Source organism: Syntrophales bacterium (assembly GCA_023229765.1).
GTDB lineage: Bacteria > Desulfobacterota > Syntrophia > Syntrophales > UBA5619 > DYTH01.
Genome location: JALNYO010000010.1, coordinates 58,037 through 114,822, shown reverse-complemented (window position 1 = coordinate 114,822; position 56,786 = coordinate 58,037). Strand labels below are relative to the sequence as shown.

Below are 56,786 nucleotides of genomic sequence, written 5' to 3'. Positions count from 1 at the left end.
GGCGCTGAGTGCTGGCCGAAACCCTCGCATCCACGGCGAGATGGTCGAGAAACCCCCGGATGTCGGCGGCGCTCGCCTCCTCGACCGGCCGCCCTTCCAGCCAGATGGCAAAGCGTCTCGCCCAGCCACGATACGTCTGTTCGGTGCGCCACTGCAAATGCTTGCGTCGAATGGCGGTAACCAGGCGTTTTTCCCAGGCTGTCAAACCCGCATCCGGTCTTTCCAGTTCGATGACGTGTTGTCGGGCGCCCTGTTCAGGATGAACCGTATCCGGAACCCCTGACTGAATGGCGGCGGATTTGAAAAACCACCGCAGGGATGCGCGCACCGAATCGGTTTTTTGCCCCTGTTCTTCGATATGATGCAGATAATCCAAAACGGATTCCACGGAGGCACGCCGGGCGTTTGCCTTGAGAAACTTCAGCCAGGCAAAGATGTCCTGTTCCATCCCGTTCCTTTGAGAGGAATCGCCGATTTCCGAATGCAACACCTCGCGCCATCTCGGAAACGAGACGGGAGCATTTGTGCCGCCGCTGACTTTGTCTGTTTGCTTTTCCATACAGGCGAAAATAACAGATCGCGTACCACAACTCAAGATGTTTTCATCGCTTTCATGCAGCTCGTAACATAGTGATAGTACTTAAGTAGGCGCCAATATTTCCCCTTGACACACTGGGATGTAAATGCTCTATTGTCCGGCACCCGTTGAACGGCTTTCCAAACGTTAGCCAAGGCAATCAGCTTTGGCCCAATTATACTGTTATGCTACATAAAGATACGAAACGGAGCAAGTATGTATTTATTAGACCAATTCTTAAAATTGATTGATGCTTTATGGAGCCTTGGTTTCCAACTCCTATTTATACTCGCCATTTATCTTGTGCCAACATTTATTGCGCACCGTCGTAAGCATGAAAAAAGAACCATGCTAACAATTATAAATATATTTTTAGGTTGGACATTTATTGCTTGGGTTGCATGCATTGCTTGGGCAATTTGGGGCAAGTCATCGAAAAAAATATTTACCGGGCAAGCCAGTTAAGCGGATAGATCTTTTTTTTGTCAGAAGGAGATATGAAATATGGAACATGAACCTACAATAACAAAAAATTATTACATCAAAAGAACCCATAAATTAACGGGGGATATAGTCCAACGGGGGATATAGTCCACATTGGTCCTGCTGATTTGTCGACGATAGAGGAAAAGCTGAAGGAATATCAATCAAGCGGAAATAATGAGTACGAATATATTTTGCTTGAGTTCGTTTATACGCCAATGTCAAGAAATTATTAAGGCATAACAAGGTCATTTCACCGGAGCGCTGCCGCGCCCGGTGAATTCGTCGTTGGGCATTGCACGGAGAGTTGTGAGCAAGTTTGACGTAAACATAGAGAGGAACTAGATCATGGGACCCAGCAACAGCCGTGAAATCGCCGTAGTTCATGGTAGAGATTCAGAGGTGAGTTCTGCGATTTTTGATTTGCTTCGCAAACTTGATTTGCACCCTTTAGAATGGGAGGAGCTGCTAATACGTTCAACCGTAGCGACTCCATATACAGGACACCTGCTTGATAAATTATTTGAGAACGTTCAGGCTGTAGTAGTTATCTTTACACCCGAGGATGAAGCGAGACTTCATCCTGATTTACATAGTGAGGGAGAAAAAGCATTTGAAACAAGGTATATGTGTCAAGCAAGACCCAATGTTCTTTTTGAGGCAGGCATGGCATTTGGACTTTACCCAGATAGAACGATATTGCTCGAAACTGGTAACCTCCGACCAATCAGCGATCTAGTTGGCCGGCATACTGTAAGACTTGGGTCAAAGAACGCAATTTTAAGCTTTGTCAACCGCCTAAAAGCTGCCGGATGTCCTGTAAACACAAATGGTACTGAATGGTTGGAGACAAAACGGTTTGACAATTTGGCGGCCATTAATCGCGTTCCGGTAGCAAATTCAGATTACATTAGTCCTCCACGCCTTTTTCCTACCAACATATGGCTTAATCCATGGAAAACTGGATCAGAGGATGAAGTCAGGCTAGTCGCTAGAAATGAACGACAGAAAAATCCTCTAATTGCCAAGACACTGCAAAAAGATTTGAGCAGAAGCAATGACAAATGCAGCCTGTATTCAAAGAAAGAAGGGCCCCATGCTCCTTTGCGTATAAAAGGCCAAGTTAATTTACAGGGCTCAGGGCCTTCTGATCTTCGCCTTATCATAGTGCAGCAGAGATTCACTGTTGACGGGAGGCCAATAGCCAATCCGCCTGATGCAGGGCCATTTGGTTTCGTGGTAATACCCGGCCAGGAGTTTAATGTCAGTTTCGAGGCATCAATTCCTGATCGAGAATTTAATGAGGGAGATTTCCTGTATGCTCTTCATGTTGTTTATGAGGATGAAAGCAAGATACGCCGTGACGTAGAAGCATACTGGTGGTACGATTTCGATGAAGACAAATTTTGGAACAACCTGAACAAGGTTCCTTATTTTGATTCGATTCGAAAGAACTTTTGGTAAAACAATGATACCCACGTCAATCCAGCGGATGGGAAGACGCGGTCCGGTTGGGCATAGGAGGAATCATGGACGTTTCAGCTTTCTTGGCAGTTCTTCAAAACTTTGGCATCGGCATTAGTGCAAGCGCCTTCGTAGAGTTTCTGAAGGCATATTTCGAGTCTCGGAAAACATCATCGCCTCAAGAGTTCGCTCGGCACCTTGATTCTTTCCTCAAGATCCAAGGTGTCACGGTCAATGCCTCGACCGTTATCGATGCATTCGCTGAAAGAGGTCTACTGACCATCCAAGGATCAACGCTGTTTGCACCAGACAAGATCACGATGGGGGCGGGACAGAACGCAACTTTCGTGTTCGGAAACGATAGCGTTAGTCGCACAAACAACACGGCTATCCATGCTCGAGGCAACGCACAGGTTGTCGGCTCTAATGCGGCGGTCGTACAAAACCCGGACGGATCGGTAAGTTTTTTGGTGGGTTCTTCACCTAACAGCGGTATGAACTTCTATGTTGGCAGCGACAAGAAGGAATAAAGCTATGCCCAACCCATCATTCCACCGGACCTGCGCAAAAAGCTGCGCAGGCCGGTGAATTCAAACGTTGGATAGAAGAAAGGATTGAATTATGGTAACTCCACAACCGCCTACGTTTCCAAAAGCAAAGATCAGTAATGGCATCATGGAATCCAAGCTTTCTTCCTGGACCGACTTCAACAATGTGGTTAAAAAGCTTCTCAATCACCCAGATTACATATACCGGGGGCATCGTCGAAATGATTGGGATCTGGAGTCAACACTCACGCGACTTATGAAAAACATTCCTTCACGGTCTTCGGCTCTTTTGGACCATAAAGATGTATTCCGATATGCCATCCGGGGACGAAGGGGCTCTAATCCTTCTGTGCCTTCAGACGATGAGCTCTGGTCGCTTGGTCAGCATCATGGTCTAGCTACACCGCTGCTGGACTGGACTGCGTCCCCCTATGTTGCTTTGTTCTTTGCATTCGCCGAATCCATGCCCGGAGACGAGACTGACACTCGGGTGGTGCTTGCACTCAACGAGACTAAGGTTGTGAAAAAGAGCAAGGAACTGGCCGCAAAAAATGCCCAAGCAGACATTGTCGAGTGGTTTCGGCCACTTTCCGATGACAACGCAAGGCTAGTAAACCAAAATGGACTTTTCATAAAATCTCCTGTTGGCGTGTCTATAGAGAACTGGATAAGTACGCATTTCCTGGGTCTCAATAAGACGGTGCTGGCCAAGATATATGTACCCAACGATAATCGAGTCGAATGCCTCCTCGCCCTGAACAAAATGAACATCAATCACGCGACCCTATTTCCCGACTTGGAAGGAGCTTGTAAGTTTACGAATATGAGATTAGAAGTTGACAATTACTGATTATCCAACAACCACATGAACCGGATCGCGGCCCTGTCGGGCCACTCCCGGTTATGCAAGCGTTATACATCATAAAAAATCAACACAGGAAAACAGAGTGTCCTTGGGATGTTTAATAAAATCGCCAATAAAGTCAGTAAAGATTTTTCCTGATAAATGATGTATAGTCGTCCCATCATGGTTTCAGGGAGAAATAGGGAATGATTACAGTCACAGCAAAAACAATATTGGGAGATTGCCGGGAAGCTTTACGAGATCTACGCGACAACTCTGTTGATTTGATTTTTACCTCGCCACCATATGCAGACCAACGGTCACAGACATATGGTGGTATCAAGCCCGACCAGTATGTTGACTGGTTTTTGCCGATAGGCATCGAACTGCTTCGTGTTCTCAAGCCAGATGGAACTTTTGTCCTCAATATTAAAGAAAAAGCACAAAACGGAGAACGGCATACCTACGTTCTCGAATTGATTCTCGCCATGAGAAAAATTGGCTGGCTCTGGACTGAAGAAATGATTTGGCATAAGAAAAACTGTTATCCGGGAAAGTGGCCCAACCGCTTCCGTGATTCATGGGAACGACTGATACAATTTAATAAATCACGGCACTTCAACATGTATCAGGAAGAGGTTATGGTTCCTATGGGAAACTGGGCAGAAAAACGACTCCAGAACCTGAGTGAAACCGATAAAATCCGCGACAATTCAAAAGTCGGCAGCGGATTCGGCAAAAACATTTCAAACTGGATAGGAAAAGATAGAGCTTATCCTACCAATGTTCTCCAATTGGCTACGGAATGTTCCAACAAAAATCACAGCGCCGCATTCCCGGAAACTTTGCCCGAATGGTTTATCAAGCTTTTCACCAAAGAAGGCAACACTGTGCTTGATCCTTTCATGGGGTCAGGAACTACGCTCAAAGTTGCACAGAGGATGAGAAGAAACTCCGTCGGCATAGACATCCTGCCGCAGTATTACGATATGGTCAATGCAGCAATCCAACCAACCGAATGCTATCTTTTTGAAAAGAGGAAAGAATATGCCGCCAATCACAAACAGCGAAGTGGAACGGTACGTAAGGGAAAACATATCGGCATTCCACAATAAACGGCTTGAAAGTATCAACAAAATCAAGTTGGAACAAATTCTCAAGCGGAAAAACCCTTATCTGTTCAAGGCAAAAAACATTATCGCCGCTCCCGATCTTGTTAAGACCCTGCTGGATGCCCACCTCTCTTCACAAGAAGAGACTATTTTCGGCGATTTTCTTGAAGGGCTTGCAATCCACATAAATAAAACCGTTTTCAGCGGCGACAAATCAGCCGCCGAAGGTATTGACCTGGAGTTTAATTCCGATGAAGTCCGGTATATCGTAGCAATCAAATCCGGCCCCAATTGGGGCAACAGCTCCCAAATCAAGAAAATGAAAGACAACTTCAACAAGGCCAAGCGAATTTTGCGGACTTCAAATTCGAAGATGAACATTATTGCAGTCAATGGCTGCTGTTACGGAGTTAATAAAAAACCGGACAAAGGTGAATATCAAAAACTGTGCGGGCAGAGATTCTGGCAGTTTATATCTGGAGATGAATCTCTGTTTACGCAGATTATTGAACCCCTTGGACATAAAGCGAGAGAGCGAAACGAGGAGTTTATGGAACTCTATGCCCAGATTATTACAAAGTTTACTTGCAGCTTCGCGGAGGAATTCTGCAAAGACGGAAAAATTGACTGGGAGCGACTTGTCATATTCAATTCCGGAAACAAGAAATAACGGAAACTCTCCGCAAATCCGGCACTTCCTTTATTGAGCTATTTTATTTTAAAGAACAGAAATGCTTAATTACAGAGGGAAAAATGTATAACCTATAAGGATTGAGTCGGCCCGCGAGGCGATTAAATCGATGGCACGGACATGGTTGCGGGTCGAACTCAATCCATTGTTCAACAAGCCCGATCATATTATTAGGGTAAAGATTAGATTACGCAGGCGGGAAAGAAGTTGTCTCGTATAAGATTTTCATTGATTTGTCTGATTTCTCCGTAACAAAACCCGTTCTTTGACAAAAAATCCTCCTTTTTCCGGTTTTTCGTTGTTCATTTGTTTTGGTTTTGACCAGTAATTTTCCGTATGGCGGCATTTACTCCGCCGCTTGCTGAAAGCGAAGCTTAATGTTCTTAATTCCGGCAACAGCAATCCCTGTCCGTTCGTAAACGGATTAAAAAAGACAAGAAAGAGTAACGGTTTTTCAGTTTACGTCCGCCGTCCATTTACCCCGGTTTCATCAAGGTAACGAAGGCTCCAGTTTCGAAGGCGTAATGGAAAATCAACATTCCCCGGCAATGGGGACAGTACGGCGCCGGTTTTTTCTCTTTTTTCGCTTCTGGTTGATCGGCAACGAAGAATGGCAGGGACAACTCTATCGCGGCCCTGACATCATCGGGGGCTATCGATGAACCCGAACCCAGAAAGCCGTAGTAGCGGATTTTCATGAATCCACAGGGTAAAACGTGCTGAAGAAAGGATAAAAAACTACAAACCATGAATGTGCTATTAATACAGCCTGCGAAAGCTCAGAGAACAATTGGTGGAGAAGACTTTTTTATTAATGAGCCTCTGGCTCTTGAATATTTAGCATCCGGTATTAAAGACAATCATGACGTGAAAATACTGGACATGCGGTTTGATAAAAATCTTGAGGAAGTTTTAGAAGATTTCAAACCAAATGTCGTTGGAATTACTTCGTATACGGTCACTGTAAATACAGTTAAAGGCCTTTTCGAAAGAATAAAAAAAATTCATCCCGATATTTTCACTGTTGTCGGTGGGCATCATGCTACAGTTGCGGCAGAGGATTTTCTTACTCCTTTTATTGATCTAATCGTAATGGGGGAGGGGGTTTTTGTTTTTAAGGAAATTATATCGAGGCTTGAAAAGAGGAAGGGATTTGCAGGGATACCGGGAATTGCTTATAAAGAAGATTCCATGCTCATTAAGATTCCATCTGATCCCATAACCGATCTTGATATTTTTCCTCACCCTGCAAGAGAGCTTACACAAAAATATAGACAACATTATTTTACAGAATGGATGAAACCATTGGCATCGATACGGACCTCAAAAGGATGTCCCTTCAGATGTAATTTCTGTGCTTTATGGAAACTTACCAACGGTAAATATATACGGAGGAAACCTGAAAATATCGTTAAAGAACTTTCCGAAATAAAGGAAGATTTCGTCTTTTTTGCTGATGATGAATCATTGGTTGATGCGGAAAGAATGAAGACTCTTGCAGGACTGATCAAAGAAGCAGGAATCAAGAAACGATATTTTTTGTATGGGAGAAGTGATACGATTATAAAACATCCGGAGCTTATCAGAATTTGGAAGGAAATCGGTCTTGAAAGAGTTTTTGTCGGACTGGAATTTTTTAGGGATGAAGATCTTAAATTTATAAACAAAGGCTCGACCGTTGAAAATAATAGGGAAGCGGTAAAAATATTACAATCAAATGGTATTGAAATATATGCTTCTTTTATGGTGCGACCGGAATTTACAAGAGAAGATTTTAAAGCCTTTAAAAAATACTGCAGAAGTTTGGCACTCAGTTTCCCGACCTTCTCAGTTCTCACGCCTTTACCCGGAACGGATTTCTATGAAGAGGTCAAGGGAAAACTTATTACAAAAAATTATGATCTGTTTGATTTTATACATACACTGCTCCCGACAAAACTTCCCTTAAATGAATTTTTTGATAATCTCAATTTCTTATATATGAATGCAAAATCTCCGATAAAGGCACTTTCTTTCATGATGAAATATCCTTTAAAGGAAATTCCTGGTTTAATCGCTCTTTTTTTGAGATTTTCCAGACAAGTAAAAAATGCATATAAAGATTATTAAAATTCACACAGTTGAAAGGAGATATTAGGCCAGATTATTGACATCATGGGAATAATAAATAGATATGTCTAACGAATCACTCCACTGGACAGGCGTTCCGCCCGCCAGTGACTTCAGGCGTTAGACCAAGACAATAAAGACTGAACAACATATTAATTTTCTGGTATAATAGCCATTAGGAAGGTATTTATGAACCTTGAGTGGAACCCGAAAAAGGCTGCCGCAAACATCCGAAAGCACGATGTCACATTTCAGGAAGCGGCAACAGTCTTTGGAGACCCTCTGGCTGTTACGTTTGAAGACCCGGATCATTCTTTGAATGAAAACCGGCAAGTTACTTTCGGCTTGTCCCTCCAAAACCGATTCCTCATTGTTTCCCATACGGAACGTGGCGGCCGAACACGAATCATAAACGCACGTCTAATGAACCGTAACGAAAGGAAAATCTATGAAGAAGGTTAAAGAATTTGATGAGCTTCGTCCTGAGTACAAAAGGGAAGACTTGGGCCAGGGAATCCGCGGTAAGTATTTTGAGTCTTACCAAAAAGGAACAAATCTGATACTCCTCAACCCCGATGTGGCAAAAGTATTTCCTACAGAAGCCGCGGTTAATGAGGCACTGATGTCCCTTATTAACGTTGCACAGAAATCAACTGGTCTAACCACAAACTCAACCGGACGCGCGAAAAAGCTGCGCGCCGGTTAGTTATCTCGTTAGCTCAAGGGCAAAATATCCGAATAATTGCTCTGTCTCAAGAAAACATAATTGACTATACTCCATGTCAAGTATATACTTTGAAATATAAACTTTACACATGGAGGGGTGATCATGAGAGCAACCGCAAAAGACCTAAGATTCAACTCAAAAGAACTAATAGACTCCGTAAATAGGGGAGAGGAAGTTGTTATTACCTTCCGAGGAAAACCGTGCGCTAAACTTGTTCCCTACCAAGAAATCAAAAGGCAAACAGAAAAAAATGAATTGTTCGGAATGTGGCAAGATAATGACATCGTAAAAAATGTGGATGAATATGTAAGAAGTTTAAGAAAAGGAAGATTCTAATGGTTATCGATACTGATGTCCTAATTTGGTATATGCGAGGTAATGAAAAAGCATATCAGCTCATTGAAAACTCAAACAATTTTTTCATATCTGTCATCACATATATGGAACTCGTCCAAGGATTGAGAAACAAAAAAGAGCTAACCCAACTCCGTAAAGCACTCCATGGATGGAACACACAAATTCTGTATGTGTCCGAAGAAGTATCGGCAAAAGCCATGTTCTATGTAGAACAACATTTTCTCAGCCATTCCATGCAACTTGCAGATGCTTTAATTGGAGCTACGGCAATCGCATATGGCCTTCCTATCCTCACGGGAAACGACAAACACTATAAGGTGATGAAGGATCTTCAGATAAAGAAATTTGTGCCATAGCAACATGGAATCAAAAATGAGCTAACCTATAAGGATTGAGTCGATCCGCGAGGCGATTAAATCGATGGCACGGACATGGTTGCGGGTCGAACTCAATCCGTTGTTCAACAAGCCCGATCATATTATTAGGGTAAAGATTAGATTACGCAGGTGGGAAAGAAGTTGTCGGAATGCGGAAGTATAAGGGAAAAAGAGATTAGCTTGTCACGGTCATCCTGCCGCGACAGCGGCTTACTTGAACAAATTCATCCAGCCGACCCCGAATAGCCGTCTTTCTTTTTCATTCCAGCGTCTGCGGTGAAATCGGCTGATAGTTGGCAGGGAAAGGTTAATCGATGCCAGAAATTTGCAGGTTTTTCGGAATTATCATTAGAATGTTCTTTGATGAGCATGACCCCCCACATTTCCATGCCGAATATCAGGGGAATAAGGCAGTTTTTGATTTCAATGGCAACATTATGAAAGGAAGCATGAAATCGAAGACAGCCACAAGACTCGTGAGAGAGTGGATAGACCGGCGTCTCAACGAACTTGAGGAGGATTGGGAACTGGCAAGGGCTGGTAAAGAAATAAAGAAAATTGCACCCTTAGAATGAGGTGAACCATGTGGAATATGAATGATGTGATAAAGATCGAATACAAGGGAGGTTTTGTCTATCATGTTGTTTTTGATGACGGGAAAATCGGTGACATAGACTTCTCAGAGTACGTCGGGAGGGGGCCTGTCTTTGAACCTCTGCGAGATACGGCATTTTTCAAGAAAGCAACAGTAGAGGGCGGAACTATTGCTTGGCCAAATGGTGCTGATATTGCTCCCGAAACGCTTTACGAAAAAATAACCTGCCAACAATTCGCTCCACCGGATGCGTGAAAAAGCTGCGTGCCGGTTAGTTATCTCGTTAACTATTTGAAATCATGGATGCCCGACAAAAGCATTCGGGCATGACACGGAGTTTTGCAATTACCTCAAGAGTAAATAGAAATATCTCCGGTGTCATCGACATGGACGAACAGACGCTGCAAGTTTTGCAATTACCTCAAGAGTAAATAGAAATATCCCACGGCAATTTTGTTCTATCGTGAGAAGAGCAAGTATTATGGGGCAACATGCCTTGGGATGAACTAAGAATCAGCAAGGATGGATGGAGTTGTTATTAATGCCATTTTAACGAAAGACGGACATGCTGTAGGTACACGATGTAAGCACAATCAACAGCGCCATCTTTCATTGCGAGCCCGGCGGAGCAAGCGGATAAGCGCCGGATAATTATGAGCCTGCCGTAGCGCTGTTTCCCCTACCGTTATTCGTCGCGCCCCTTCCATCTCGCAAAGAGGGAGTTGTCGATTTCGAGGATATCGAGGATCTTTCCCAGCGTGTGATTGATTAAATCGTCTATGGTCTTCGGCAGGTGGTAAAATGCGGGGACGGGGGGCAGAAGGATGCCGCCGAGATCCGCGACCCGGGCCATCAGCTCGAGGTGCCCCTTATGCAGCGGGGTTTCTCGGACAACCAGGATTAATTTGCGGCGTTCCTTCAAAATGACGTCGGCGGCGCGGATCACCAAATTGTCGTTAAAGGAATTGGCGATGCCGGACAGCGTCTTGATGGTGCAGGGAACGACGACCATCCCGTCTGTCTTGAAAGAGCCGCTGGAGATCGAGGCGGCCATGTTTTTTTCATCATGAACCTTATAAGCCAGCTTCTCCACATCCTCGACGGAAAAATCCGTTTCGATCAGGATATTCTTTTTCGCCGCCTCGGAAATAACCGCATGCGTTTCAACCTGCGCATCCTTGAGAACCTGCAGGAGCCGTATCCCGTAAATCACCCCGGACGCGCCGGTAATTCCTACTATAATCCGTTTCACCGTTTGGCCGCCTCCCCAATAATCCTTTTCCCAATCGCCGCGCACATCTCAACCACAACGACAATGTCTGCTTGCGTCAAGCTGTCCCAGTGAATCCCTGCGACAACCGACACCACCCGGTTGAGCTTTCGGGAAAGCTCTTCCGACATGGACTTGGCAATCACATCTTCCTTATGGCCCACAAGGGTAAAAACCGAACTGGTTGAGCCTATCCTGTTGGGGTCGCTGATGCCCGGCCGCGGCTGGGCAATCGCCACGGCGCCGATATGGGCGCGGCCGCCCGTGAGGACAACCAGCACGTCCGCACCCACAAACATCGTGCGTGCAGAAACCTCAAGGGCGCCATGTTTTTCTGAAATATCAAAACTATCCATATTACTGCCTATTATGCCTGCATATCCCGGATGGCCTGATCCAGGGCGGCAACAACTGCCCGGGCAAACTCAGGCGTATTGAGATGGGTATCTACCTCAATCACCTCTATCTGGGAAGAGAGATTCTTTTTCAGCTCGTCAATGAATGTCTGGTCGGATGCGGGGTCGAATAACGCGCCTCCTTCGACGCTCAGGGATGAAAATCCCCTCTTCGGAATCACAAATTTTACGAGTTTCGGGTTGGGGCACCGGTTGAGCTTTTCGGCAACAGCTTCGGCAATCATCTTCATTTCTTCCGGGTTTGTTCGGGCTTGCACCCGGATGGAATCCTGAAGCAGCAGCTTTCTTTCCGCCAACTTCCTGGAGACCCAGAGCTGATCTTTTTCATCCCTTCTTTGAAGGGGGCCGCAACTGATCATGTCAAAACCGCACGGAGAGAGGATGTAGGGCTTCCCCTGACGGCAGCCCGCATCTAAGCGATCCGGCCCCGCCGCCCTGTTTCCGCCCAGCAGATATTCGCTGAACCCGCCCGGCACTATATCGATAAAGGCCTCGAAAAGCCCCTGGCCGACAAGGTCGCCTGCCGCCTTTTCTCCCATCCCGGTTGCGTGGAAGGAGATTATATCGAAACGATCCTCAAGTAATTCACGTACATAGTGGGCGCCCTTATCGGCAAAGCCAAATTCGGTGATGGCAATCGCCGGCCTTCCTTCCTTCAGGCGAGGTTCATAGGATTCCACCATGCCGCAGATCGCGCCGGCGCCGTTGATCATCAGGTTTCGCACCAGCGGGTTGAGGCCGACCGTATCAACCACGCTGTGCATGACAGTAATGTCGCGAACGCCGAAAAACTCGGCAAGTTTTTTGGCGTAAGCAGGCATGGCCGCCACACTCGAAATGAGCAGTTTAGGGAGGCCAAACGGCAGCATTTTCATCGCCGAAAGACTAATAAATGTACCCGTCATGCCGCCCACGGCAATAACGCCCTGGAGATTTCCCGACGCCAGCATCTCTGTGAGTTTTTCCCCCAGCGCCGCCGCAACCGTGGAAGTGGCTTTATCCCGCTCCTTAGCCAGCATGCCGGCGATTGCCCCAACCGTTGTCCCACCGCTTCGGGCCAGCTCTTCATTGGTGATGTCGGCTTTCAGGGCGGATTTAATGGCCCCGGTGCCGATGCTGATATCAATCAGCGCAATTTTGTGGCCTCTTTTTTCAATGGTTTTCTTGATCAGGGCCAGGCCCGCTTCTCTTTCATCCAGCATGCCGATTACTGCAATGGTCATCTTCTGCCTCCGCTCCAAGTCGTCCGGCCGTGATAGGAAATGGAGGCCGGATATCAAAAATCATGGTAACTATTCAGCATGATAATAAAATCTGTCATTCCCGAGGGTGTAATCGGGAATATGGTACCGGTTTTAAACCCGTATCCCCGATAGAGACACTCGGGGATGACAATCTTTTTTAAGTGCTGAATAGTTACAAATCAGGCCCCTCGCCGGGGGATATTACTTCTTCCCACGGGAGGGGGCATGCGTTTAACTTAACGCCATGAACTACGCCAAACCCAACTCCGACCATCTCTCCTTTACCCTTTTTAGGACGTCGGGATCAAGCTCGACCGGGATCGGCTTCTCCTTCCATTCATACGGGATAGTCGCGTCAATGAGCAAGCGCCCCGTGATCCACCGGGCGTCAATCGGCAGCGAGGGGTCAAGCGGCGTCGAGCGGCCACGCTTGATGACCTGCGATCGGTTGGGCTGGAAGCGGAAAGCTAACGCATAAAGGACCCTGGGGATGTCCCAAGGATCAATATCGTCATCGACAACAATGACGGTCTTGAGACCATAGGCGCCCATTTCCGTAGAGATGGCCGCCGTGGCAACCTGATCGGCATGTCCGGGGTACATCTGTTTGACGGAGATTATAGCTATGAATCTCCCCGCGGCTTCAGGAGGGCAGTAAACGGCCTTGAGGCCGGGAATCCTCATGGCAACGAGCTGCTGCCACAGAGTGGCCCCGTATGTCAAGGCCAGGGTCATATGGGTATCGGTTACAGCCTTGCCGACGGTAGTTCCCCAGAAAATGGGATTGTTCCGGTGGGTAATGCAGTTGACCTTGATAAAATTACGTGGGTCTGTTCCCACCCCGGAGTAATAGCCGGTATATTCGCCGAAAGGCCCTTCGTCCATAAAGGCCTCGGGATCCACCTCGCCCTCGACAACGATTTCCGCATGCGCAGGGATAGGCAAATCAACCGTTTCTCCCTTGATGACCTCCACCGGCTCCTCTCGCAAGGCGCCGGCAAAATCATATTCGGAATCAAATGCCGACAAACGGGCCCCACCCATCAGAAAGAGCAGCGGATCGCTCCCCACGATCGAGGCAACCGGCATGGATTGTTTTCTCGCCGCATACTTTTTCAGCATAATGTCCGCATGCTTGCCTTTGATAAACTGGACGCCCAGGTGATTCTTGTTGAGAAGCTGCGCCCTGTATGTCCCGAGGTTGACCCACCCCGTATCCGGGTCTTTCGAAACAATATAGTGGGCTGTGCCGAAATAGCGACCGCCATCCAGCGGATAAAACTTGGGAACCGGGAACTTGAACAGATCAATATCATCGCCCTTGAGGATATTCTCTTTACAGGGCGCCTTATCCACCCACTTGGGGGGAATCTTAATTCCCCCTTTTTCCACCCATTTCCGCATCAGATCGACCAGAGTCGAGCCGATAGGCATGCCCATGACCAGGGACAAACGTTCGGTCGTGCCAAAGGCGCTCATCAGAACCGGGGTATTGTAACCTTTAACATTTTCAAAAAGGAGCGCCGGGCCACCCTTCTCTTCGTTGACCTTCGCGATGGTCGAAAGCTCCAGATTCCAATCAACCTCGGCTGTAATCCGCTTCAAAATTCCTTCTTTTTCGCATAACGCTATAAAATCTCTCATGTCTTTCATCGCAATCAATACCTCCTTTAAATGGGTTCAATCTGCCAATATGCGAACAAAACCTTTTGTCGCCGGGACCGACATCATTAATTTGGGCTGCAAATAATCGTTACAGGGAAGCATACATTGGTGCTGACGTTTGCCGCTTATTCAGTTTTTTCCATGTGACTGTTAGATTACCGATTTAAAAAAAATTGTCAATTTCAATTTTTTTATGCTATCCATAAGTATAAATTATAAATAGCGATAGAAAATCTCCATAGTTATCAATACAGGCACTCTGCCGTTTTGCTGAGCGCTCTGATAATCAGAGTATTATCAGCCGGTTGATTGTTATATTAAAGAGGACTGATCGGTTATGCTTAATTTTAATCAGCTCCGGGTATTCTATCACGCTGCCAGAACTTTGAGTTTTACCCTCGCGGCCAAAGAACTTTTTATTACTCAGCCGGCCGTGACTGCCCAGGTAAAATCCCTTGAAGACTGCTGCGATATAAAATTATTCAAGAGAAAAGGCCGGGGGCTGTGCCTGACCGATGAAGGAAAAACCCTTTATGCTTATGCCCTCCGGGTGTTTGAGTATGAAAAGGAGATTGAAAATGTCATCCAGGACATGCGACAATTAAAGAGAGGCGTTCTGAGGGTGGGGGCGTCAAAGGCATACACTCTATATATCATGCCCTTTCTTATCCATGCCTTTCATCTGCTGCACCCCCTGGTCAAGATAAATGTAAACGAAGGGAATTCAACCGATCTTACCCAGAGCCTGCACGACCTGCAGATCGAAGTGGGCTTCATTGCCACGCCTGAAAACAGAACTGATCTGACATTTATCCCCTTTGCCCGTGAAGAAATAATGCTCATCATGGCCCCCGACCACCGTCTGGCGGGAAAGGAATCCATAACCCTGAACGACATCAGCCAGGAACCAATAATCATGAAGCATGGCGGTTCCGGCACGCGCCGCGTGCTCGACAGGTTTTTTGCTGAATATCAATTCAGTCCCAATATTCTTATGGAGACAAGCAATGATGGGCTAATAATCGAGATGGTGAAAAGGGGCGAAGGGATTTCTTTTTTGGTAAAACCGCTGTTGACCGCGGAACTTGAGAATGGCCAAATTCTTACAGCCCCGATAGGCGATATCAAACTTTGGATGAATATCAGCATTGCCTATCTCCGAGGCCAATCCCTTTCCAAGGCGGCTCAGGCGTTCATAGACATGCTGGTTGACATGACCCCCGCGAACATGGCATCCGCTGATATCACCGATATTATAAGCAGACTACGCGTGCAGCCAGGATATTATCCAACAACCAGGGATTAAATCACAGAAGCTCAGATGCGGACTGCTGAACCATGCCGTGCATTACTTCCGCCGCCTGCCTGCCAAAGGAGGGATCGTTAATATGGCTGTCAGACTCAATCACGCTGATATCGGAACGCAGCCCCTGCCTGATTGCGCCCACAAAGGATTGACTGACCTCGGGATCCCATAAGGGGCAGGCTTCCCCATCAGCTTCGGACCAGCCCCGACTGGGAATAAGCACCTTGACCAAAGCCGTGCCGGCATTCAGTTTTTCGATCAGTTGGGCAGCTATCTGCCCGGTCTCCTGATAGTCCAAGCGAATTGCGGAACGAAAATCGTAAAAAAACAGCTTCCGCTCGGCAAATTCAGCGGGGATCGTCTCGCGGGTAAACTCGAAGACCGCGCAATCCAACCCCCCGGGAATCACCAGGCGCGGGATGCTCTTCCCATTGTTTGACATCAGTCTGTTCGGTTTGATCCCTTTGCAGTATCCGCCCATCAGCTCATCGGCCAGCTCGTGCGTGGCGAGATCCAGGATACCCGCAAAGTAACCCTCGGCGGCCAGCTCTTCCATTGCCGTTCCACCTGTGCCATTGGCATGAAACGGAATAACCTCATATCCCTGCGACTCCAGATGACCCCTGATATTCTCTGCGGCACGTGTGACAAATCCAAAAAAAGACATGGCAATTCGAGGCTTTTCGCAAGCGGGGCTCCACTTCCTTGCGGCCATGCCGCAGACGGCGCCGGCAGCCATATCCAGAATCCTGCCCGAAATGCTGTTGACGCCCAAAATATCCACCACGCTATGAATCATCGTGATGTCCTTGGTGCCGACAGTTTTCGCCATATCGCGAGACGCCACGGTAGAAACCATCACCTTGGGGACTCCTATGGGGAGCTGACGCATCAGGGCAGTGCTGATATACGTTCCGGTTCCTCCGCCGGCCGATATCAGGCCGCAAATGCGCCCCTGCGAGTGCAGTTTTCTGATTAATGGCCCGGCATGGTCAATGACCAGTTCAATTGCCTCATCCCTGCTGAGATTTTTTCGCGGATTCGGGGCGATAACGTCCGCATACAGGTCATAGTCGGCCTTAAAGGGGGACGGCCCCTTTGTCCCCAGGTGAACCATTGCTGTTTTAAAACCCCGCTCTTGAATGACGTCCCTCAGAAACAGATGTTCTTCCGCCTTCGAATCAAATGTTCCTATTACTGCAATTGCCCTATCCTCTTCCATCGCCGCTCCTGCGCTTCTGTTCCTACGCTCCAAATCTAAATTCTAACTTTAGTTGGGGTGACAGCCTTTTCAAGCAGCAACTCCAACCCAGTCTTTTTACCAAGCACAGAACCCCTCTTTTTCTTGCCCCACACGCTCTCCGGACGAGCCTGCACCAGAAAGATATTATCCGGAAAGGGAAGGCTTCTCGAGATAGACCACTCTGTATCCTGGGGGCAGCCGAAATGCGCTTCAACCCTTTTCGCAATCCTCGTAAGCTCGATAACTTCTCTATCTTCCAGACACTGAGCCTTCCTTTGCTCCGGAGGCAGCTCTGTATATTCCATCTCTTTGGTCTCCGGGTTATAGACAAATTCACTTCCCTTATCGGAAATTATCTTTTCTTCAATCGTCAAACTAACTTTATCAACCAGATACCTGTCAGGCGTTACATTCCCGGAAACCACAGCTTCACCAAAACCGAAGCTCCCTTCTATCGCTACCTTTAATACATCGCCATTAACAGGGTTTATGGTAAACATAACCCCGGCCGCCTTTGCATCAACCATTGTCAATACAGCCACTCCTATCGGGTCATAATGCAGCGGCAAATTGAGCCTTGCCCTTGCTATTATAGAGCGGGCATTGAACGTGCTCCCCCAGACGCGCACCACATTGGCAACAACATCATCTGCCCCGCTTACATTCAAATATGTCTCATACTGCCCGGGATGGCTTGCAGGCCCTGCGGAACGGGTAGCTACATATATATTTTCACATCCCGCAATTTTGCACAATTCCCCGTAGTGGCTTTTTACGGTCTCCTCCATATCAGGAGGCATTTTTATCCTTTCCACAATTTCCCTTATATCCTGGGCCGCCTTTTCGTATTTCAGGGTCTCCGCCAAATCGTTGGGATCAGCCTTAAAGTCCTCTAAATACTTCAATATAAGTTTTGTGGCTTCTGTCTCGTTCATAAATCTGCTGTAGGCGTCCACGCCAAGGGCATAACCAGGGGGGACGTTAAACCCCGCCTTCGTCAACTCTCCAAGGTTGGCGCATTTTTTACCAATAATATTGTTGTGTTCCTGACAAACATCTTTTAGCCAGTATATCCATTTTTCCGCCATCTTCATACCCCCTTATGTCGGTGAATACAGTAGGGAAGCACGGTCGCACGGCGACCGCGCTTCCGGGTTGCTTTGACTTCAGGGCGCAAGCCCCTTTAATTATCCGCAAGCTTCCTTACCCTTTACGCCTTTGGCGGCGCTGGCGGTTTTGGCTCAGTCAGCGGCCAGAAATTGAAAAACCCCGTGTAAGCGGCAATAACAGGAAAGGTAAAGCCCAAAAGTGCGGTGGCGATCCAGAGTTCCTGCACATAACCAGCGGCGCTTCCACTTGGCAGAGGACCGGCGATGAGCAAGCTGAACCAGCGATAGAGATAGTACATGACGACTGCGAGAATGATATTGAGGATGATCAGGATTATCCCTTTTCCTGGTTGTTTCATAGTCTGCACCGGAGAAGTCTGCAGCAAAAGAAGCATAATGAACTCTCCAAAGATTATGCTGATCGGAACTCTCACAGTGAATGCAAACACGTCCATTCCCATGTTATCTACAAAAATCACCTTGATTATATACGCGCTGATGATTGCCACGATACTGACCACAATTCCCCAGATGGGTTGTTTGCCAAAGGCAGGGGCCTTCGGCGGAATAAGGCTTAATGGCCAGAAGTCGAGTTCCACCCAGGCCAGAATGACGGCCAGGGCCGTAAGAAAGAAGGCTAAGCTCGAAAAGGCATTAAACGCTCCGCTTGGGGGCATAACCGCTGCGTAGAAAGGGGCGCCATTCATGAAATCAAAATTGAATAATGTCTTGAAGAGTATCCAGGATAATGCGTAAGCAACTATAAGCGTGCCAAAACCCACGAAGGCGGGGTGGTCGCCCTTGATGCCGGATGCCGGCCAGCAGCCCCATACAACGACGCACCAAAATGTCATAATAACTGTCATAATCGTGAAGAATATAAGAGGCGGCGTGGGTGGCGTCACGAAGCCTCCCACGGTCTTGATCGACCATGCAGCGACAACAGACCCGACGATCATGTTTAACAATAAAAGATACAGCCCTTTCAAGGGTTGCTCTAATTTTGCCGCGGGCGCCGGGTAGTCGGCTTTCCAGACCATTCCTATGATGATGGAAAATGGGATGAGGCACATGGCCAGCTCCCCTGCCCAGGGGATAAATGTCTCTGGCTTAAACCAGGTGATAATGCCAAAGGCGATGAAAAATACAACCGCTGTTCCCAAAATACCCAATAAAGGCTGCGTAATTTCTCCTTTTTGATTCATAATGCACCCCCCTATTTTTTATTTTTGCTGGAACTTTCTGCTGCAATACCACGCAATAAGTGACAATAATTCTTCCTGATTAATAATATCCCTTCCTTCCGGCACTATTAACAAAACCCTCTGATGATGCACTGGGGGTACTGTTCTTGTACCCCCAGACAACAAGTGCATCTTTAAGCTCCTGCCCTTTTCACTATTGTGACAATCCCATTACCGCCATCAACCCTTAATATGTCGCCTGTCTTAATGATTGAGGTTGCAACTCCAGTGCCCGTTACAGAGGGCAAGCCATACTCGCGCGCGACTATGGAAGCGTGACATGTAAGTCCGCCAATGTCGGTCACGGCAGCCTTTATCTTTGTAAAGACCGGCGCCCATGATGGGTTGGTGGATGGACAAACCAGAATCTCGCCGGCTTTGAGTTCAACAATATTTTGGGCAAGTTTGATTACCCTTGCCGGTCCTTCAACAACCCCTGACGATGATGCAAATCCTTTTATTTCGTTTGCAGATAAATCGGCGCCCTTCAGCCACTCTTCAACCTTGTCGCTGGTTATACCCCAAAGCATCACGGTAAATGGCTCTGACACCTCTTCAGGCGGCATTCCCAGTCCGGGGACAGGCTCCCATTCTCTTGCAGCCGCAAGTATCTTTTCTCTCTTCTCTACCTTCTCCATCCAGTATTTACTTCTCGTAGGGGCGCCCACGCCCAATGCCCAGGCGGTCACCATATCCTCCAGCAGCATTGGCACTTCAAATCTATTGAAGAGAAAGATATCGTCCGTCTTCTTCAATACATTATACTTTACCAGCAGATTTCCAAACTTCCTTACCTTATCGAACCATATCGTATGGAACCAGTTCTCTACCCAGAAGATGTGGTTTTCGGTGAACTGATATATTGTTCTGACCGCATTATAGGCATCTTCAAAAGACTTTCTATCATCCTCAGCCATTATGAGCTTTTTGTACTCTTCAACAATGCCTTCCCTCTCTTTTTCGATGGCCGCGAACGACCGCTCGATCTTTTCCCCTTTCTCAAGCCTTTCCACGTAGCTCTGCATATAGCTGAAAGGCACGTCCAGTTTGGTTATCCAACTACCTTCATAGTGAAACCAGCCGCTTGCACAGGATACAAAGAACCATGGATCCTTTATCTTCTCAAGCTCCTCCAGCCATGCCCGGCCCTCGTGTGTGCTCTGCAATTCTTTCATCTTCTCGTCAGCCGATATATTCTTTTTAAGAATGTCGCCAACAGGCCGCTGCGCCACAGCCAATCTGCTTAATCTGCACAACTCTTCATCAGGGCGGAACATGGCTGCATCAATGCCAGCAACCATTTTCATAACCGCGCCCTCTTTTATACCCGGGAATAATTTTTTGGCTGTATCCACAAACATCAGATAGGCAAGGTAAGCGAGGTTCAGATACTCAAAGTGGTACTGCCATCCTAAAAATATCTGGTTTACTAATGTATTGAACGCCGCTATCACTTCATACGCCGGGGTATAGCCTTTTGTCACAGGGAAAATATCCTCATCCGGCACATACTTTGGAAGTTCTTCCGGCACCTTTACATTTTGCATATCCCTTCCGAGAGCCTTGAACTTCTCAAGCCATTTCTCCCATAGCATATCGTAATTCTGCAGGATGTAGGGCAGCCTTTTCCCAAAAACTTCCGCCTTTTCTCCGATAACCTCTGGCGGCGGCGGTTCAACAGCCGATATATACATATAGCAGCCTAACATCCTCTGCTGCACCCCCTGGGCAGGAGGGATACAGAAAACCCTCGTGGTATATTGGGAAAGAGATATCTGCCATGCCTCATTGAAGATATCATCGAGCGGATACAGCGCTTCCGGATCATGGATCTTATCCTGATACCAGAAATGCCTCTTTTCCCAATCATCTCTATCACTGCTGAATAAACGATGCGGCGGGTACATCTCCTCCCAGCCTGCCATTGCCGGCGGGAACTTTACTTCTTCTGCATAAGGAAACTTTTTTTCTTCTGCCATAATAAAACCCCCCTTTTTATAAAAAATTGTTCCGGTCTCCTGAATTCCACGCTACGCGGCCAGCATAATTGACCTGTCTGCCCCCTCCTTCCTCGACTAATGGTCAGATAATTGTAATTTCCAATCATCAGCATGCTGAAATACTTATCAACATCCTCCATTGTGAAAAGGCCGCGCATGCTTTATAGCCCGTAAAAAGCATACGCGGAAAATCATATTCTGTTGTTGTAAAGTGGCAGTTCTTGAGATTTGAGGATATCCCTCTATGGCTGGCCTTATATTATAGAGAAAATCCCCTTGTCAACGCTATTATTTTTATAATATCCATAAGATAAACTTATGAAATATGCGCACCCGAACTGGACGTCCGGCAGGCCGTAACAGATGCGCTGATGATGCGCGTTCAAATTCCTGTCATTGGGGTCAGTGGAGTCAACATCCTGAAAGAAAAAAGCTCTTGACAAGGAAGGAAAATTTATCCATAAGTCCCAGCATTAAACTTATCTATGGCTATAAAATGATCATGCATTCAGCACCTGCCCGGGAGAAAGCATTAGCGATTTCGTCTGAGAACACGCCTCTCCACTTACTCGGAATTTACGTGAAATTGTTTACTGAATTATGCATGTTCTCATCATTCGTTGTCCAATATTGAGAATGTTATTAGTAATCAAGCGAAGCTTCATATCCATAAAGCGAAGCGACTGGAAAAGGTAACCTATGTCAGAAGAGAAGATCGCCGGCTATGGCTTATCCAAAGCGGAGGGATTATACTGGAACTATGGTGTCAGGGTAAAAGAGCTGAAGGAGCAGGGGCAAAAGGTTATTGCCTACGTCTGCGCCCTCGTTCCCTTGGAGATCATCGCGGCCGCGGGCTTCATCCCGCTCCGGATAAGGGGCGACGTCAATGAGCCGATTACCAAAGGCGACGTTAACCTGGAGACAATCGCCTGCCCCTACGCAAGAAGCTGCTTTGACGTTTCCGTGAAGGGCCGGTACAGCTTTTGCGACGGTTTGGCAATCCCCCACAGTTGCGACAGCATCGCCAGAACCTACAGCGTCTGGCGGTATGTGCTCGACTTCCCCTACTCCCATTTTGTTAATGTCCCCCATACCGCCAATGGCTCCTCTCTGGATTTTTTCAGGGCGGATATCGAAAATTTCCGCAAAAGCCTGGAACAATTTGCGAATAAAAAAATATCCGACTCTGACCTGGCCCATTATGTTGAGCTGTACAACGAGAACAGACGAAAGGTAAGGGCCCTGTACGAGTTGAGAAGGCAGGATCCGCCCCTGCTTGCCGGCTCGGAAATGATTAAGATTCTGCTGGCATGTTTGAGCTTGCCGGTTCAGGAAGCGAATCAATTGCTTATTGAAGTGCATGAGGAAATCAGCGGGAGAAAGGAAAACGGCATCAAAAAGCTGCCCCGGATAATGGTCTTCGGCAGTACGATAGACAATCCCGCCTTCATGAGTCTCATAGAAGAGAGCGGGGCCAATGTCGTTGTGGACAATCTCTGCATCGGGACAAGGGAATTCTGGCCGCAAACGCCGATCACGGCTGATCCTCTGGACGGCATTGCTGATCGTTATCTGAAAAGGATAAATTGCCCGCGGACCTGCAAAGAGCGAAAAGAGGGAGAGACCTTTGCCGACGATCTGGAGTCGAGATTCGGCGATATGGGCGCCTTGATCCGGGATTACGCCGTGGACGGGGTAATCCTCTACATCTACAAATACTGCGATCCCTTCGGGTTTGAGATTCCGGCAAGAAAGGCCTACCTTGAATCGCTGAATGTGCCGGTTCTCTATATTGAAGATGAGTATTCCGCAGGTACCATCGGCAGCCTGAGAACAAGGATTCAGGCGTTTCTCGAGGTAATTGAGTAATGCCGATTCACTTTGGGGAGGCGCTGACAAATGGCTGAAGTAGCGGAGAAAAAGAAAAGAAGGACAGCAACCGCGGCCGCCGGCAGAATCGGCGGCATGGTAAAGGCGACCATCGGCGGCGCCCTGAAGGCCCGGCAGGAAGGAAAAAAGTCTGCCTACACCTTTATAAGTTCCAGTTACGATGAGATAATCCGGGCAATGGACATAGTCCCCGTCTGGACGGAGAATTATGCCGGCATCTGCGGCGTAAAGCGCGACGTCAACAGGTTCCTGGAAAGGGCGGAGTCTTTGGGACTTTCCCGCTCTTTATGCACGTATGCGCTGTGCGGGCTCGGCTTTGACCATATGCGCGAAGAGCTCGGCGGCATGCCTCCCAATGCCCCCTGGGGCGGACAGACAAGACCCGACATGATGCTTTCGAGCGGCCAGATCCTGTGCGACCCGAGAAACAAATGGTACCAGGCCGCACAGCAGTTTATGCCGGACGTCCCCGTTTATAATGTTGACCTGCCGTGGCCGCTGTACGAGGATAATGTCGAAGTGGCCGATGTCGCCGATTATTATATAAAGCATATTATGGAGGAACTGCACGGACTGATCAGTTTTCTGGAGAAGCAGACCGGCCGGAAGATGGACTATGACCGGCTCGCTGAAATTGTTGCCTTGAGCGAACGCACCTGGGATTTGATCTGGGAGACCTATGAATTAAGAAGGGCTGTGCCGACCCCGATGGACACGGGCGACGCAATGAACACGATGGTCCCCATGGTGTTCATGATGGGAACCCAGGAGGCGTATGATTTTTATTTGGATCTGCACCGGGAGCTGGAGGAAAGAATTGCCCGTAAAGAGGGCGTCATCGAGGATGAAAAATACCGGCTGCTCTGGGGCGGAGGGCTCCCCTCCTGGTTTGCGCTTACCGATTTTAATTATTTCAACAGCAAAGGGGCGGTCTTCCCGGCAGAGACGACATACCGCATGATTGAGCCCATCGACCGGCTGAACATCCCCAGAACCAGCGACCCCGTTGAGCGACTCGCCTGGCGATGGCTCCGCTACTGGACGTACTGGTATGACAAGGCAAAAAAACGGCCCGGATCGGAGCCGGATGTAGAACGTTTAATCCAGTATATTGAAGATTATCAGATTGACGGCATTGTCATGCACGAGGCTTTTTCCTGCCGAACCTGGCATCTGGGGCTGATCTGGCAGTTGAACCAATTGAAAAAGATTTACCGGCCGATCCCGGTTTTGAGCCTCGGTAAGACGGTGAACAGGGAAAACCCCTCGCTCATCCTGGAAAGCGACATCGTCGATATGAGCTCCTACTCCGAGGTGGAAACCAGGAGCAAGATAGACGCCTTCATCGAAACGCTGGAATCGCTGAAGGCCCATAAAGAGGCGTCGTGACAGAAAGCAAGGCTTCATCTTCAAAATATTTCGCCGGCATTGATATCGGCTCTACCATGACCAAGGCAGTAATAGTTAATGGGGGAATAGTATGTTCCGTGATCGGCCCAACCGGCCCGGAACAAAGGAAACTGGCGGGTAAAGTAATGCAGGAAGCCTTGAAGAAGGCCGGCCTTTCCTTTGAGGAAATAAGCTATCTGGTCGCTACCGGCTATGGCAGAATCAACGTGCCTTTCGCGGACAAGCAGATAACGGAAATCTCCTGCCACGCCCGGGGCGTAAACAGTATCTTTCCGCAGGCAAGAACGATAATCGATATCGGCGGGCAGGATGTCAAGGGGATCAAGATAGACGCCAAGGGCAAACCAGTCGATTTTGTGATGAATGACAAGTGCGCGGCCGGCACCGGCAGATTTCTGGAGGTTATTGCCGGAACGCTGGGGATAGAGCTGGTCGCGCTGAGCAAAACTGCCGAGGAAAGCAAAAACCCGGCACGGATAAGCAGCTTATGCACCGTTTTTGCCGCCCAGGAGGTGGCGTCCCGCTTATCCGAAGGAGCGCTCTTGGGCGATCTGGTCGCCGGCATCCACCAATCGGTCGCCGAGCGCATTCTCCGTACAGTCAGCCGGCTTGCTGTGGAAAAAGAGGTTGTTGTTACCGGCGGCGGCGCCAAAAACGGGCATCTGGTGAAGGTGCTCGCGGAAAGGTTGGGATATGCGGTTCTGGTTCCCCCGGAGCCGCTGGTAACCGGGGCCATCGGCGCGGCGCTGCTGGGAAAGGATAAATTCCAGGCGACGCCTGCCGGGGAACTGCCGAAAAGACCCCGCAATTGGGGTGAAGTAACGTTTTTTAATTAGCATTGGGGAAGGAAAACCGGACGGATGCAGCACGTAGCCGGCATTGATATCGGGGCAGGTTCTTCAAAGGCGGTTATAGTTGCCAACGGCAAGCTGCTTTCCCGGCACATAATCCCCTCGGGTGGAAACTACAAAATGGCGGCAGAAGTTGTTCTTGACGCCGCGCTGAAAAAGGCGGAGCTCTCCCGCGGCGATATCGCCTGCATAGTCGCCACGGGCGGCGGGGCAGTCAATGTAGCTTGCGCAGACAAGACTTCGTCTGATATTTTATGCCAGGGACGGGCGGTTTCCCGTTTTCATCCGTCGGTGCGAACGATTGTTGACGTGGGAGACCTTTCCAGCAAGGTCTCCCGGATTGACCAAAGCGGAAAAACAGTCGCTTTTTTGTTGAGCGGCAAATGCGCGGGGGGAAGCGCCCGAATTCTGCAGGTGATTGCGCGGGTTTTACAGGTAAAGATTGAGGAAATAGGCCCTTTGTCGCTTACCTCGCAAAACCCCGTCAGATTTAATACGCAGTGCGCCGTCTTTGCAGAAACAGAAGCTGTCTCGAGAATTGCCGAGGGCCTGGCCAAAGAAGACCTGCTGGCCGGCATCCATCTGGCCCTGGCGGCGCAGCTCTATACCCTTGCGGAACGGATCGGCATCGAGCAGGATTGCGCATTGATCGGGGGCGGGGCTAAAGATATGGGTCTAATCAAGGCCATACAGGAGATAGCGGGGCATGAATTTATCGTCCCCCTCGAACCTCAAATCATGGCGGCTTATGGAGCGGCCATCATAGCCGAAGAGAACGTTGCTTAAAATATAAAAAAAGGAGAAAGCTAACATGAACGAGTTATTGCTGGATAGTCCAGAGAAAAAAATGCTGATGCTCGGCAATGAAGCCATTGTCCGGGGCGCAATCGAGGCGGGCGTGGCGGTTGCAACCTGCTACCCCGGAACCCCCTCTTCGGAGATCGGGGACACCTTTTTCAAAATCCAAAAGGAAAGCGGCGTTTATTTCGAATACGCCATCAACGAAATGGTCGCCATGGAGGTTGCCGCTGCGGCGGCCATTGCAGGGGTACGGGCGATGTGCAGCATGAAGCATGTCGGCGTGAATGTTGCCGCTGATTTCCTGATGTCGCTTGCCTACGAGGGGGTGAAGGGCGGCTTTGTCCTTGTCTCGGCGGACGACCCCTCCATGTTTTCCAGCCAAAACGAACAGGATAACCGCATGTACGGCAAGTTCTCCGGCCTGCCGGTTCTGGAGCCGTCCTCCATTGCCGAAGCCAAAGAGATGGCCCGCTATGCCTTTGACCTTTCCGAAATGCTGCAGGAACCGGTTATCCTGAGAACCACCACGCGCATTAACCATTCCACCGGGGTTATTTCGCTGGGACCGATCGCCGGGAAAAATTCCAAAGGCTCTTTTCCGAAGGAACCCTTGAGAAATACCCTTATTCCGAGCGTTTCGACGAAATTGCACAAGGTCCTGCTTGCCAATTATGAAAAGGCCGCCGGGGAATCCGACCAATCCCCGTACAATTTTGTTTCCGGCGAGGGCAAGTTGGGGATAATCACCAGCGGCGTAAGCTTCAATTACGTGAGCGACGCCCTGCAGGATCTCGCGCTGACATCCCGGGTAAGCGTCCTGCGCATCGGTTTTTCCCATCCGCTGCCGGACAGGCTGATCAAGGATTTTATCGCCAAATGTGAGAAAATTCTGGTCGTTGAAGAGCTGGAACCCTATCTGGAAGAGGGGGTGAAGGTTAAAGCCCAGGAAATCGGCAGCGTCATCCCGATCAAGGGGAAGGGCTACGGGCTTTTTTCCCGGGCCTATGAATTCAGCCCCAGCATGGTGCGCAAGGTTATCGCTTCCTACTTTGGGGTAGCGTGCCCGACGAAGGAGGCGGTAAACATCGACATCCCCAATATTCCTCAGCGCCCCCCCAACCTGTGCGCCGGCTGTCCCCATCGGGCAACCTATGCCGCCATGCGTCAGGCCTGCGGAGACGAACCGATTTACACAAACGATATCGGCTGTTACACGCTGGGGGTGCTTCCCCCCTTAAGCATGTCGGATTTGTCCATCTGCATGGGGGCCAGCATCGGCATGGGCTCCGGCATAGGCACGGCAACGGGCAGAAAGGTTGTCTCCTTCATCGGCGACTCCACCTTCTTTCATTCGGGAATCCCGGGGCTGATAAACGCCTTGCATAACGGCCACAACCAGACGGTCGTCATCATGGACAACGGGACAACCTCGATGACCGGCTTTCAGCCTGATCCCGGCACAGCCATGGAAAATATGGGCTTCAACAACCTGAGCGTCTCGATCGAAGCCCTGGTGAACGGCATCGGGGTCAAGCATGTGACCGTCGTCAAACCGTTCAAGTTCAAAAAGACGGTGGAGCAAATCAAGGAGGCCATCGCCTTCCCGGGGCTTTCCGTAATCATTTCCCGCGAAATATGCCCCATGTATGAAAAGACCTTCAAAAAACAGGAAAAACGGTCATACTTTGTTGACCACAGCAAGTGCAAGAATCATCGGGTTTGCCTCAATACGCTGGCCTGCCCGGCGTTCTATCTGGAAGGGGAGCAGGTGGAAATTGATGAAGCAAGCTGCATCGGCTGTACGCTCTGCGTTCAGGTCTGCCCGGAAAATGCCATAAGACTCAATAAGATAGGAGAATAATAATGGATATGATAAGAATTGTCATTGTTGCCGTGGGCGGCCAGGGGAACCTCCTTGCCTCCCACCTGTTGGGAGAAGCGGCCCTGGCGCATGAGGTGCCTGTGCAGATCAGCGAAATTCACGGGATGGCGCAAAGGGGCGGGGTTGTAGAATCCTCCATCCTGCTGGGCAAAGCGCAAAGCAATATAATCTCCCCAGGCGAAGCGGATATCCTGGTTAGTTTTGAACCGCTGGAAACCCTAAGAGCCATTGGAAAATGCAATAAAGACTCTATAGTCCTTTCCAACACCGCGCCTTTGCCCCCCTTCACCGTGGCAATCGGCATGGGCGTCTATCCGCCGGTTGAGGAAACGATGAACCTGATCGGCGCGCAGGTTAGGAAAAACATCGCCTTCGACGCCTCGAGTCTGGCTCGCCAAGCGGGAACTTTATTGAGTCTTAACATGGTGATGCTGGGCGCTCTGGCCGGAACCGGGCTGATACCCGTCTCGGCGGACATGCTGAAACAGACGATCAGCGAAAAAACAAAGAAGGCCTTTCTGGAAATGAACCTCAAGGCCTTTGATCTGGGCTATGCCGTAAGCTCCGGCGCTATTCATTAACGACATATTATAAAATGTAGGGGCGGGTTTCACACCCGCCTCGGCTGATAAGGGAGGAACGACATTGAATCTTGCAACATTTTCAGGATTGAACGCGAGTAAATTTCCGGAAAGAGAATTCATTATCGAGAGTTATCCTTCCCGGAATTTCCGGAGAAGCTTCACCTGGCGGCAGTACAACGAGCAGGCCAACCGGATTGCCAATTACCTGCTGAAAAACTGCGGCATTAAAAAAGGCGACATCGTCCTGCACCTGATGATGAACTCGATAGAATGGCACGCAAGCTACATCGGGGTATTAAAGACAGGAACGACGGTGACCCCTTTGAACTTCCGCTTCGCGAGCGGCGATATCAAGTATGCCGCCGACGTCGCCAAATGCAGGGTCTTCATCTTCGATGAGGTTTTCCTGCCGAAAATTCAGCCCCTCATGAAGGAAATGGACTACTGCAAATATTTCATCTGCCTCGGCGACAACGTCCCGGAGGGGATGATCTCCTATCGGGAGATAGCGGAAAAGGGCGACAGCACAGAGATTTGCGTGGAAACGGCCGACGACGACATGGCGGAGCTGATGTTTACCTCCGGCACCACCGGGGCGCCGAAGCCGGTCTCCCATACCCATAAAAGCCTTTTCTTTACAGGGATAGGCAACGGCCTTTCCTTAAACGACGGCTATTACAGCGTTTATCTTACACCTCATCCTTTCTATCACAGCGGTTCGCTCTTCCATTCATTCCCCTCTTACATCGCCGCCGGCAAAATACTGATGCCGATGGAGTTTAAACCGGAGTATTACATAAGATCCCTGGCAGAAGAAAAATGCACGGGGGGATTCAATACCGTTCCCACCTGGTCTGACCTGATTAATGCCATCAAGGCGGGAAAGATTGACCTTAAAGACTATGATCTTTCGGCCTTGAAACATATAGAGCTGGGCGCCCAGCCGGTGCCCCACGTGCTTCTGGAAGATTCCAAGCGAATATTCCCCAAGATCAAGTTTGGCATTACCTATGGAATCACCGAAGGGGGGGGAGGGTTCACCGCACTCTGCCAGGACGAGCATCTTTTGGAGAAGCCGGGCTCTATCGGCAAGGCTACCGCCTTTATGGAGATCAGAATTGTTGACAGCAACGACAAGGAGGTTCCGCCGGGAGTAATCGGCGAGCTGCTCCTCAAGGGGCCCCGACTGATGAAGGAATACGCCTTCAACCCCGAGATGACGGCTAAGACCATTGTTGACGGCTGGCTCCATACCGGCGATCTTGCCTACAAGGATGAGGAGGGGTTCATTTTCTTTGCCGACCGGGCCAAGGATCTCATCATCCGGGGGGGAGAAAACATCTTTCCCGTCGAGATCGAGGATTTCCTAAGAAGGCATCCGAAGGTGCGGGACGTCGCCGTTATGGGCTTCCCCCATGTCCGGCTCGTGGAAATTGTCTTTGCCGTAATCGAGGCCAAAGAAGGCGAAACGCTAACCGAAGGCGAGATCCTTGATTTCTGCAAAAAGAGTGATTTTGCGAAATACAAATGGCCGGAAAAGATCATTTTTGCCCCTGTTCCCCGTAACCCCTCCGGTAAGATTGAAAAACCCAAACTACGGGATTTTTATGTAAAACCGGCAAAAGAGGCGTTGGATGCGGAATATAAAAAAAGGACTTGAACTTCGGGACCCTGCATTTCTTTTGATGTAATTTCGCAATGCTCTGGGCGGACATGGCGAAAACAAGATGTTGGCTTGAGGAGACAGCATGGTTTTGAGGAATTTCAGTCTATAAAAAAAGATATTTAAAAGTCGCTTATTTCTTTAAATCCATGCCTGATTTCAGCTCGGCGGGATCGTCGTCGAGGACGATCACGTGGGCGAATTTGCGCCCGATGACAACCGGGATGATCGTTTTGTTGCGCCCGGCAAACTCGCGCAGACCAAAATAGCGATCGGCGGAATTGGTAAAGCGCATGATCGTCAGGAAAAATCTCAACATCAGCCGTCGGAAAAGCCGTAAAGAGGAGTCGAGCAATATCTCCTCCTCGCCGACTTGAATGGTCCAGCGCCTCTCATTTATCCGTAAGAGCCCTTTCCTCTTGAGCGTCCGCAGCAGAACAGGAACATCGGGTTTCTGCGTGTAGCCATAGCGGGCGTTGACAGCTACGGTATTCACGCCGAGTGAAATCACGTCAAAGCGCTCCGCGTCGGGAACGACCGGCCTGCTTAACTGGGCGACGTTCAGCAGGATAATGTGTTTGGGCATTGCGCCGTTGCGCCGGATATAGATTCTCAGGCCGATTGGGCAGGGGTCTGCGGGCGACAGGATGGGTCTGGAGGTCATAAAAACAATGGCCCGTTCGACCTGGGCTATGCTGCGCATGCCAAACTGGGTGCGCAGGTGCGGGCTTTCGGTCATTTGCTGCTTCAACTCCAGGTAACGCTGGAGGGGAACATTCAGAAACTCGGAAAAGGCGAAGGCCAATTGCGCCCTCCCCCACTGCCAGGTCTTCATCAGATAAAAAAGGAACAGGGCGATCACGATCGGAACGAAACCGCCGTCAAGGAACTTCAGGGTGTTGGCGGAAAAGTAGGCAAGCTCGATCAGGAGGAACAAAAGGCAGGCCGGACCGATCAACTGCCGCTTCCATCTCCAGCCCCGCGCTACCAAATAAAAGATGAACGTTGTGATGGCCATTGTTGCCGTAACCGCGATGCCATAAGCCGCAGCCAGCGAACTCGACGTTCTGAAGCCTATCACCAGAAGCAGGCAGCCGGCCAGGAGAAGCCAGTTCACCGCGGGGATGTAAATCTGCCCTTCGATTTCGGCCGACGTGAAGACAATGTTGATGCGGGGGAAAAACCCCAGGACAATTCCCTGCCTGGTCATGCTGAAGGCGCCCGAAATCAGCGCCTGCGAGGCGATCACCGTGGCCATAGTCGCCAACGCGACGACCAGATAGATGATCGGATCGTACTGCGGAAAGAGGGCATAGAAGAGATTGTTGTTGGGAACGGGCGCACTGTCGAGCAGCCGCGCCCCCTGACCAAAATAGTTTAAAAGCAGGCAGGGAAAAACGAACGAGTACCAGGAAAACTGGACTGCCCGGCGACCGAAATGGCCCATGTCGGCATAAAGGGCCTCAACGCCGGTGATGGCGAGCACAATCGCCCCCAGCACGAAGACCACCCGGATGCCGTGGGCATGGAGAAATTGGAGGGCATACAGCGGATTGACCGCCTTAAGCACAACGGGATGAGCGATGATCCAGACGAGCCCAGCCACGCCGATGGTGATGAACCAGACGACCATGATCGGTCCGAAGGTGCCGCCGACGCGCGCCGTGCCGCGACTCTGGAACAGAAAAAGCAGCAGCAGCGTAACCGCGGTCAGCCAGATGATGGCAGGTTTGAAGGCCGACGTTATCACCTCGAGCCCCTCATAGGCCGAAAGCACCGAGATCGCCGGAGTGATGACGCCATCGCCGTAAAGAGTGGCCGCGCCGATCATGACGGCAGTAGTAACTACCCACATAAACCTTTTGGGCTTTACGTCTTTGGCATGCTGTTCCCTGATGATCCCGAGGAGGGCGAAGATGCCCCCTTCGCCGTGAAAGTCGGCGCGCAGCACCAAAAGAACATACTTGAGGCACACGATAAGCAGCAAAGTCCAGAAAACCAGTGACAGAACGCCCAGAACATTTTCCAGATTCCGCGCCAGCGGATGCGCCCCGAAGAAGGTCTGTTTTATCGCATATAGGGGGCTCGTCCCGATATCGCCGTACACCACCCCCAGCGCGGAAATGCCCAGCACCAGCAAGCTTGTCTTTTTGGAAACGCCGCCCTCAACGTCTGTTGCTGCGGGAGAAGAATTCAATTCAATAACAACCTTTCTTCATGTCTAATCTTTTTCCGGCCGGGCAGTTATAGAAATAAGGCAGGGATGTGTCAAGAGAAATCGGCTCAGGCTTCCCGGACCGCAGGGTCGGCGCCACAGCAAAAACCCCGGTCGAATTATTTTGCGGACGGCTGATGAAGAGATTTGATGCCGGCGTCAAAGGGCGGACGGATGACGCCCTTTTCGGTGATGATCGCGGTTATGAGGTCTGCCGGGGTGACGTCGAAGGCGGGATTCCAGACGCAGACGCCTGCCGGGGCGGTCTGGGCGCCGCCGCAGTGAGTTACCTCGGCGTGATCCCGCTCCTCGATGGGGATCTGGCTGCCATCGGCGAGGGAGGTATCGATTGTCGAGAGGGGGGCGGCGACATAGAGGGGGAGTCCGTGGGCGCGGGCAAGGACTGCGAGTCCATAAGTACCGATCTTGTTTGCAGTATCGCCGTTCGCGGCGATGCGGTCGGCCCCAACGATCACCAGATCGACCTTCTTTTGTTTCATCAGAAAAGCCGCCATATTGTCGGTAATCAGTGTGCAGGGGATGCCTTCGCGGGTCAGTTCCCATGCGGTAAGCCTTGCCCCCTGGAGAACCGGGCGTGTTTCGTCGGCGTAAACGTGGAGTTTTTTGCCTTTTTCCCAGGCCGCCCGAACGACGCCGAGGGCCGTTCCATAGCCGGCGGTGGCGAGCGCCCCGGCGTTGCAGTGGGTAAGGATCCGGGCGCCGTCGGGTATTAAATCGCTGCCGTTTTGGCCGAGGCGGATGTTGATCGCGATATCCTCCTCGCATATCTGAATGGCCTCGGCGATCAGGATATTTTGAATAACCGCGATATCCGTTGCACTGATTGACTGGGGAGAACTGGCTGGGGATAAATAATTGTGATTTTCCAAACTTTGACCGTTTTTTGACAACTGCTTCAGGGATTCGTTAAAACGGCCGCGCATTCGCTCTATCCCCCAGAACAGGTTCCGGGCGGTCGGGCGGGAGGCCGAGAATTGACTGCATATTTCGTCAAAATTATGCTCTATCTGGAGGGGTGACTCGCCGGAGAGGGAAAGGGCGCCGAGGGCGATTCCCATTGCCGCCGCGACGCCGATGGCCGGAGCGCCGCGGACCGTCAGGTTTTTGATCGCAGCGACAATCTGCCGGTAATCGGTGCAGGTCAGATAATTCTCCTCGATCGGCAGGGCCCGCTGATCAAGCAGGATGACGGCGTTGTCTTTCCAGAAAAGCGTCTGGATCGGGTCCTTCAGGGGATCCATTAATGTTTTGCCAGCATTTTTTTCAGCAGGTCGTTAAGCATCTGGGGATTGGCCTTGCCTCCGGTCGCCTTCATCGCCTGACCGACAAAGAAACCGAAGAGCTTTTCCTTTCCGGACTGATACTGGGCGACCTGCCCGGGGTTTTTTGCCAGGATTGCGGAAAGTGTTGCCGCGAGGGCATCCCCGTCGGTGATCTGGACGAGACCCTTTTCCTTGATGATCTCTTCCGGCGTTCCGCCGGTTTTGTACATCGCCTCGCTGATATCCTTGGCCATCTTGCCGCTGATCGTCCCCTCCTGAATCAGCCTGATCATCGCGGCGAGGTTGGCTGGGGAAACCGGGCACTCCCCGACGGTTTTCTTCTCGTCGTTCAAAAACCGCAGGATATCGCCCATTACCCAGTTCGCGGCCGCCTTCGGCTGTCCGGAAAGGCGGGCGACCTCTTCGAAATAGTCGGCAAGCGCCCGGCTTTGGGTAAGCACCCCGGCGTCATAGGCGGAAAGCTGGTATTCGCTGGAAAAACGCTCCCGCTTTTCCAGGGGCAACTCCGGCATGGCGCGGCGGATTTCGTCTTGCCACTCGTCGTCAACCACTATGGGAACAAGATCAGGTTCGGGGAAATAGCGGTAGTCGTGGGCCTCCTCCTTGCTCCGCATCGATTTGGTCACCCCCGCAGCGTCGTCCCACAGGCGGGTTTCCTGCACCACCACGCCGCCGCTTTCGAGCAGGTATTGCTGACGTTTGATCTCGTATTCGAGGGCGCGCTGAACATTCCGGAAGGAATTCATGTTCTTGAGCTCGGTCCTGGTGCCGAATTCCTTCTGTCCGACCGGACGCAGGGAGATATTCGCGTCGCAGCGGAAGCTCCCCTCCTCCATGTTGCCGTCGCAGATCTCCAGATAGACAAGGATTTCGTGAATCCGCCGGAGATAAGCCGCCGCTTCCTCAGCGCTGCGAAGGTCCGGATCGCCCACGATCTCGATCAGGGGCACCCCGGTGCGGTTCAGATCGACATAGCTCGCCGGACTGTTTTCGTCGTGAATCAGCTTGCCCGCATCCTCCTCCATGTGGATGCGGGTTATCCCGATCCGCTTTTTGCCGCCCTCGGTTTCGATATCGATCCAGCCATGTTCAACGGGCGGCTCGGCGTATTGGGATATCTGGTAGCCCTTCGGAAGATCTGGATAAAAATAGTTTTTTCGGGCGAAACTCGATTCCCGGTTGATCTTGCAATTGGTTGCCATCGCCATTTTCAGCAGAAAATCGACGACCTTTTTGTTCAGCACCGGCAGCACCCCGGGCATCCCGAGGCAGACCGGGCAGGTATGGCTGTTCGGCTCCGCGCCGAATTTGGTGGAGCAGTCGCAGAAGATCTTGGTATCAGTCAAAAGCTGGGCGTGCACCTCCAGCCCGATTACAGGTTCAAAATTCATTAGAGATTAGGTCTCCTTTTCTCGATTTGGGCGTGTTTTTCGTACTCCGAGGCGATCTGGAGCAGACGGCCCTCTTGGAAGTGCCCCGCCAGAAACTGTACCCCAATCGGCAGACCGGAGGCGCTGTAGCCGCAGGGTACGGATATCCCGGGAATTCCCGCCAGATTTGTCGAAATGGTAAAAAGATCGGAAAGATACATCTGCATCGGGTCGTCCGTTTTTTCGCCGATGCGGAAGGCTGGGGTCGGCGTCGTCGGCGTCAGAAGCGCGTCGCAGGTCTTGAACGCCTCGTCGAAATCCCGCTTGATCAGCGAGCGCACCTGAGAGGCCTTCTTATAATAGGCGTCATAATACCCCGATGAAAGCGCATAAGTACCTATCATAATGCGCCTTTTTACCTCGTTTCCAAACCCTGCCGAACGGGTTTTTTTATACATGTCTAAAAGGTCGCGCCCCTCCGGAAAACGGAAGCCATATTTAACGCCGTCGTAACGGGCGAGATTCGAGGAGGCCTCCGCCGGCGCCACGATATAGTAAACGGCGAGGCAGTATTCCGTATGGGGAAGCGAAACCTCCACGCATTGGGCGCCGGCTTCCTCGATGGTTTTGATTGCCCCGCGGACCGCCTCCTCAACCTCGGGGTCGAGCCCGCCTACAAAATACTCCTTCGGAATGCCAACTTTCCAGCCAGCGATTCCCTTGCCGAGAAACTGCCGGTAATCGGGTACTTCCTGATCAGCCGACGTCGAATCGCGTCTGTCGTAGCCGGAAAGGACATTCATCATGAGCGCGCAGTCCTCCACATCCTTTGTGAACGGGCCGATCTGGTCGAGAGAGGAGGCAAAGGCAATGAGCCCATACCGGGAAACCCGGCCGTAGGTAGGCTTCATTCCGACGATGCCGCAAAGAGCCGCCGGCTGGCGAATTGAGCCGCCCGTGTCAGAGCCGATCGCGGCGATGCACTCGTCTGCCGCTACAGCCGCCGCCGAACCGCCGCTGGAGCCGCCGGGAATTCTCTCTAAATCCCACGGGTTTCTGGATGTGCCATAAAACGATGTCTCGGTGGAGGAGCCCATTGCAAATTCATCCATGTTGGTCTTACCGGTGAATACCGCCCCCGCCTCGCGCAGTTTCTCAATGACGGCCGCGTCGTACGGCGGCACGAAATTGGAAAGCATCCGGGAGCCGCAGGTCGTAAGGGTTCCCTTTGTGCAGGCGATGTCCTTCAGCGCGATCGGGATGCCGGCCAGCAGCCCGCCTTCGCCTTTTTTAATCGCCTCGTCAGCCCGTTTCGCCTCGGCAAAAGCCGTCTCTTTCATCAGCGTGATATACGCATGGACATCCTTTTCCACCGCCTCAATTCGGGCAAAGGATGAGGCCGTTATCTCCTCGGCGGTGGTCGCGCCGGAACGGAGTTTTTCTTTAAGTTCGTGAATTGTCAGTTGATTCAATTCCATAAAGCATTTCTCTTTCTTCTCTTAATTGGGGACAGCCACTGATCTTTCGTGACCCCCGGTTTGCACCGGCGTGACGATTTGTTACGATTTCTCCTCGTTATTCGATTATCTTCGGCACCTGGAAAAACCCGCCGCGTGTCTCCGGCGCATTGGCGAGCGACTGCTCCGGGGGAAGGGACTCTCCGACGACGTCCGTCCGGAAGGCGTTCTTGCGCAGGGTCGCGTTGGCCAGCGGCGTCACCCCTGCCGTATCCACCTCGGAGAGCTTATCCATATAACTGAGGATATCGTTCATCTGGGCGGTGAATTTTTCCGTTTCCTCTTCCTTGAATTCGAGACGTGCCAGATGGGCCACATAGGCGACTTCATCCTTGCTGATCTTGATATTATCCAATTAAATCACCTCGTTTTTCAATTATCCAACGGCGAAAACGCGCTGCCAACTTACCCTTATAATGTTCGGGAGTAATATTTCTTTCAGCCGTGAAAATCAAGCCGTTTTTACCGAATGGTGTCCAAACGGGTTTTAAGATAATTTTTATTCGGGCGAGCTACATCAATACCTCGGCGGCAAAGATGCACACGGCAGCGTCAAGTTTTTCATTTTCTGTTAGAGATATTTAAGCAATTAAAGCCACCCCGCCGGCAGGCCTTCGGCCAGATTGTGGGAAATGGCCTCGGAGGCGATCAGGCGATGAGCACGCGCATCGAAGGTGAGCCACATGCCTCCCAACTGGCGGGCAAGCGCCGCGTAACACGCGTCGTAACCGGTGAGCCCGTCCGCCACTAAGTTTGCCGCATCGCTGGCCAGTTGCTCGGTCATTGGCTGCCGGAGAACTCCACCCTGAATCAGCGGCAGAACGCCCTCGACGAAAACTTCACGCCCGCGGGGATGAATGCGACAGAGAACGGAAAACACCTCAAAACAGAACAGCTCCGGAATCGCAAAAAATTCCGGCTGATCGATCCAGCGCTTCAACACGGCATCGGCAGGGGAATTGCGCTCTTCTGCAAGGAACCACTTCACGGTAACGGAGGCATCAACGATCCAGATCATACTTCATACCCTCTTAACTCTCGTAGCACATCCGTGCTGCTTTTTCCCCCGATTCGCCCGGCCCGAAGGGATTCTATCTTCTCAAGAAGCTCCCGCTTTTTTTCTTCCGTCTGAAAATCGAGAAACCGTCTTTCAAACTGTTCGGGTGTAACCAACACGGCCCGAACCTTTCGTCCCTTGCTGATAAGAACCGGCTCTCCGGTTTCGCTGAGTTCCTCCAAGATTGCGCCTAACTGATTTCTTATCTTCAACGCGTTAACATTTTTCATGATTTGTTCCTTCAGCCCTTTCTCTTATAGAGGTTTAACAATCATAAAAAGCAGACCATACACTTCATGTGTAGATGTATATATACACATTTCTGAAGACAATGCAATTGGCTATAGAGCAAAGGGCAGGCCCAAAGGGTTCTTATTTTCTGATAATGCCATCAAAAAGGAATCGCTGTACTTACAACATGTAAGAGAAGGGGGGAGCTCACTTCAATCAACCGAATATTCAACGCTTAAAAACTACCTGGGTGCATCGGGCAAGGATTTATCGAGCTGGATGATTCCCCGCAGCTGCTCAAACTCCTCGGGTGCAAGCCGCACCGGCGGCATCATGGCGTTTATCCTGATATCACGTGGATTTTCCAGCCATTTCTTGAGCTTGTCGGGATTCCATGATTCCGCGTCGCGATACGTCCTGGGATAAAATTCGGAAAAAAGCCCGGACAGGTTCGGACCAATATAGCCGCTCCCCAGCCCGCCCGATTGTTCGCTGAGGATTTTGTGGCACTTGCCGCATTTTCCGGCAAATACGTTCTTCCGGATATTTTTCACGTCCTGAAAATGAACTATAAGGGCGGTTTCTCCCACCGGCGGCTTTTGAAATTTTGCACGCGCCAGGATGGCGTTCACCAGATCGGCAATCTGGGCGTCGTTCGCATGGAAGTTCGGCATGAAGAGCACCGGCACCCTGATTGACTCGTAGATATCACGGACCTTTCCAGTCGCTCCCGTCACATCGAGACTCCCCGCCAGATGGTTCCCCTTTTCCGCGTAACGATGACAGCGCCGGCAGGAGAATCGCTCCAGAAGTTTTTTCCCCCGCTCCGCCACCGGACTCCCCTCGATTTTATAGTGGGCAAATCTGCCGGCAACAAGATCATAATGGGCGATTTCCTTACGCCCGGTACGGTCGTCACCCCTGTGACAGCTCACACAGCTCCCCTTGCCGGAATAGTGAGGCTGGTGGCAGGTGATACAGACGCTCTGCCGGGCGGGAAAGGCGTAATCCGCGAGAGAGACCGCAAGTAATATTGCTACCAGACAGGCGCGATAAAAGACCAATTTTCACCCCTGAAGAACATGGCTATAATCGTCAACGCTAAAATGGCCGTAAACGTGACAACCGTGATGACTGTCACCGGGAACTGGCCGCCGGCAAACCATCTGGCCCGGGTGGCCGGGGGGCTGATCGGCAGCCAGGGGATGAGCAGAAAAAAAGCTCCGATCGCGGCGACCAGATACGAAAGATAGCGGGAATAGCTGACAAGTTCCTGAATCCAGAGCAGAAACCATGCCGACTTGACCGGATTGGGAACATGGCGGATGTCTGCCGGCGCCTGAAGCGGCGCCGTGATAAAGAACGCCAGCACGAAAACCGCCCCGCAGAAAAGCGCTGCCGCCAGTTTTATCAGGCGAAAAAAATGCGGCGAACTCTTTATGTAATCTTTCACAATCGCACCTCAGCGACTAAGATGAAAAAAGACTCACAGATACGGCAAAAGTCCCCGGTCTTTCCGGATGCGGTAGAAATGGAGAACGGAAAGAGAAAGTACCGACAGTGGCAGCAGCACGATGTGCAGTATATAAAAACGCAGCAGCGACATCGGCTGGCCGACTCCGTCGGGCACAAGGATCCCCCGTACCTGCGGTCCCGGAAACGTTGTCCCGACCAGCTCCATCCCCGTCTGGGTCGCCCACAGGCTGAGCTGGTCCATTGGCAGCAGATAGCCGGTGTACGCATCGAAAATCGTAATGCAGAGGAGTGAAAACCCGATCGCCCAGTTGAACTCACGCGGCTTGCGGTAGGCCCCGGTAAGTATGACCCGCAGGGTGTGGAGAAAAATGAGGACGAGAAAAAAGTGGGAAGAAAGCCGGTGCAGGCTCCGCAGATACCGCCCCCCCCAGACCGATTCTTCCAGAAACAGGATGGATTGAAACGCCCGTTCCGGCGCAGGCTGGTAATAAAAAAGGAGCAGCAGCCCGGAGGCGATAAGCAGTAAAAACGTGGTAAAGGCCAGCCCGCCCAGGCAGAAGGTATAGGTTATCCGCAGATTGCCCAGCAGTACAATCCGGGGAAATATGTGTTTAAAAAAATCCTTGAACAAAAAATCTTCTCCTCGCTGAGGGATTGCCGTCAAAATTGGCAAATGTTTCCGCTTCTTGTCTCTGTCAATCCATAATTACAGCAGTACCACAATCCGTCCGTCGCGTTCTTCCACCTTGTACTGCGGCAAAGGCCGGTCCGCCGGTCCCTTGATGACGATTCCCTTCCAGTCAAAACTGCTTCCGTGGCACGGACAGACAAGCTCATCGGTCGTCGCGGAAACGGTGCAGCCCAGATGGGTGCAAACCAGACTGACGGCAGATATTTTACCCGACTCCCTGATGATGGCGACTCGCGCCTCCTTATACACGAGGGCGCCGTTACTCGGAATGTCTTTCTCGGCCACGGCGAGCAACGTCTTTTTGCTCTTGGCGGCCGGTTTCAAAAACCTCGTCAGCGAGAGAAGCCCTGTTGCCAGAAACGCTAATGCGACGAGGAACCGTCGACGCGATTGACCAGTTTTTGCCATTTTTCCAGGTATCCTCTCCAATAAGCCGGCGTTTTTTTCGACATCCGCAGATAGCGTTCACGGGGCAGAAAATCTCCATTGACAACCTTCTGGCCAGTTCGCTCCCAGAAAGAGGGGAGCGTCATCCCGTCGGCAGGAAGGTTATAAATCCTGTCCTCTTTTTTTTCCATAATAAAACGCCGGGAATTTTCATGGCAGCCATCGCACATGAGAGTCCCCCGCCTTATCGTATGCGGGAAAAAGGCCTTCCATTCGGCGGCAAGCAGCCGGCTTTCCTTTCCTTCCGGCCGGTTGTTTTTGACGGTCGTTCCGTAGAAAATAAACTCGGGCCGGATTGGACTGACTCTGCCTGCGGCATTGACCCCCAAAGGCGGGGCATCCTGTTTCTTGAGATAGGAACTTTTCACATATTCCCCTCTGTTTTTGACTGCCTCAAACTCCCTCTGCACTGGGCTGTTTATAAAACGGAGATAGAAGGTTCCGTACTCCTGCGCCGCCCAGGCGGAATGGCAGGCATAACATTCCAGCTTTTCCATGTGAGCCTTTATGCGGTGCTCGACGACGGTTTTCTGCGCCTGATGGCAATCGACGCATTTCCGGGAAGACTTCGCCCCCGTAACGAGGCTTTTCATGGAGTGACAGGCCCCGCAGGTCATGCCCGCCTCCGCGTGAACGTCCGGGAGCATTTTCAGGGATTTTTCGCCAAAAGCTGCCTTGCCTCTCTGGTAACGGCTGCTGTCTTCCCGGGGCGCCATCCCGTAGTACTCCATCCCGACGTAATACCCCTTGTGACAGGCCATGCAGCTTTTGTCCGCTGCCTTGACGATGTTGTGCCCCTTCCCCCCGTGGCAGTCGGTGCAACTCTTCAGGTGGCAGGAGCCGCAGTTTTTTCCGAAAAAACCGGAGTCGCTGTTGCCGATAGTTCGCTGAACAAAGAGCTTCTCCCTGCTTCTGGTCGCCATGGCATGATCGAACAGGGCGCCGTAACCCTGATGGCAGCCGACGCAGCCGGCGGCATGATGCTTTCCGGATGCCGGATCGGCGATGACGTCCGGCTTTTCGCGGTGGCAGGATGCGCACGAAAGCGCCGCATGGATGCCTTTCAATACAACCTGATGACAGGATGTGCAGTTTTTACCGGCAGCGCCGCCCGCCGGGTTAATGAACAGCAAGCAGGCGGCGATGCAGCTTATCATCAAGCGCATTATAATCAAGTTCCTTTCGGTAAATCGGGTCTTTTGCCTTGTCATGACAAACGATGCAGAGATTGGCGGCGAGCGTGCGCCGCACCTCTTTTCCGTTCAAAGGGCGGGAATTTTCACGGGTGATGGCGGAGAAGGACCGCACCTTTCCCTGTTCCATGGTGATATAGCCGTCCAGCGGCTTGCTCTCCGATTTTTCGCAGATCATCGTGGCGTTTATGCTGTTTCCCTCGACCACATGCTGGCCGAAACCGAGAAATGATGGATTGGCGTGGCATTCATTGCACCCGATCGCCTTCGTTCCGGTATTATGCGAATAAAACGGGGCAAAACGCAACTGACTCTTTCCTTTGAACTTTGCCACGTATTCGTTTTTGGAAACAGTTCCATCCGCCTCGATGACGGTGACAAAAGTCTGACAACCGGGCGTGACAGGGGAAATCTTGCCCCGCTGATTCAGCGCCAGTGGAAACGGATAGAGCGCCCGGTAATCCTCGGTCTCGCTGAAGCGGCCGGGGGTGACCATTTGCTTGATATAATCTATCCCCGGCTTTGTTTTGTCATAGTTGGTGTGGCATCCATAACACTGGGCCACCGTGCGCGAATGGCAGGCATAGCATTCCAGACGGTCATGCCCGAAGACGGCATGCTCCGGAGTTCCGGAAATAACCTTGCTTTTGAACAGTTTCCCGCTCCTTTTGCCGAGAACATAGACAATCCCATCCTGGTAAAAAACATTGGAATACATCCGCCCTTTGGCGGTAAGCATCATCTTCATCCCCGGACGCATCTTGATCTTGTACTGCTGAGACTCGCGCAGCGCCTCATCGCTTTCCCTCGTTATTTCGCGGTACCGGGGCCGGGAATCTCCCCCGCCATGGCAATCCTCGCAACTGATCTCCGTCTGGAGATACATGTTTTCATACGCGTAACCGTCCCCCATGACGTCCCGCGAAGTATGACAGTCTATGCAGTCCATGCCCGCGACAAAATGAACGTCCGGGGCGATGTGGGTGGCATTGCGGTTGCCGCTCAACATGACCGGTCCGGGAGATCCGTTTCTGGTCGGCACGAGAGAGTTGCTGCCATCATTGAATCCCTCGTAGTAAAGGGCGATCCGGCCGCTGCGGTTGTGACAGCGAACGCAAACCTTGTTGTCTGGAAGTTTTTCCATCTGGTGGCTTGCGGAATAGGGTGATTTACCTTTGAGCGACGGCTCCTTCCCTTCGTAAGTCGCCCGGTCGTTGTATGGGAAATGGCAGGCCGCGCAGCCAGCCGCGTGGCTCGCCGTGTAAACGTTGGTGGTATCGATCCCCACATGGCACTGGGAACAGAACTTGCGGTACAATTCGCCGGAGAGATGATCGAGATCGGCGACACCGTTGAGCAGCAGCTCATGCCCCCGGGCGTCGAACACCCGGTCGGCCTTGCCCGCGTAAAGACGCCCGTTTTCACCTTCCCAGGTCAACTGGATATTCTTGATCATGCCAGTCGTCGTGTACATCAGATTGGAACGCATGCGGCTTAGCTGGTGGTAGTGACACTCTCCGCAGCCCTTTTCCCAGGTATCGGGAGCGGATGGATTCTTCGGTCCCAGCATGTTCTGATGACTTTTTTTGGCATCGAGCGTCCGGTCGTCTCCGCGATGGCAGGAAACACAGGAATGGTGAGCAGGAGAGAGTATCTCGATGCCCCTGTGGCAGGATTCGCAGGTCGATGTCCGCATATCCGGCTGGTTACAGCCGAGAAGAGACAGCAGAATCAAAAATGACGGAAAAAGCCGGTTATAAACCATTGGCGTCGATCACGGTTATGTCAGCAGTTGCGCTGATCGTCTTTACGGAATGCTTCTATAATCAACTCATCGCTCAGTCAAGCTGTTTGCACGAATTCTCAAAAAAGAACCGACGGGATTTCCCCCCGTCGGTCGCTTTCAACTGCTTGCTGTTGTCCGACACCGGACTTAACTGTCCCCGTGTCTGCTATTTCCCTTTCGTGCTGACGCTGACGGTCTTTTTGAATTCACGCCAGAGAAACGCATTCGAATTCATCGACCCGAACGGAAGGTACCAGAGCTTCACTTCGACATTCAGATCGTGCGCCAGCTGTTTATTGACCGTCTTCCCGTTCTCCTTTACATCGCCGAACGGATAAAGAATATCGAAACGCTCATGAACAGCCTTGCCGGGAGGGAGACCAGTATCCTCGATTATCCCGCTCTTTTCATAAGGGCCTCGTCCCATCCGGTCCCCCCGGGCCAATTGCTGCGGCACCGGCATGTAAACCTTTTCCTGATTGAAAACCTCTTCGCCATCCTTCGTTGTTGCAATTACCGACAGAACCAGTCGGTTGGGGGTCGGTCACCCATCGGGGATGGAGTGTCCCGACCGGTTGATCATCTCCACCTTCACCACAACCTTCGGAACAAGGTCGGTTATGTCGCGCCAGTAGTATCCGAATGCCTCGACCTTGAAGTCGACCGCATCCTTAATCATCGCCGGGTCCCTATATCCCTGGATATTATGACCGAGCTTGCTCTTTTCCATGTGGCAACCCTGACAGGACTCTTGTCCCACCTCGGATTTGTACGACCAAAGATAGCTGCCGTAAGAAGTGCAGCACTGGGTCGGTTCGTCCAGCTCGAAATTCGGGCCGAGCCCGTGGCACTGGCCGCACTGAATCGCCTCTTTCATAATGGGACTGACTGCCATCTTCGGAAAAGCATCCGAGGGATGATCCCCATCCTTCGAGCCGTAAACAACGCCCGCCTTCGGATAGCCATCCTGCCATTTATGGGTGATGGCGTTACGGTTATGGCAGACAAGACAGTTAATGGAAACGCTCTTCAGTTTGGCTTCTTCCTTCTGCGCCGTCTCCTTGTCCTTCCTCTTCAGAGCGTCTTTCCAGCGGTAAAGAGACGTAACAATCTCCTGGGCAACCGAGTCCTCGGCGTCCGCAAGCTGCGGCAGATGGCACTTCGCACATCCCATCAGATGCTCCACCTTCACATCTTTCGGACTCTTCACCCCCGAATAAGGCTGTTCCATCCAGCCATTTTCAATAGAGCTCATGATCGTCATCGCTGTACGCGCCGTGCCGAAAATCGAGCGCGAATGAATAGACTTCTGAGCCTCGTCATGCTGCTCCTTGTGACATTCAACGCACGAGCTCGAATCATACATCTTTGCCAGCTCTGCAACGCTCTTTGCCTTTCCGGATTTGGCGACGATGGTTTCTTTCCAACCGATCCCGGCCTTTTCCGCAAACGAAAGAGAAGCGAAGGCGATGATCCCTATAACCGCCAACAGCAGACCTTTCATTGGTATTTTTATCATACCCACCTCTCTCTAACCTGTTTTAGGGAAGACAACCGCATGTTGAAAGCTCCTTACACGCGAAAGTGCGGTCGCCCCCCTCTTTAGAATCAGCAGCCCTGAAGCTCATCCCCAGACGACTCTTCCAGGGAAATCGTTGAGTCAACCTTGATTTTGGCAGCCTTGGCTCTGCTGAAGCGCAGAACAACTTCATTGCCCTTCATTGAAACAATCTTCGGGGCGCCGCCGCCGCCGATAACCGTAGCCCCGCTCTTCACCCACGGGGGAACCGCTCCCTCGATTGCCACGGTAACCTTGTCCCCGGATACCTTCGCAACCTTGCAGTTAATTTTCTCCGCCGCAATCGCCGATGCCGACATTAAAACAACCAGCAAAAACGCCATAATCCCGATCCTGATTCTTCCGGACATCTTATCCTCCTTTTCATTTAGTGTTTTGATACGCCAAGCCGCCGTATTCGAAATTATGCGGCCTGGCGTATGGATATGATCTTTTTTTCTTAGAAGATAACCTGAAGCTGCGCGACGAAAGTCATAAAACTTTCGGTACTGTCGGCGCTGGTCCCGGTCCCCTTGTCAAAACTTGTATTGCTCGCTTCAAGCGTGATCTTCAGGTTCTGGCCCCGGATGTAGTAATTGAAGCCTCCACCGTACCATTCCACCTCCTGGTCGACAATGCCATTCAGGTTTGCAAACGCCCACTTTTCATATCTGGCAAAGAACTGCAGCGGGGTATTCGGCAGCATGTAGCCGGCCTTTACGTAAAAACCGTTCTTCTCCCCCTTTAATCCAATCGTATCTGGATCGGGATTAAAACCCTTGTATGCGTTGCCGAGATCGATATCCTCATAGGCGGCGGAAGCGGTAACCGTGCCAAAATTCTCTATGGGGTATTCAAAAAAGATGTCGGCCGTCCACGCCTTGTAATCCTTCGCGTCGGTTTTGGCAACGGTATCCGCATAAGCGACGTCTGGTTCAAACTGATAGGCGGCGCCGATGGTCAGAACCTGTTTATTCCCCAGATAGGTCCCTTTATAGCCATAGTCGTTTTCCGGATCCAGAAGCGTCACATGGCCGCGCACCGAATACCGGAAACTCGATTCCGGCTGGGGAGCGGCCGCGGTAGTGGCATTTCTCCCCTCCATGACATCGGCCCGATACTGGAACATGTCATCAAACAGGTTCCCCCAGATCGCGATACCCTTGTCACGGGTGGTCACATAGGGGGCGCGGATGAAGAGAGACCGATCGAGGGTAAGAGGCATTTCACATGCTTCCAGGTTTTCACGCGAAAGGTTGTATTTGAACTTGCCGGCGTTCACCTTGAACGCATCAGCGAAGTTGAACCGCACTACCGCGTCGAGCATCTGAAACTCGTAACCGCTGTCGGTATCGCTTACAGTGAGCGTGCCAAGATCCTGATGCTCGGTGTACTCCGTCTGCACATAAATGCTTATCAGCTCGCCATATTTGCCCATGAGAGCCAGGCGGTTGCGGCGAAAGTTGAAATCATAGGTGGCAGATTCCTTGTTGGTCCCGGAACCATTGTCGCGCATGGTCATCTGCAATTGCCCCTTGTAGTCGAGTTGCAGCAGACCTTCATCTTTCGGCCCGAACTTCACTTGCGGACCGGCATAGGCGGTCCCGGCGAGCAGCGCCACACCAAGGACAACTGCTGCGAGTTTTGCTGTTATTCTGTTTTTTGGCATAGGGTTCTCCTTTTATTAGGTTGTTTTAATTTTTTCTTTTCACGAGCAGACTCAATCCATAGCCTTCCTTTTAGCAGCCGCCGCCGGAGGAACCGCCGGAAGAACCGCCCGAGGGTGAGCTAAGCGGGCTTTTGTAAGCCTTGTCCGTCGCTTCTATCTGGTTTGCCGCCGGATCGGTGACCGAGGTAAAGACATCCAGATTAATGTAATAGGGCAAAGGCTGTATCGGATATTTTACGGCACTTCCGACCGGTGTGTTGTCCGTGTTGTAGGTGACTCCGTCAACCGCATCCCTTACATATTTCGGCAGAAGCGTATCGGTAGTGTTCGGCACGGGATCGGAAACGCTGAGCGGGTATGTTGACCAGATCGATCCCGCTTTTAGTTTGCCGCCCTTCTTGTCCGCCATGAGCGCCCACTGTCCCCAGGAACCGTCATACCATACGACGTTCCAGTTCAAGATGCCATCCAGGGCAAAGAATTCAATCGTCGCGAAGTTGCCAGCGCGGCAGTAGATATAAGCGGTTTTTGTCTCGTCCATCCCGACGGCGTTGAACTTGCTTTTGAGGCTGGCGGGAGTGCCATCGTCTGCGGGGAAGAATACGTTGCCAGCATACATGTTCGTAGCGTACAAATTTACGGCATTTTTCATATGTCCTTCAAAAACCACATATTCCGTCGTGGCGCTGACTGCATAGGGAAGTAACCCCGATGTCGATCCGGGAATCCCCTTGTAAATATTCCCCGACCAGGTGGAAGTCGAAGTCACCGGCACTGCCAGGCCGTTCGCCGGATTGCTCAGATCGTCGATGATGGCGTGTTTCGTCCCATCATAATTCTGAACTGCATGCATCATTTCGCCCAGCGAAGCGCGAAGCTGCGTCTGGACGCGATTGACGCCGTTCGGCGTAACGCAATAACTGGAGGGCTTTATAGTCGGGGTGGCCAGACTCATTGGATTTGCAGCCTTCCAGACGGTATCGACCCCATCGAGCACTTTCAACCGGCTCTTAGGGAATCCCCAATAGCGGAATGTGGCATATGCTCTGGTTGCGTTGGAAACACTGGAGCTTGTGAAAACAATTGTTGTATTTGCATCGATGCCGGCCCTTTGTATAATTGCATCCATATGCGGACCGTCAGTGACAAGCGACCCCATTTCCGCAACGCCTTCGAGACGGGTAAGCAGCAGTTCGCCGCCGTCCACCCTGACGGCACCCGGAATGTGACCACTGGCATAGGCCGTTGCATCCTTGTAATCAAGGATAACGACTTTTTCACCTGCAACGAATGGAGAAGACACTCCCTGTACAAGCCCCTGATCCATCCAGCCCTTCAATGTTGTGGCATCGACTAACGCATTGGCGGTTTTTGTCAACACCGGGTCGTAATTGACAGCATCATAACTTGATGTCCCACCGCCGCAGCCCCAGAGAACAAAAAAAACTATTGCTATCGCACCTAACAATGAAACCAAACGCATTTTGCCATTTTTCAACATGTCTTTATACATACCTCCTCCTCATATCATTGATGGATTTTCCTCCTGACGTTACAAAGTGCCCGCCTTCACCCCCCTTCTTCTCTTGGACTGTCTTTTCAGTTCTATAGACGCTTACCCGCAAAAGGTTGATTGGCAAATTTGCCAACATAACGTAAAAAAAATTATCTCTTCAGCCCCTCCAATTGCTTCTCCACCTTGTTCTGAACAACGGCCGTCGCACATGAAAAGAAATTCGCCACACATGTCTCTTCGAGTCTATAGATCATTTCCCTGCCGACTTTCCGTGAAGAAATGATGCCTGATTCTTTCAGAACAAGCAGATGTTTGGAAATAGTGGATTTATCCAAATTGAATAATTTGAATATTTCGGAAAAGGAGCGTTCACCATCCAGGATAAATCCGATGACCATCATCCGCACGGGATGGCCCATCGCCTTAACAACCTTAGCCCTCAATTCCGCTTCGGAAAATGTTATCAAATACTTGCTCCTTCAAATCGCTAAGCCGCCGTCGATATGCCTTCCAACCAATCTTTTGTCAAGGCAAATTTATTGGCGATACGACAAACTGATCAAGCGATTGCGGCGCCGCTGCCGAAGGCTTCCCAATCTCCTGACCTTGCGCTATGGCAACGCGGATTGCCGGGATAAGACATTGATGGCGTTATCCATTCAAAATCGGCCAATATGCCGCTTGCAGCTTCCGCACGTTTTCTATTGCCGGTTCGTTATCCAAATCGGCCTTGCTCGCAAGACGCGCCACCGCTTCTTGCGTGGCCCGGGTTTCTCCCAGAAACTCCAGTAAAACCGCCCGGACGCACTTTACCAACCCCAAGACGTTATACCCGCCCTCCAGCGCCGCCACAACGCGGCCGCCGCAAACCTCTTCCGCCAGATCGAGCAGAATCCGGGCAAGGCCGGCAAATCCCGCCGGCGTCACCTTCATCTCTCCGAGCGGATCGCCTTCATAGGGGTCGAACCCTGCCGAAACCAGGATAATCTCCGGGCGGAATTTATGGGCTACCGGCAGAAGAATATCTTGAAAGACGCGTATGTACATGGCATCACCCGCACCGGGCCGCAGAGGAACGTTGATCGTATAGCCGGCGCCCTCCCCCTTTCCGGTTTCCTCCGGGCGGCCCGTCCACGGATAGGCAGGAGACTGATGCGTCGAAAAATACAACACATTGTCATCTTCGTAGAAGGCCTGCTGGGTGCCATTGCCGTGATGGAGATCCCAGTCCACGATCAATACCCGTTTCATCCCCAGCCGATCCAGGGCGTATCTGGCCCCGATGGCAATGTTATTGAAGATGCAAAAACCAGCCGCCGCATTTGCTGCCGCATGATGACCGGGCGGTCGCACCATAGCGAAGGCGTTGTCCGTCTCTCCAGAAACAACGCTGTCAATGGCGGCGATAAACCCGCCTGCGGCCAGTCTTGCCGCATCAAACGTGTCGGCGGTTGCGGCGGTGTCGGGATCGAGCATTGTCAGGTTTTTCCCGGCCGTAGCGGCGATAGCATCGATATACGAGGGGAGATGCACCATCTCCAGTTCTCTGCGCGTGGCGTATCGCGCATCGATGTTGTTGAATTTCCATGACATATCTGGATTTTCGAGCATATCGTAGATGGCGCTCAGCCGCTCGGGAGACTCGGGCTGGCTAAAGACGCCGCCGTGCCGCACATATTGCGCATTCTTGACGATTCCGGTATTTTTTGCCATCTGGCTCCTTTGCTGCCGGTCAAGTTTTTCAGGCCGCTTCCGGGGAAAAGCTCATGTACAACCGCCGGAACATATGTCGGGGTTAAAACACGAACGACAGGGAGAACGTCAGAAAAGGTTTCTGGCTCATTCCTGAACATTACCGCTCCCGGAAGAAACGCGGCCATTAGTAATATAGGAGGCTGCCCGCTGTCAAACTCTTTTCGCCGATAAATATCCGGGACGAAGCGGCAACTCTATAAAATTACAACCCCGGAAAAGATATTGACAAAATTTTCCTGCTGCGGTTATAAGCGCCTCGGGAAAATGCGTTTGGGAATTTTCATGGTCCCGCAATAAAGGGATGTTAGATTCGTTAGAGGTGCGGTCATGTTTGGTATTGGTATGCCGGAGTTGTTGGTAATCGCGGTAGTCGCCCTGCTTGTGGTTGGTCCCAAGAAGCTGCCGGATATTGCCAAAGCATTGGGAAAAGGGCTTTCCGAATTTCGCAGGGCGGCCGACGGCGCAACGGAAACGATCAAGGAGACGCTGAAAACCGACGAGCTGAAAAAGGACATGGACGGCATAAAAGATGCCCTGCTTCATGGTGGCAAGGAACATGGTGGCAAGGAAGAGACAAAAAACGCCGCTCCCGATTCTACCGCGGCCGAGGATAAAAAGAATTCCCCCAAAGGCGACGAACGCAAACCTCATGTATAGCCTTCCGACGGCGCCTCTAAACATTTTTTTACCGATAAATCTATGGAAACGGAAAATTCAGAAGAAGAAAAACTGCCCCTGACCTCGCATCTCGAAGAGCTGAAGGCGCGCCTGATCCGGGTGCTGATCGTTGTCGCCATCGGCTTCGGGGTCTGCTATCTGTTTAAGGACTGGTCTTTCAAGGTAATCACCAAGCCGCTGGTCGAGGCGATGCCGGCGCAAAGTTCGATGATCTTCACGGGACTTCCAGAGGCATTCTTCATCCACATGAAGATCGCCCTTTTTGCCTCTCTGCTGCTGACTGCCCCCTATACCCTGTTCGAGATCTGGCGCTTCATCTCTCCCGGGCTTTACAAAAAAGAGAAACGGGCGGTCGTTCCGTTTGTCTTCTTCTCCTCACTGCTTTTCGCCGGCGGGGTGCTGTTCGGTTATTTTATTGCCCTGCCGCCGGCCTTTCGTTTTTTTGTCAGCTTTTCGACAGACTTTTTAAAGCCGATGATCTCGTTCCGTGAATATCTGAGTTTGACGCTTAAATTTCTGCTTGCCTTCGGTCTCAGTTTCGAGATGCCGGTATTCCTGTTTTTTCTTGCCAAGATCGGGATCGTCAACTCAAAAATGCTGGCAAAGCAGCGGCGCTATGCCATTCTGATTATTTTTATTGCCGCCGCCGTTCTCACACCTTCTCCGGACGCAATCAGTCAGATTCTAATGGCAGGTCCGCTCCTGATTCTCTACGAGGTCAGCATTGTTCTGACAAAATTCGCCGGCAAGAAAAAATCATCCCCCGAAGAAGCCGAAAACGAGGAAGCCGACCAATCATGACGATTAGACATTCCACCCTGCCAAAGAAGAAGCGCTCAGCCTCGCGCCGCTCCCTTCTGGGGATCGCCGTTATTGCTTTTATAGTGCTTTTCGTAGGCGCCGCCCTCGCGGGAAGCAGTCTGGTATATTTCGCGCTGCTGCAGGAGCTGCCCAGTATTGCAGCCCTGAAGGATTACCGCCCGAGCATCACGACCAGGGTCTATGCGGACAACAACGAACTGATCGACGAGTTTTTTCTCGAGGACCGCAAGGTTGTCAAGTACGAGGATATCCCGAAGATAGCTATCCAGGCCTTTATCGCCGCCGAAGACTCGCGTTTTTTCCAGCATGGCGGCTTCGACACGCAGAGCCTGTTTCGGGCTTTTTTCAAGAATGTCCGGGCGGGACACATCGTCCAAGGGGGAAGCACTATTACCCAGCAGGTGGCAAAACTGCTTTACCTCTCCCCGGAGAAGAGCTACACGCGCAAGATCAGGGAGGCGCTCCTCGCCCTCAAGATTGAAAAATATCTGACCAAAGAGGAGATTATCACCCTCTATTTGAACCATATCTATCTCGGCCACGGGACCTACGGGATAGAGGCGGCCTCCCAGGGATATTTCGGGAAAAGCGCAAAAGAGCTGACGCTTGCCGAAGTCGCGATCCTGGCCGGACTTCCAAAGGCGCCCAGTGCTTATTCCCCCTACCTGCACCCTGATAAATCTTACCAGCGGCAGGCCTACGTCCTCGACAGGATGCTGGAGGATGGATACATAACGGCCAAAGAGCGGGACCGGGCGCTGGCGACAAAGGTGCGGTTGCGCTCGATAAAGCCAAAAGACAAGATCGCCGCTTATTTCATCGAAAACATTCGCCGCTACATCCTGGAAAAATACGGCGGAGACGTCCTTTACAAGGAAGGTCTGGAGGTTTACACAACGCTCGACATCAAGATGCAGATGGCGGCGCGAGATGCCGTTGAACGCGGTGTAAGTGAAGTAGAAGAGCGGGAAGGCTACAAAAAAGGGGAGCTTCAGGGTTCCCTGTACGCGATGAATCCGAAAACAGGCGCCGTGCTGGCGATGGTGGGAGGACGTAATTTCCAACACAGCGAGTTCAACCGGGCGACTCAGTCCAGGCGCCAGCCGGGTTCGGCTTTTAAACCGCTGATCTACACCGCCGCCTTCGACAAGGGAATGACGCCCTCCACGGTTATCGTTGATTCCCCGATCGTCTATCCCGATCCCCAGCAGCCGGATGGGGTGTGGACGCCTCAAAATTTTGACCGGAAATTTCTCGGACCGACGACTTTGCACAATGGCTTGATCCATTCCCGGAACATCATCTCGATCAAGATTCTGGAAGAAATAGGGGTGGATTATGCGATTGCCTATGCTAAAAACATGGGAATAACCTCGCCCCTGGCACGCAACCTCTCACTGGCCCTCGGCACCGCCGGCGTTACCCTGCAGGAACTTGTCCAGGCTTACGGCGTGCTTGCCAACGGGGGGCAGCGGGTTCAGCCCTTCTTCATCAAAAAGATCGTCGATCGCACCGGACATGTCTTTGAAGAGACCCAGCCAAAGTCTGAACAGGTGATGGACCCGCGGATCGCGTTCATGACGACATGGGTCATGCAGGATGTTGTTGAAAGTGGTACGGCGCAGATGATAAAGAAGCTCGGAAGACCGGTTGCCGGAAAAACCGGAACAACCGACGATACCCGCGACGCCTGGTTCCTTGGCTTCACCCCGTCGCTGGTTGCAGGGGCATGGGTGGGATTCGATCAGGAAAGATCGATGGCGCGACAGGAGGTGGGTGGCCGGGCGGCGGCGCCGATCTGGCTCTATTTTGCACAAAAGGCTCTGGAAGAATCGCCTGCCGAGCAATTTCCCGCCCCGGAGGGAATCGTTTTCGTCAAGGTCAGGCAAAAAACCGGTTTGCCGGCTCAAGGATCGGGCAAGGATGTGATCTATGAGTGTTTCCTCGAAGGGACAACCCCCGATGGCGTCGAGACGATCCTCCCGGAAAACCTGCCCACAGCAATCCCGAGAGCGGAAGAGGAGTCGGATTGATCGTTTGGGTAGGGGCGGTTCGCGAACCGCTCGTACAGAAAGGTTCTGATGATTGAATTTTATAAGCTAAGCGGCAGCGGCAATGATTTCATATTTATCGACAATATGGACAGAAATCTTCAGGTCGGAGAGCTGGCTTCCTTTGCAAAAACCGTCTGTGCGCGGCAGGTTTCCGTTGGAGCGGACGGCCTTATTGTGATCGAACCTTCCGACAAGGTCGATTTCCGTTGGCGTTTTTTCAACGCCGATGGTTCGGAAGCGGCGATGTGCGGCAACGGAGGGCGCTGCGCCGCGCGCTTTGCCTTCCTCAAGGGAATCGCCGGAGCGCGGATGTCCTTTGAAACGATTGCAGGCGTCATTGATGCCGAGGTAAAAAATGATGTCGCCAAGATTCACCTGACCGCCCCGCACAGCCTGGCGATGGATGACCAGATCAAGGTGGGAGGAAGCGACATTGCCATCCACAGCGTGGATACCGGAGTCCCCCATGCGATTCATTTTATAGAAGATATTGATCAGTTCGACGTCTTTCATGTCGGACGGGAAATACGCCGGCATGCCCATTACCAGCCAGCCGGGACTAACGCCAATTTTGTCCTGATTGTTGACGACCACACGCTCCGGGTGCGGACTTATGAGCGGGGCGTCGAGAATGAAACCCTCGCCTGTGGAACCGGCTCCGTAGCCTCGGCCCTGATCGCCGCCCGCAAGGGGTTCGTCCAGTCGCCGGTTGCGGTCCATGTCAAGAGCGGCGAAATACTGACAATATACTTTAAAAAGACAAACGACGGCTTTACGGATGTTTATTTAGAGGGAAAGGTCACTGTCGTATATCAGGGAAAACTGTGGGATGAAGCATGGAGGAAGGGGGAATGAGCGTGCAGATTGCCGAGCGTTTGACAAAAATACCGCCTTATCTGTTTATGGAATTGAGGAAAAAGATCGCCGCCGCCAAGGCGGCCGGCGTTGACGTGATCAGCCTCGCGATCGGGGATCCGGTCGAGCCGACCCCAGAGGCGATCATCGCGGAGCTCTGCCTTCAGGCTCGCGACCCGGAGAACCACCGCTATCCGACGGACGAGGAGAAGGGGATGTTCGCCTTTCGCCAGGAGGTCGCCTCCTGGTACAAGAAGCGATATGATGTCAGCCTTGACCCGGCGACTGAGATACTTGGTCTCATCGGTTCCAAGGAGGGTTGTCACCATTTTATCATGGCCTGCATAAACCCCGGGGACATTGTGCTGATGACCGATCCCGGATACCCGGCTTACCGGGCAAGCATCCTGCTGGGAGGCGGCATTCCCTGGAGTGTTCCTATCCGGCCGGAAAATGGATATCTGCCCGTCTTTGAGGAAATACCCGGAGATGTGCTGCAAAAGGCCCGGGGGATGTTTTTGAACTATCCGAATAACCCGACAGGGGCCTGCGCGACCCGTGACTTTTTTGATAAACTGGTCATCTTCGCGAAGAAAAACAACATCGCCGTTTGCTACGACAACCCGTACAGCGAGGTTGTCTTCGCAGGCCAGGAGCGATTGAGCTTCATGTCCGCCGCGGGGGCGAAGGAGGTGGGCGTTGAGCTGAACTCCCTTTCCAAACCTTACAACATGGCCGGCTGGCGGATCGGCATGGCCATCGGCAACAGGGAGCTGATTGCCGCGATGAGCAAAGTCAAGGAAAACACCGACTCCGGCATCTTCAACCCGATCCAGTTCGCGGGGATTCAAGCGCTGCGAAGCGAAGGCGGAAACATAGACCGCATGCTCCAGATCTACGCTGCCCGACGCAAACGGGTTTTACAGACGCTCGCCAAGATCGGGATAGACTTCAATCCGCCAAAGGGTACCTTCTACCTGTGGATTCCGACCCCGCAAGGGATGAGTTCTCTTGAATTCACCAACCACCTGTTCGAGAAGGCGGCCGTTGTCGTGGCCTCCGGCACCGCCTATGGGCAGTACGGCGAAGGATTTGTCCGCATCTCGCTGACTGTACCGGATAAACGGCTGGAAGAGGCGATGGCCCGTATTGAGAGCGTAGCTTAATGTTCATAAAAGGCCTTTGCCTGAGGAAACAATAAATGGAAATTGGAATTATCGGCCTGCCGCAAAGCGGGAAAAGCACCCTGTTTGAGATCATGACCGGCGTCAAGAGCCGCGATCTGCACGGTGAGACCTGCGTGCGAGGGCTCGCTGCCGTGCCCGACCCACGCTTCGAGAGGCTGGTCGAAATCTTCGCGCCGGTCAAGGTTTCACCCGCCAGAATCCCCTTCAGCGATGTTAACGCCGCAGGTGAGAAGGCATGGAATGCCGTCCGTCAGAGCCTCTCCGGTGCCGATGGGCTTGTCCATATCGTTGACGCCTTCACCGCGCTTGATCTAGCGGAGGCGCTTGGCCGCTACCGCAAGCTTGAAGACGAGCTGATTCTTTCCGACCTGCTGATCGTGGAAAACCGCCTGGAACGGCTCGCCAAAACGGCAAAAAAACCGATGACCCCGCAGGATGCCCTGCACGCCGCGGTCCTGCCGAGGCTTCTGGAACAGCTTGAGGGCGGCAAGCCGCTCCGGGGATTGCCGCTTTCCGATGAAGAGAAGCACGGCCTGAGGAGCTTTTCCTTCTGGACAATTCGCCCGGAACTTGTGGTCGTCAATACCCCGGAGGACGATCCATCGGTCGCCGTTGCCTTTTTGCAGGCATTGGGAACGGATGTTCCCGGCATCGGCATCTGCTGTGAAATCGAGGCGGAACTGATCGCCCTGCCCGTTGGAGAACGCAATGAATTTCTCCAGTCGCTTGGCATCGCCGAGGCCGCCTTTGGACGGGTGATTAAAGCCGCTTTCTCCCTCCTCGGCCAGATTTCCTACTTCACCGTCGGCGAGGACGAGGTCAAGGCCTGGGTAATCCCCGCCGGAACAAAGGCCCCGAAAGCCGCCGGGGTCATCCATAACGATTTCGAACGGGGGTTCATCAAGGCCGAGGTTATTGGCTACGAGGAGTTCATCGCCTGCGG

The 56,786-nt window shown here is 51.5% G+C and carries 57 protein-coding genes (1 of these 57 cut by a window edge); 27 read left to right on the top strand and 30 right to left on the bottom strand.

Annotated elements, in window-relative coordinates:
• Positions 1-448 (bottom strand): phage integrase N-terminal SAM-like domain-containing protein (locus M0P74_07770; protein MCK9363480.1); only part of this gene is annotated, 448 nt, incomplete at its 3' end.
• 345 nt (positions 449-793) lie between these two features.
• Here M0P74_07770 and M0P74_07765 point away from each other — a divergent pair.
• The 6 genes from M0P74_07765 (at position 794) to M0P74_07740 (ending at position 5,698) form a co-directional block, all read left to right on the top strand.
• The gene (locus tag M0P74_07765; GenBank protein ID MCK9363479.1) at positions 794-1,042 is read left to right on the top strand and encodes a superinfection immunity protein; all 249 of its coding nucleotides are present in this window, start codon (positions 794-796) and stop codon (positions 1,040-1,042) included.
• Between the two features lie 366 nt (positions 1,043-1,408).
• Positions 1,409-2,524 carry a nucleotide-binding protein gene (locus M0P74_07760; GenBank protein MCK9363478.1) on the top strand — a complete coding sequence of 372 codons (1,116 nt, stop codon included), beginning with the start codon at positions 1,409-1,411 and terminating at the stop codon, positions 2,522-2,524.
• A 65-nt stretch (positions 2,525-2,589) separates the two neighbouring features.
• Positions 2,590-3,054 carry a hypothetical protein gene (locus M0P74_07755; protein ID MCK9363477.1) on the top strand — a complete coding sequence of 155 codons (465 nt, stop codon included), beginning with the start codon at positions 2,590-2,592 and terminating at the stop codon, positions 3,052-3,054.
• A gap of 91 nt (positions 3,055-3,145) precedes the next feature.
• The gene (locus M0P74_07750) at positions 3,146-3,922 is read left to right on the top strand and encodes an FRG domain-containing protein (protein ID MCK9363476.1); all 777 of its coding nucleotides are present in this window, start codon (positions 3,146-3,148) and stop codon (positions 3,920-3,922) included.
• Between the two features lie 200 nt (positions 3,923-4,122).
• Positions 4,123-5,031: a site-specific DNA-methyltransferase gene (locus M0P74_07745; protein ID MCK9363475.1), complete on the top strand. Its 909-nt coding sequence runs from the start codon at positions 4,123-4,125 to the stop codon at positions 5,029-5,031.
• A complete protein-coding gene (locus tag M0P74_07740; GenBank protein ID MCK9363474.1) occupies positions 4,964-5,698 on the top strand; it encodes a cytosolic protein in 735 nt (244 codons plus the stop codon). Before M0P74_07745 ends, M0P74_07740 begins: the two co-directional genes overlap by 68 nt.
• A 497-nt stretch (positions 5,699-6,195) precedes the next feature.
• On the opposite strand, the gene M0P74_07735 is transcribed toward M0P74_07740, so the two are convergent.
• A complete protein-coding gene (locus M0P74_07735; GenBank protein MCK9363473.1) occupies positions 6,196-6,417 on the bottom strand; it encodes a hypothetical protein in 222 nt (73 codons plus the stop codon).
• Positions 6,418-6,466: 49 nt separating this feature from the next.
• Here M0P74_07735 and M0P74_07730 point away from each other — a divergent pair, with 49 nt between their 5' ends.
• From M0P74_07730 to M0P74_07700, 7 genes are all read left to right on the top strand, one after another.
• Positions 6,467-7,828, top strand: coding sequence for a B12-binding domain-containing radical SAM protein (locus M0P74_07730; GenBank protein ID MCK9363472.1), 1,362 nt, complete (start codon positions 6,467-6,469; stop codon positions 7,826-7,828).
• A 189-nt stretch (positions 7,829-8,017) separates the two neighbouring features.
• Positions 8,018-8,290, top strand: coding sequence for a BrnT family toxin (locus M0P74_07725; GenBank protein ID MCK9363471.1), 273 nt, complete (start codon positions 8,018-8,020; stop codon positions 8,288-8,290).
• A complete protein-coding gene (locus M0P74_07720; GenBank protein ID MCK9363470.1) occupies positions 8,277-8,534 on the top strand; it encodes a hypothetical protein in 258 nt (85 codons plus the stop codon). Before M0P74_07725 ends, M0P74_07720 begins: the two co-directional genes overlap by 14 nt.
• Before the next feature lie 123 nt (positions 8,535-8,657).
• Complete coding sequence (locus M0P74_07715) at positions 8,658-8,891, top strand: type II toxin-antitoxin system prevent-host-death family antitoxin (protein MCK9363469.1); 234 nt, start codon at positions 8,658-8,660, stop codon at positions 8,889-8,891.
• Positions 8,891-9,268, top strand: coding sequence for a type II toxin-antitoxin system VapC family toxin (locus M0P74_07710; protein ID MCK9363468.1), 378 nt, complete (start codon positions 8,891-8,893; stop codon positions 9,266-9,268). The genes M0P74_07715 and M0P74_07710 overlap by 1 nt, the downstream gene beginning before the upstream one ends.
• Positions 9,269-9,603: 335 nt before the next feature.
• Complete coding sequence (locus tag M0P74_07705; GenBank protein ID MCK9363467.1) at positions 9,604-9,864, top strand: DUF4160 domain-containing protein; 261 nt, start codon at positions 9,604-9,606, stop codon at positions 9,862-9,864.
• 8 nt (positions 9,865-9,872) lie between these two features.
• A complete protein-coding gene (locus M0P74_07700) occupies positions 9,873-10,139 on the top strand; it encodes a DUF2442 domain-containing protein (protein ID MCK9363466.1) in 267 nt (88 codons plus the stop codon).
• Between the two features lie 430 nt (positions 10,140-10,569).
• Here M0P74_07700 and M0P74_07695 read toward each other — a convergent pair whose 3' ends face one another.
• The 4 genes from M0P74_07695 to ppcB all read right to left on the bottom strand — a co-directional run bounded on the left by M0P74_07695 (position 10,570) and on the right by ppcB (position 14,467).
• Positions 10,570-11,136, bottom strand: coding sequence for a UbiX family flavin prenyltransferase (locus M0P74_07695; protein MCK9363465.1), 567 nt, complete (start codon positions 11,134-11,136; stop codon positions 10,570-10,572).
• Entirely contained in the window at positions 11,133-11,510 is a 378-nt protein-coding gene (locus tag M0P74_07690; GenBank protein MCK9363464.1) for a hypothetical protein, read from the bottom strand. Before M0P74_07690 ends, M0P74_07695 begins: the two co-directional genes overlap by 4 nt.
• Positions 11,511-11,521: 11 nt before the next feature.
• Entirely contained in the window at positions 11,522-12,793 is a 1,272-nt protein-coding gene (locus tag M0P74_07685) for a Tm-1-like ATP-binding domain-containing protein (GenBank protein MCK9363463.1), read from the bottom strand.
• Positions 12,794-13,063: 270 nt separating this feature from the next.
• Positions 13,064-14,467: a phenylphosphate carboxylase subunit beta gene (ppcB, locus tag M0P74_07680; GenBank protein MCK9363462.1), complete on the bottom strand. Its 1,404-nt coding sequence runs from the start codon at positions 14,465-14,467 to the stop codon at positions 13,064-13,066.
• 349 nt (positions 14,468-14,816) lie between these two features.
• Between ppcB and M0P74_07675 the strand changes: the two genes are divergently transcribed.
• Positions 14,817-15,785 carry a LysR family transcriptional regulator gene (locus M0P74_07675; protein ID MCK9363461.1) on the top strand — a complete coding sequence of 323 codons (969 nt, stop codon included), beginning with the start codon at positions 14,817-14,819 and terminating at the stop codon, positions 15,783-15,785.
• A 1-nt stretch (position 15,786) separates the two neighbouring features.
• On the opposite strand, the gene M0P74_07670 is transcribed toward M0P74_07675, so the two are convergent.
• The 4 genes from M0P74_07670 to M0P74_07655 all read right to left on the bottom strand — a co-directional run bounded on the left by M0P74_07670 (position 15,787) and on the right by M0P74_07655 (position 21,360).
• Positions 15,787-17,007, bottom strand: a complete 1,221-nt coding sequence (locus tag M0P74_07670) for a Tm-1-like ATP-binding domain-containing protein (protein ID MCK9363460.1) — start codon at positions 17,005-17,007, stop codon at positions 15,787-15,789.
• Positions 17,008-17,042: 35 nt separating this feature from the next.
• A complete protein-coding gene (locus tag M0P74_07665; protein ID MCK9363459.1) occupies positions 17,043-18,116 on the bottom strand; it encodes a PEP/pyruvate-binding domain-containing protein in 1,074 nt (357 codons plus the stop codon).
• A gap of 122 nt (positions 18,117-18,238) precedes the next feature.
• Entirely contained in the window at positions 18,239-19,342 is a 1,104-nt protein-coding gene (locus tag M0P74_07660) for a hypothetical protein (GenBank protein ID MCK9363458.1), read from the bottom strand.
• Positions 19,343-19,515: 173 nt separating this feature from the next.
• Positions 19,516-21,360, bottom strand: a complete 1,845-nt coding sequence (locus tag M0P74_07655) for a PEP-utilizing enzyme (GenBank protein ID MCK9363457.1) — start codon at positions 21,358-21,360, stop codon at positions 19,516-19,518.
• A 720-nt stretch (positions 21,361-22,080) separates the two neighbouring features.
• On the opposite strand from M0P74_07655, the gene M0P74_07650 reads away from it, so the two are divergent.
• The 7 genes from M0P74_07650 to M0P74_07620 all read left to right on the top strand — a co-directional run bounded on the left by M0P74_07650 (position 22,081) and on the right by M0P74_07620 (position 30,459).
• The gene (locus M0P74_07650; protein ID MCK9363456.1) at positions 22,081-23,250 is read left to right on the top strand and encodes a 2-hydroxyacyl-CoA dehydratase family protein; all 1,170 of its coding nucleotides are present in this window, start codon (positions 22,081-22,083) and stop codon (positions 23,248-23,250) included.
• A gap of 30 nt (positions 23,251-23,280) precedes the next feature.
• The gene (locus M0P74_07645) at positions 23,281-24,660 is read left to right on the top strand and encodes a 2-hydroxyacyl-CoA dehydratase family protein (protein MCK9363455.1); all 1,380 of its coding nucleotides are present in this window, start codon (positions 23,281-23,283) and stop codon (positions 24,658-24,660) included.
• Between the two features lie 56 nt (positions 24,661-24,716).
• On the top strand, positions 24,717-25,517 hold the full coding sequence (locus M0P74_07640; protein ID MCK9363454.1) for an acyl-CoA dehydratase activase: 801 nt from the start codon (positions 24,717-24,719) through the stop codon (positions 25,515-25,517).
• 24 nt (positions 25,518-25,541) lie between these two features.
• Positions 25,542-26,318, top strand: coding sequence for an acyl-CoA dehydratase activase (locus M0P74_07635; GenBank protein MCK9363453.1), 777 nt, complete (start codon positions 25,542-25,544; stop codon positions 26,316-26,318).
• A 25-nt stretch (positions 26,319-26,343) separates the two neighbouring features.
• Positions 26,344-28,194, top strand: a complete 1,851-nt coding sequence (gene iorA, locus M0P74_07630) for an indolepyruvate ferredoxin oxidoreductase subunit alpha (protein ID MCK9363452.1) — start codon at positions 26,344-26,346, stop codon at positions 28,192-28,194.
• 2 nt (positions 28,195-28,196) lie between these two features.
• On the top strand, positions 28,197-28,796 hold the full coding sequence (locus M0P74_07625; GenBank protein MCK9363451.1) for an indolepyruvate oxidoreductase subunit beta: 600 nt from the start codon (positions 28,197-28,199) through the stop codon (positions 28,794-28,796).
• 64 nt (positions 28,797-28,860) lie between these two features.
• Complete coding sequence (locus M0P74_07620; GenBank protein MCK9363450.1) at positions 28,861-30,459, top strand: acyl--CoA ligase; 1,599 nt, start codon at positions 28,861-28,863, stop codon at positions 30,457-30,459.
• 136 nt (positions 30,460-30,595) lie between these two features.
• On the opposite strand, the gene M0P74_07615 is transcribed toward M0P74_07620, so the two are convergent.
• The 20 genes from M0P74_07615 to M0P74_07520 form a co-directional block, all read right to left on the bottom strand.
• Entirely contained in the window at positions 30,596-32,659 is a 2,064-nt protein-coding gene (locus tag M0P74_07615) for a KUP/HAK/KT family potassium transporter (protein MCK9363449.1), read from the bottom strand.
• Between the two features lie 137 nt (positions 32,660-32,796).
• Positions 32,797-33,939, bottom strand: coding sequence for an S-methyl-5-thioribose-1-phosphate isomerase (gene mtnA, locus M0P74_07610; protein ID MCK9363448.1), 1,143 nt, complete (start codon positions 33,937-33,939; stop codon positions 32,797-32,799).
• A complete protein-coding gene (gatB, locus tag M0P74_07605) occupies positions 33,939-35,372 on the bottom strand; it encodes an Asp-tRNA(Asn)/Glu-tRNA(Gln) amidotransferase subunit GatB (protein MCK9363447.1) in 1,434 nt (477 codons plus the stop codon). Before gatB ends, mtnA begins: the two co-directional genes overlap by 1 nt.
• Positions 35,372-36,829, bottom strand: coding sequence for an Asp-tRNA(Asn)/Glu-tRNA(Gln) amidotransferase subunit GatA (gene gatA / locus M0P74_07600; protein MCK9363446.1), 1,458 nt, complete (start codon positions 36,827-36,829; stop codon positions 35,372-35,374). Before gatA ends, gatB begins: the two co-directional genes overlap by 1 nt.
• 97 nt (positions 36,830-36,926) lie before the next feature.
• A complete protein-coding gene (gene gatC, locus M0P74_07595; GenBank protein ID MCK9363445.1) occupies positions 36,927-37,223 on the bottom strand; it encodes an Asp-tRNA(Asn)/Glu-tRNA(Gln) amidotransferase subunit GatC in 297 nt (98 codons plus the stop codon).
• Between the two features lie 234 nt (positions 37,224-37,457).
• A complete protein-coding gene (locus M0P74_07590) occupies positions 37,458-37,886 on the bottom strand; it encodes a type II toxin-antitoxin system VapC family toxin (GenBank protein MCK9363444.1) in 429 nt (142 codons plus the stop codon).
• Positions 37,883-38,155, bottom strand: coding sequence for a type II toxin-antitoxin system Phd/YefM family antitoxin (locus M0P74_07585; protein MCK9363443.1), 273 nt, complete (start codon positions 38,153-38,155; stop codon positions 37,883-37,885). Before M0P74_07585 ends, M0P74_07590 begins: the two co-directional genes overlap by 4 nt.
• A 243-nt stretch (positions 38,156-38,398) precedes the next feature.
• Positions 38,399-39,220 (bottom strand): cytochrome c, encoded by an 822-nt coding sequence (locus M0P74_07580; protein MCK9363442.1) that lies wholly within the window; start codon positions 39,218-39,220, stop codon positions 38,399-38,401.
• Positions 39,193-39,609, bottom strand: a complete 417-nt coding sequence (locus M0P74_07575) for a hypothetical protein (GenBank protein MCK9363441.1) — start codon at positions 39,607-39,609, stop codon at positions 39,193-39,195. The genes M0P74_07580 and M0P74_07575 overlap by 28 nt, the downstream gene beginning before the upstream one ends.
• Before the next feature lie 33 nt (positions 39,610-39,642).
• On the bottom strand, positions 39,643-40,263 hold the full coding sequence (locus tag M0P74_07570) for a cytochrome b N-terminal domain-containing protein (GenBank protein ID MCK9363440.1): 621 nt from the start codon (positions 40,261-40,263) through the stop codon (positions 39,643-39,645).
• Between the two features lie 75 nt (positions 40,264-40,338).
• Complete coding sequence (locus M0P74_07565; GenBank protein ID MCK9363439.1) at positions 40,339-40,731, bottom strand: Rieske (2Fe-2S) protein; 393 nt, start codon at positions 40,729-40,731, stop codon at positions 40,339-40,341.
• Complete coding sequence (locus M0P74_07560; GenBank protein ID MCK9363438.1) at positions 40,686-41,936, bottom strand: cytochrome c3 family protein; 1,251 nt, start codon at positions 41,934-41,936, stop codon at positions 40,686-40,688. The genes M0P74_07565 and M0P74_07560 overlap by 46 nt, the downstream gene beginning before the upstream one ends.
• The gene (locus M0P74_07555; protein ID MCK9363437.1) at positions 41,890-43,728 is read right to left on the bottom strand and encodes a hypothetical protein; all 1,839 of its coding nucleotides are present in this window, start codon (positions 43,726-43,728) and stop codon (positions 41,890-41,892) included. Before M0P74_07555 ends, M0P74_07560 begins: the two co-directional genes overlap by 47 nt.
• Before the next feature lie 187 nt (positions 43,729-43,915).
• Positions 43,916-44,212, bottom strand: coding sequence for a hypothetical protein (locus tag M0P74_07550; protein MCK9363436.1), 297 nt, complete (start codon positions 44,210-44,212; stop codon positions 43,916-43,918).
• An 81-nt stretch (positions 44,213-44,293) separates the two neighbouring features.
• Positions 44,294-45,268 (bottom strand): hypothetical protein, encoded by a 975-nt coding sequence (locus tag M0P74_07545; protein ID MCK9363435.1) that lies wholly within the window; start codon positions 45,266-45,268, stop codon positions 44,294-44,296.
• An 89-nt stretch (positions 45,269-45,357) separates the two neighbouring features.
• Positions 45,358-45,678, bottom strand: a complete 321-nt coding sequence (locus tag M0P74_07540) for a hypothetical protein (protein ID MCK9363434.1) — start codon at positions 45,676-45,678, stop codon at positions 45,358-45,360.
• Between the two features lie 89 nt (positions 45,679-45,767).
• Positions 45,768-46,976 (bottom strand): OprO/OprP family phosphate-selective porin, encoded by a 1,209-nt coding sequence (locus M0P74_07535; GenBank protein MCK9363433.1) that lies wholly within the window; start codon positions 46,974-46,976, stop codon positions 45,768-45,770.
• A gap of 70 nt (positions 46,977-47,046) precedes the next feature.
• The gene (locus M0P74_07530; GenBank protein MCK9363432.1) at positions 47,047-48,489 is read right to left on the bottom strand and encodes a rhodanese-like domain-containing protein; all 1,443 of its coding nucleotides are present in this window, start codon (positions 48,487-48,489) and stop codon (positions 47,047-47,049) included.
• A gap of 152 nt (positions 48,490-48,641) precedes the next feature.
• Positions 48,642-48,959 (bottom strand): metalloregulator ArsR/SmtB family transcription factor, encoded by a 318-nt coding sequence (locus tag M0P74_07525; GenBank protein ID MCK9363431.1) that lies wholly within the window; start codon positions 48,957-48,959, stop codon positions 48,642-48,644.
• A 184-nt stretch (positions 48,960-49,143) separates the two neighbouring features.
• Positions 49,144-50,205 carry a histone deacetylase gene (locus M0P74_07520; GenBank protein MCK9363430.1) on the bottom strand — a complete coding sequence of 354 codons (1,062 nt, stop codon included), beginning with the start codon at positions 50,203-50,205 and terminating at the stop codon, positions 49,144-49,146.
• A gap of 369 nt (positions 50,206-50,574) precedes the next feature.
• Here M0P74_07520 and tatB point away from each other — a divergent pair, with 369 nt between their 5' ends.
• The 6 genes in view from tatB to M0P74_07490 are tightly spaced (at most 48 nt apart) and all read left to right on the top strand, a layout consistent with a single transcriptional unit that may run on beyond the window.
• Positions 50,575-50,904 carry a Sec-independent protein translocase protein TatB gene (gene tatB, locus M0P74_07515; GenBank protein MCK9363429.1) on the top strand — a complete coding sequence of 110 codons (330 nt, stop codon included), beginning with the start codon at positions 50,575-50,577 and terminating at the stop codon, positions 50,902-50,904.
• A 42-nt stretch (positions 50,905-50,946) separates the two neighbouring features.
• Positions 50,947-51,726, top strand: a complete 780-nt coding sequence (gene tatC / locus M0P74_07510) for a twin-arginine translocase subunit TatC (GenBank protein ID MCK9363428.1) — start codon at positions 50,947-50,949, stop codon at positions 51,724-51,726.
• Positions 51,723-53,780: a PBP1A family penicillin-binding protein gene (locus tag M0P74_07505; protein MCK9363427.1), complete on the top strand. Its 2,058-nt coding sequence runs from the start codon at positions 51,723-51,725 to the stop codon at positions 53,778-53,780. Before tatC ends, M0P74_07505 begins: the two co-directional genes overlap by 4 nt.
• Positions 53,781-53,828: 48 nt before the next feature.
• Entirely contained in the window at positions 53,829-54,656 is an 828-nt protein-coding gene (gene dapF, locus M0P74_07500) for a diaminopimelate epimerase (GenBank protein MCK9363426.1), read from the top strand.
• A complete protein-coding gene (locus tag M0P74_07495; protein MCK9363425.1) occupies positions 54,653-55,822 on the top strand; it encodes an LL-diaminopimelate aminotransferase in 1,170 nt (389 codons plus the stop codon). The genes dapF and M0P74_07495 overlap by 4 nt, the downstream gene beginning before the upstream one ends.
• Positions 55,823-55,857: 35 nt before the next feature.
• Positions 55,858-56,786: the 5' portion of a YchF family ATPase gene (locus M0P74_07490; GenBank protein ID MCK9363424.1), read on the top strand. Its footprint extends 103 nt past the window's final position; 929 of the gene's 1,032 nt are visible here — the first part of the coding sequence; the start codon lies at positions 55,858-55,860; its stop codon lies beyond the right edge, outside the window.

Bases quoted from the DNA above. Each gene is read 5' to 3' on its own strand.
- M0P74_07560 (MCK9363438.1), bottom strand. From the start codon at position 41,936: ATGCGCTTGATGATAAGCTGCATCGCCGCCTGCTTGCTGTTCATTAAC.
- M0P74_07760 (MCK9363478.1), top strand. From the start codon at position 1,409: ATGGGACCCAGCAACAGCCGTGAAATCGCCGTAGTTCATGGTAGAGAT.
- M0P74_07755 (MCK9363477.1), top strand. From the start codon at position 2,590: ATGGACGTTTCAGCTTTCTTGGCAGTTCTTCAAAACTTTGGCATCGGC.
- dapF (MCK9363426.1), top strand. From the start codon at position 53,829: ATGATTGAATTTTATAAGCTAAGCGGCAGCGGCAATGATTTCATATTT.
- M0P74_07725 (MCK9363471.1), top strand. From the start codon at position 8,018: ATGAACCTTGAGTGGAACCCGAAAAAGGCTGCCGCAAACATCCGAAAG.
- tatC (MCK9363428.1), top strand. From the start codon at position 50,947: ATGGAAACGGAAAATTCAGAAGAAGAAAAACTGCCCCTGACCTCGCAT.
- M0P74_07765 (MCK9363479.1), top strand. From the start codon at position 794: ATGTATTTATTAGACCAATTCTTAAAATTGATTGATGCTTTATGGAGC.
- M0P74_07710 (MCK9363468.1), top strand. From the start codon at position 8,891: ATGGTTATCGATACTGATGTCCTAATTTGGTATATGCGAGGTAATGAA.
- M0P74_07555 (MCK9363437.1), bottom strand. From the start codon at position 43,728: ATGGTTTATAACCGGCTTTTTCCGTCATTTTTGATTCTGCTGTCTCTT.
- M0P74_07540 (MCK9363434.1), bottom strand. From the start codon at position 45,678: ATGTCCGGAAGAATCAGGATCGGGATTATGGCGTTTTTGCTGGTTGTT.
- M0P74_07690 (MCK9363464.1), bottom strand. From the start codon at position 11,510: ATGGATAGTTTTGATATTTCAGAAAAACATGGCGCCCTTGAGGTTTCT.
- M0P74_07625 (MCK9363451.1), top strand. From the start codon at position 28,197: ATGGATATGATAAGAATTGTCATTGTTGCCGTGGGCGGCCAGGGGAAC.
- M0P74_07660 (MCK9363458.1), bottom strand. From the start codon at position 19,342: ATGAATCAAAAAGGAGAAATTACGCAGCCTTTATTGGGTATTTTGGGA.
- M0P74_07745 (MCK9363475.1), top strand. From the start codon at position 4,123: ATGATTACAGTCACAGCAAAAACAATATTGGGAGATTGCCGGGAAGCT.
- M0P74_07530 (MCK9363432.1), bottom strand. From the start codon at position 48,489: ATGTATAAAGACATGTTGAAAAATGGCAAAATGCGTTTGGTTTCATTG.
- M0P74_07640 (MCK9363454.1), top strand. From the start codon at position 24,717: ATGACCAAGGCAGTAATAGTTAATGGGGGAATAGTATGTTCCGTGATC.
- M0P74_07655 (MCK9363457.1), bottom strand. From the start codon at position 21,360: ATGGCAGAAGAAAAAAAGTTTCCTTATGCAGAAGAAGTAAAGTTCCCG.
- M0P74_07550 (MCK9363436.1), bottom strand. From the start codon at position 44,212: ATGCCGGTGCCGCAGCAATTGGCCCGGGGGGACCGGATGGGACGAGGC.
- M0P74_07565 (MCK9363439.1), bottom strand. From the start codon at position 40,731: ATGGCAAAAACTGGTCAATCGCGTCGACGGTTCCTCGTCGCATTAGCG.
- M0P74_07590 (MCK9363444.1), bottom strand. From the start codon at position 37,886: ATGATCTGGATCGTTGATGCCTCCGTTACCGTGAAGTGGTTCCTTGCA.
- M0P74_07700 (MCK9363466.1), top strand. From the start codon at position 9,873: ATGTGGAATATGAATGATGTGATAAAGATCGAATACAAGGGAGGTTTT.
- M0P74_07635 (MCK9363453.1), top strand. From the start codon at position 25,542: ATGCAGCACGTAGCCGGCATTGATATCGGGGCAGGTTCTTCAAAGGCG.
- M0P74_07545 (MCK9363435.1), bottom strand. From the start codon at position 45,268: ATGATAAAAATACCAATGAAAGGTCTGCTGTTGGCGGTTATAGGGATC.
- tatB (MCK9363429.1), top strand. From the start codon at position 50,575: ATGTTTGGTATTGGTATGCCGGAGTTGTTGGTAATCGCGGTAGTCGCC.
- M0P74_07740 (MCK9363474.1), top strand. From the start codon at position 4,964: ATGCCGCCAATCACAAACAGCGAAGTGGAACGGTACGTAAGGGAAAAC.
- M0P74_07645 (MCK9363455.1), top strand. From the start codon at position 23,281: ATGGCTGAAGTAGCGGAGAAAAAGAAAAGAAGGACAGCAACCGCGGCC.
- M0P74_07670 (MCK9363460.1), bottom strand. From the start codon at position 17,007: ATGGAAGAGGATAGGGCAATTGCAGTAATAGGAACATTTGATTCGAAG.
- gatB (MCK9363447.1), bottom strand. From the start codon at position 35,372: ATGAATTTTGAACCTGTAATCGGGCTGGAGGTGCACGCCCAGCTTTTG.
- iorA (MCK9363452.1), top strand. From the start codon at position 26,344: ATGAACGAGTTATTGCTGGATAGTCCAGAGAAAAAAATGCTGATGCTC.
- ppcB (MCK9363462.1), bottom strand. From the start codon at position 14,467: ATGAAAGACATGAGAGATTTTATAGCGTTATGCGAAAAAGAAGGAATT.
- M0P74_07665 (MCK9363459.1), bottom strand. From the start codon at position 18,116: ATGGCGGAAAAATGGATATACTGGCTAAAAGATGTTTGTCAGGAACAC.
- M0P74_07505 (MCK9363427.1), top strand. From the start codon at position 51,723: ATGACGATTAGACATTCCACCCTGCCAAAGAAGAAGCGCTCAGCCTCG.
- M0P74_07495 (MCK9363425.1), top strand. From the start codon at position 54,653: ATGAGCGTGCAGATTGCCGAGCGTTTGACAAAAATACCGCCTTATCTG.
- M0P74_07535 (MCK9363433.1), bottom strand. From the start codon at position 46,976: ATGCCAAAAAACAGAATAACAGCAAAACTCGCAGCAGTTGTCCTTGGT.
- gatA (MCK9363446.1), bottom strand. From the start codon at position 36,829: ATGGAATTGAATCAACTGACAATTCACGAACTTAAAGAAAAACTCCGT.
- M0P74_07705 (MCK9363467.1), top strand. From the start codon at position 9,604: ATGCCAGAAATTTGCAGGTTTTTCGGAATTATCATTAGAATGTTCTTT.
- M0P74_07675 (MCK9363461.1), top strand. From the start codon at position 14,817: ATGCTTAATTTTAATCAGCTCCGGGTATTCTATCACGCTGCCAGAACT.
- M0P74_07720 (MCK9363470.1), top strand. From the start codon at position 8,277: ATGAAGAAGGTTAAAGAATTTGATGAGCTTCGTCCTGAGTACAAAAGG.
- M0P74_07650 (MCK9363456.1), top strand. From the start codon at position 22,081: ATGTCAGAAGAGAAGATCGCCGGCTATGGCTTATCCAAAGCGGAGGGA.
- M0P74_07735 (MCK9363473.1), bottom strand. From the start codon at position 6,417: ATGAAAATCCGCTACTACGGCTTTCTGGGTTCGGGTTCATCGATAGCC.
- M0P74_07520 (MCK9363430.1), bottom strand. From the start codon at position 50,205: ATGGCAAAAAATACCGGAATCGTCAAGAATGCGCAATATGTGCGGCAC.
- M0P74_07585 (MCK9363443.1), bottom strand. From the start codon at position 38,155: ATGAAAAATGTTAACGCGTTGAAGATAAGAAATCAGTTAGGCGCAATC.
- M0P74_07715 (MCK9363469.1), top strand. From the start codon at position 8,658: ATGAGAGCAACCGCAAAAGACCTAAGATTCAACTCAAAAGAACTAATA.
- mtnA (MCK9363448.1), bottom strand. From the start codon at position 33,939: ATGGATCCCCTGAAGGACCCGATCCAGACGCTTTTCTGGAAAGACAAC.
- M0P74_07750 (MCK9363476.1), top strand. From the start codon at position 3,146: ATGGTAACTCCACAACCGCCTACGTTTCCAAAAGCAAAGATCAGTAAT.
- M0P74_07730 (MCK9363472.1), top strand. From the start codon at position 6,467: ATGAATGTGCTATTAATACAGCCTGCGAAAGCTCAGAGAACAATTGGT.
- M0P74_07685 (MCK9363463.1), bottom strand. From the start codon at position 12,793: ATGACCATTGCAGTAATCGGCATGCTGGATGAAAGAGAAGCGGGCCTG.